General features: G+C 58.9%; 50 protein-coding genes and 1 pseudogene (1 of these 51 running past the window's edge). 38 read left to right on the top strand and 13 right to left on the bottom strand.

Features of this window, described 5'->3' with window-relative positions:
- Both M3I53_RS24280 and M3I53_RS24275 read right to left on the bottom strand, forming a co-directional pair.
- Nucleotides 1–438, bottom strand: partial view of a non-ribosomal peptide synthetase/type I polyketide synthase gene (locus M3I53_RS24280; protein WP_254318391.1) — the 5' end (the start) only. It extends 9,450 nt beyond the left edge of the window; the window shows 438 of its 9,888 coding nt (coding positions 1–438); it begins with the start codon at nt 436–438; its stop codon lies off the left edge, out of view.
- A gap of 427 nt (nt 439–865) precedes the next feature.
- The gene (locus M3I53_RS24275; RefSeq protein WP_254318390.1) at nt 866–1,546 is read right to left on the bottom strand and encodes a 4'-phosphopantetheinyl transferase superfamily protein; all 681 of its coding nucleotides are present in this window, start codon (nt 1,544–1,546) and stop codon (nt 866–868) included.
- A 667-nt stretch (nt 1,547–2,213) separates the two neighbouring features.
- Between M3I53_RS24275 and M3I53_RS24270 the strand changes: the two genes are divergently transcribed.
- The 3 genes from M3I53_RS24270 to M3I53_RS24260 all read left to right on the top strand — a co-directional run bounded on the left by M3I53_RS24270 (nt 2,214) and on the right by M3I53_RS24260 (nt 6,646).
- Nucleotides 2,214–3,152, top strand: a complete 939-nt coding sequence (locus M3I53_RS24270; protein WP_254318389.1) for a glycosyltransferase family 2 protein — start codon at nt 2,214–2,216, stop codon at nt 3,150–3,152.
- Nucleotides 3,153–3,432: 280 nt separating this feature from the next.
- Nucleotides 3,433–5,304 carry an HAD-IIIC family phosphatase gene (locus M3I53_RS24265; RefSeq protein WP_254318388.1) on the top strand — a complete coding sequence of 624 codons (1,872 nt, stop codon included), beginning with the start codon at nt 3,433–3,435 and terminating at the stop codon, nt 5,302–5,304.
- A 145-nt stretch (nt 5,305–5,449) separates the two neighbouring features.
- The gene (locus M3I53_RS24260) at nt 5,450–6,646 is read left to right on the top strand and encodes an acyltransferase (protein WP_254318387.1); all 1,197 of its coding nucleotides are present in this window, start codon (nt 5,450–5,452) and stop codon (nt 6,644–6,646) included.
- A 102-nt stretch (nt 6,647–6,748) separates the two neighbouring features.
- Here M3I53_RS24260 and M3I53_RS24255 read toward each other — a convergent pair whose 3' ends face one another.
- The 7 genes from M3I53_RS24255 to M3I53_RS24225 all read right to left on the bottom strand — a co-directional run bounded on the left by M3I53_RS24255 (nt 6,749) and on the right by M3I53_RS24225 (nt 14,632).
- Nucleotides 6,749–7,912 (bottom strand): hypothetical protein, encoded by a 1,164-nt coding sequence (locus M3I53_RS24255; RefSeq protein ID WP_254318386.1) that lies wholly within the window; start codon nt 7,910–7,912, stop codon nt 6,749–6,751.
- 480 nt (nt 7,913–8,392) lie between these two features.
- The gene (locus tag M3I53_RS24250) at nt 8,393–9,823 is read right to left on the bottom strand and encodes a UbiA family prenyltransferase (RefSeq protein ID WP_254318385.1); all 1,431 of its coding nucleotides are present in this window, start codon (nt 9,821–9,823) and stop codon (nt 8,393–8,395) included.
- A gap of 143 nt (nt 9,824–9,966) precedes the next feature.
- Nucleotides 9,967–10,371 (bottom strand): GtrA family protein, encoded by a 405-nt coding sequence (locus M3I53_RS24245; RefSeq protein ID WP_254318384.1) that lies wholly within the window; start codon nt 10,369–10,371, stop codon nt 9,967–9,969.
- 17 nt (nt 10,372–10,388) lie between these two features.
- Entirely contained in the window at nt 10,389–11,132 is a 744-nt protein-coding gene (locus M3I53_RS24240) for an SDR family oxidoreductase (protein WP_254318383.1), read from the bottom strand.
- A complete protein-coding gene (locus M3I53_RS24235) occupies nt 11,132–12,451 on the bottom strand; it encodes an FAD-binding oxidoreductase (RefSeq protein WP_254318382.1) in 1,320 nt (439 codons plus the stop codon). Before M3I53_RS24235 ends, M3I53_RS24240 begins: the two co-directional genes overlap by 1 nt.
- Nucleotides 12,452–12,880: 429 nt before the next feature.
- Complete coding sequence (locus M3I53_RS24230) at nt 12,881–13,969, bottom strand: TAXI family TRAP transporter solute-binding subunit (RefSeq protein WP_254318381.1); 1,089 nt, start codon at nt 13,967–13,969, stop codon at nt 12,881–12,883.
- A 60-nt stretch (nt 13,970–14,029) separates the two neighbouring features.
- On the bottom strand, nt 14,030–14,632 hold the full coding sequence (locus M3I53_RS24225; protein WP_254318380.1) for a hypothetical protein: 603 nt from the start codon (nt 14,630–14,632) through the stop codon (nt 14,030–14,032).
- 1,164 nt (nt 14,633–15,796) lie between these two features.
- Here M3I53_RS24225 and groES point away from each other — a divergent pair.
- Together groES and groL are read left to right on the top strand one after the other, a co-directional pair.
- On the top strand, nt 15,797–16,087 hold the full coding sequence (groES, locus tag M3I53_RS24220) for a co-chaperone GroES (protein WP_028202123.1): 291 nt from the start codon (nt 15,797–15,799) through the stop codon (nt 16,085–16,087).
- 44 nt (nt 16,088–16,131) lie between these two features.
- The gene (gene groL / locus M3I53_RS24215; protein WP_042262253.1) at nt 16,132–17,772 is read left to right on the top strand and encodes a chaperonin GroEL; all 1,641 of its coding nucleotides are present in this window, start codon (nt 16,132–16,134) and stop codon (nt 17,770–17,772) included.
- 161 nt (nt 17,773–17,933) lie between these two features.
- Here groL and M3I53_RS24210 read toward each other — a convergent pair whose 3' ends face one another.
- Nucleotides 17,934–18,773 (bottom strand): hydroxymethylpyrimidine/phosphomethylpyrimidine kinase, encoded by an 840-nt coding sequence (locus M3I53_RS24210; RefSeq protein WP_254318379.1) that lies wholly within the window; start codon nt 18,771–18,773, stop codon nt 17,934–17,936.
- A gap of 284 nt (nt 18,774–19,057) precedes the next feature.
- Between M3I53_RS24210 and M3I53_RS24205 the strand changes: the two genes are divergently transcribed.
- The 9 genes from M3I53_RS24205 (at nt 19,058) to M3I53_RS24165 (ending at nt 27,328) form a co-directional block, all read left to right on the top strand.
- Nucleotides 19,058–19,228: a rubredoxin gene (locus tag M3I53_RS24205; RefSeq protein ID WP_008342674.1), complete on the top strand. Its 171-nt coding sequence runs from the start codon at nt 19,058–19,060 to the stop codon at nt 19,226–19,228.
- A 192-nt stretch (nt 19,229–19,420) separates the two neighbouring features.
- Entirely contained in the window at nt 19,421–20,932 is a 1,512-nt protein-coding gene (locus M3I53_RS24200) for a hypothetical protein (protein WP_254318378.1), read from the top strand.
- A gap of 234 nt (nt 20,933–21,166) precedes the next feature.
- Nucleotides 21,167–21,745: a YqgE/AlgH family protein gene (locus tag M3I53_RS24195; protein ID WP_028202127.1), complete on the top strand. Its 579-nt coding sequence runs from the start codon at nt 21,167–21,169 to the stop codon at nt 21,743–21,745.
- Complete coding sequence (gene ruvX / locus M3I53_RS24190) at nt 21,742–22,176, top strand: Holliday junction resolvase RuvX (protein WP_254318377.1); 435 nt, start codon at nt 21,742–21,744, stop codon at nt 22,174–22,176. The genes M3I53_RS24195 and ruvX overlap by 4 nt, the downstream gene beginning before the upstream one ends.
- Nucleotides 22,177–22,195: 19 nt before the next feature.
- Entirely contained in the window at nt 22,196–22,717 is a 522-nt protein-coding gene (pyrR, locus tag M3I53_RS24185) for a bifunctional pyr operon transcriptional regulator/uracil phosphoribosyltransferase PyrR (protein WP_254318376.1), read from the top strand.
- Between the two features lie 77 nt (nt 22,718–22,794).
- Nucleotides 22,795–23,814: an aspartate carbamoyltransferase catalytic subunit gene (locus M3I53_RS24180; RefSeq protein WP_254318375.1), complete on the top strand. Its 1,020-nt coding sequence runs from the start codon at nt 22,795–22,797 to the stop codon at nt 23,812–23,814.
- Between the two features lie 23 nt (nt 23,815–23,837).
- On the top strand, nt 23,838–25,115 hold the full coding sequence (locus M3I53_RS24175) for a dihydroorotase (RefSeq protein WP_254318374.1): 1,278 nt from the start codon (nt 23,838–23,840) through the stop codon (nt 25,113–25,115).
- A 95-nt stretch (nt 25,116–25,210) separates the two neighbouring features.
- Entirely contained in the window at nt 25,211–26,410 is a 1,200-nt protein-coding gene (locus tag M3I53_RS24170; RefSeq protein ID WP_254318373.1) for a transposase, read from the top strand.
- A gap of 144 nt (nt 26,411–26,554) precedes the next feature.
- Nucleotides 26,555–27,328 carry a 1-acyl-sn-glycerol-3-phosphate acyltransferase gene (locus M3I53_RS24165; RefSeq protein WP_254318372.1) on the top strand — a complete coding sequence of 258 codons (774 nt, stop codon included), beginning with the start codon at nt 26,555–26,557 and terminating at the stop codon, nt 27,326–27,328.
- Nucleotides 27,329–27,364: 36 nt separating this feature from the next.
- Here M3I53_RS24165 and M3I53_RS24160 read toward each other — a convergent pair whose 3' ends face one another.
- Entirely contained in the window at nt 27,365–28,219 is an 855-nt protein-coding gene (locus M3I53_RS24160; protein WP_254318371.1) for a symmetrical bis(5'-nucleosyl)-tetraphosphatase, read from the bottom strand.
- Nucleotides 28,220–28,599: 380 nt separating this feature from the next.
- Between M3I53_RS24160 and rfbB the strand changes: the two genes are divergently transcribed.
- The 23 genes and pseudogenes from rfbB (at nt 28,600) to M3I53_RS24045 (ending at nt 53,833) form a co-directional block, all read left to right on the top strand.
- Nucleotides 28,600–29,661, top strand: coding sequence for a dTDP-glucose 4,6-dehydratase (gene rfbB / locus M3I53_RS24155; RefSeq protein ID WP_254318370.1), 1,062 nt, complete (start codon nt 28,600–28,602; stop codon nt 29,659–29,661).
- A gap of 10 nt (nt 29,662–29,671) precedes the next feature.
- Nucleotides 29,672–30,565, top strand: a complete 894-nt coding sequence (gene rfbA, locus M3I53_RS24150; protein ID WP_254318369.1) for a glucose-1-phosphate thymidylyltransferase RfbA — start codon at nt 29,672–29,674, stop codon at nt 30,563–30,565.
- Nucleotides 30,550–31,101 (top strand): dTDP-4-dehydrorhamnose 3,5-epimerase, encoded by a 552-nt coding sequence (gene rfbC / locus M3I53_RS24145; protein WP_254318368.1) that lies wholly within the window; start codon nt 30,550–30,552, stop codon nt 31,099–31,101. Before rfbA ends, rfbC begins: the two co-directional genes overlap by 16 nt.
- The gene (gene rfbD / locus M3I53_RS24140) at nt 31,098–31,991 is read left to right on the top strand and encodes a dTDP-4-dehydrorhamnose reductase (RefSeq protein ID WP_254318367.1); all 894 of its coding nucleotides are present in this window, start codon (nt 31,098–31,100) and stop codon (nt 31,989–31,991) included. Before rfbC ends, rfbD begins: the two co-directional genes overlap by 4 nt.
- 30 nt (nt 31,992–32,021) lie before the next feature.
- Nucleotides 32,022–32,846, top strand: a complete 825-nt coding sequence (locus tag M3I53_RS24135) for an ABC transporter permease (RefSeq protein WP_042262228.1) — start codon at nt 32,022–32,024, stop codon at nt 32,844–32,846.
- Nucleotides 32,836–34,218, top strand: a complete 1,383-nt coding sequence (locus M3I53_RS24130; protein WP_254318366.1) for an ABC transporter ATP-binding protein — start codon at nt 32,836–32,838, stop codon at nt 34,216–34,218. The genes M3I53_RS24135 and M3I53_RS24130 overlap by 11 nt, the downstream gene beginning before the upstream one ends.
- Entirely contained in the window at nt 34,215–37,454 is a 3,240-nt protein-coding gene (locus M3I53_RS24125) for a methyltransferase domain-containing protein (protein WP_254318365.1), read from the top strand. Before M3I53_RS24130 ends, M3I53_RS24125 begins: the two co-directional genes overlap by 4 nt.
- 10 nt (nt 37,455–37,464) lie before the next feature.
- Entirely contained in the window at nt 37,465–38,508 is a 1,044-nt protein-coding gene (locus tag M3I53_RS24120; RefSeq protein ID WP_309249546.1) for a dehydrogenase, read from the top strand.
- On the top strand, nt 38,508–39,089 hold the full coding sequence (locus tag M3I53_RS24115; protein WP_254318363.1) for a D-sedoheptulose 7-phosphate isomerase: 582 nt from the start codon (nt 38,508–38,510) through the stop codon (nt 39,087–39,089). The genes M3I53_RS24120 and M3I53_RS24115 overlap by 1 nt, the downstream gene beginning before the upstream one ends.
- Entirely contained in the window at nt 39,086–39,796 is a 711-nt protein-coding gene (locus M3I53_RS24110; protein ID WP_254318362.1) for a nucleotidyltransferase family protein, read from the top strand. The genes M3I53_RS24115 and M3I53_RS24110 overlap by 4 nt, the downstream gene beginning before the upstream one ends.
- A complete protein-coding gene (gene gmhB / locus M3I53_RS24105; protein WP_254318361.1) occupies nt 39,793–40,335 on the top strand; it encodes a D-glycero-beta-D-manno-heptose 1,7-bisphosphate 7-phosphatase in 543 nt (180 codons plus the stop codon). Before M3I53_RS24110 ends, gmhB begins: the two co-directional genes overlap by 4 nt.
- Before the next feature lie 71 nt (nt 40,336–40,406).
- Nucleotides 40,407–41,171 (top strand): WbqC family protein, encoded by a 765-nt coding sequence (locus M3I53_RS24100; protein ID WP_254318360.1) that lies wholly within the window; start codon nt 40,407–40,409, stop codon nt 41,169–41,171.
- A 13-nt stretch (nt 41,172–41,184) separates the two neighbouring features.
- Entirely contained in the window at nt 41,185–41,802 is a 618-nt protein-coding gene (locus tag M3I53_RS24095) for a trans-aconitate 2-methyltransferase (protein WP_254318359.1), read from the top strand.
- Entirely contained in the window at nt 41,799–42,476 is a 678-nt protein-coding gene (locus M3I53_RS24090; RefSeq protein WP_254318358.1) for an acetyltransferase, read from the top strand. The genes M3I53_RS24095 and M3I53_RS24090 overlap by 4 nt, the downstream gene beginning before the upstream one ends.
- Nucleotides 42,477–42,544: 68 nt before the next feature.
- Entirely contained in the window at nt 42,545–43,393 is an 849-nt protein-coding gene (locus M3I53_RS24085; RefSeq protein WP_254318357.1) for a hypothetical protein, read from the top strand.
- A 45-nt stretch (nt 43,394–43,438) separates the two neighbouring features.
- Nucleotides 43,439–44,395 (top strand): glycosyltransferase family 2 protein, encoded by a 957-nt coding sequence (locus M3I53_RS24080; protein WP_309249545.1) that lies wholly within the window; start codon nt 43,439–43,441, stop codon nt 44,393–44,395.
- 77 nt (nt 44,396–44,472) lie between these two features.
- Nucleotides 44,473–45,639 carry a dTDP-4-amino-4,6-dideoxygalactose transaminase gene (gene rffA, locus M3I53_RS24075; protein ID WP_254318356.1) on the top strand — a complete coding sequence of 389 codons (1,167 nt, stop codon included), beginning with the start codon at nt 44,473–44,475 and terminating at the stop codon, nt 45,637–45,639.
- A gap of 608 nt (nt 45,640–46,247) precedes the next feature.
- Nucleotides 46,248–47,927 carry a hypothetical protein gene (locus tag M3I53_RS24070; protein WP_254318355.1) on the top strand — a complete coding sequence of 560 codons (1,680 nt, stop codon included), beginning with the start codon at nt 46,248–46,250 and terminating at the stop codon, nt 47,925–47,927.
- A 28-nt stretch (nt 47,928–47,955) separates the two neighbouring features.
- A complete protein-coding gene (locus M3I53_RS24065) occupies nt 47,956–48,558 on the top strand; it encodes a hypothetical protein (RefSeq protein WP_254318354.1) in 603 nt (200 codons plus the stop codon).
- Between the two features lie 28 nt (nt 48,559–48,586).
- On the top strand, nt 48,587–51,619 hold the full coding sequence (locus M3I53_RS24060) for an acyltransferase (RefSeq protein WP_254318353.1): 3,033 nt from the start codon (nt 48,587–48,589) through the stop codon (nt 51,617–51,619).
- 266 nt (nt 51,620–51,885) lie between these two features.
- A pseudogene (locus tag M3I53_RS24055) lies at nt 51,886–52,207 on the top strand (IS5/IS1182 family transposase); the annotation flags it as partial.
- Nucleotides 52,208–52,586: 379 nt separating this feature from the next.
- Nucleotides 52,587–52,955, top strand: coding sequence for a hypothetical protein (locus tag M3I53_RS24050; protein WP_254318352.1), 369 nt, complete (start codon nt 52,587–52,589; stop codon nt 52,953–52,955).
- Nucleotides 52,952–53,833 (top strand): bifunctional 2-polyprenyl-6-hydroxyphenol methylase/3-demethylubiquinol 3-O-methyltransferase UbiG, encoded by an 882-nt coding sequence (locus tag M3I53_RS24045; RefSeq protein ID WP_254318351.1) that lies wholly within the window; start codon nt 52,952–52,954, stop codon nt 53,831–53,833. Before M3I53_RS24050 ends, M3I53_RS24045 begins: the two co-directional genes overlap by 4 nt.
- Nucleotides 53,834–54,126: 293 nt before the next feature.
- On the opposite strand, the gene M3I53_RS24040 is transcribed toward M3I53_RS24045, so the two are convergent.
- Entirely contained in the window at nt 54,127–54,951 is an 825-nt protein-coding gene (locus M3I53_RS24040) for a phytanoyl-CoA dioxygenase family protein (protein ID WP_254318350.1), read from the bottom strand.
- A gap of 941 nt (nt 54,952–55,892) precedes the next feature.
- Here M3I53_RS24040 and M3I53_RS24035 point away from each other — a divergent pair.
- Nucleotides 55,893–57,191: an acyltransferase gene (locus tag M3I53_RS24035; RefSeq protein ID WP_254318349.1), complete on the top strand. Its 1,299-nt coding sequence runs from the start codon at nt 55,893–55,895 to the stop codon at nt 57,189–57,191.
- Nucleotides 57,192–57,457: 266 nt separating this feature from the next.
- On the opposite strand, the gene M3I53_RS24030 is transcribed toward M3I53_RS24035, so the two are convergent.
- Nucleotides 57,458–57,671, bottom strand: a 214-nt coding sequence (locus tag M3I53_RS24030; protein ID WP_254318348.1) for a transposase domain-containing protein, incomplete at its 5' end; no start/stop codon positions are given.

Raw genomic sequence — 57,671 nt, 5'->3', positions numbered from 1 at the left:
GATGTAGGCCGCGTCGTCACGACTGCACGCGTGGAGCGGGGCGGGCTCGGCCGCTTCTGCCGCCGCCACGACATGCTCGAGATCGACGCAGACGCCGTTCAGCTCGCCAACGCTGGCGAGCGCCGCCGCTTCAGCGATGATGAGCTTGGGTGCGCAATCGGCAACGATGAAGTCGAGCTGCGCCTTCGGATAGGCGCGGTCCAGCGGCACATACACGGCGCCCAGCCGCAGGATCGCCAGCATCAAGGCCAGCGTGTCGCGGCTGCGCGAAACCATGATCGCGCAGCGCTCGCCCGGCTCCAGTCCCATTTCATGCAGGACGGTTGCGAGCCGCGCCGAACGTTCGCCGAGGGCGGCGTAATCTTCTTCGCCCGTGGCGTCAATGACAGCGAGACGATTGCCGAACTCGGCACATATGGCATCGAAGCGCGCTGCCACGCCTGGCACATGATCAGTCCCGCCTGGCAAAACGCCTGAAAGTCCATCTCTGTGTGACATTTGCTACTCCCCCACAATTTTGACGAAGGTCCGGGGTTGAGCCAGGCCTGGCGATGTACACGCTGCCTTTGCGGATAACGGCTGCCGGTCACGGGATACGCAAGCCGCCCGCGGTCCTGCGCGGCTGGCTTGTCTCCAATGTCTGAAATTTGCTGTAAGAGGAAGTTAAACTCCCGCGGGATGCCTATCCGTTCGCCGTCGCACACACGATGTGCTGCAGCAACACATCGCACTGTGGCGGCGCGGGCGCACGGAGCGCGAATGGCTTGGAGCCGAAGACGTGCGATATGCGGGTGGAGTTGTGCGCGGCACAACCTTGGTGAGTCGCCGGACGCGACGATGGCGGCGCGCCCGAGGCCCCATCAGGTCAGTTCATGGGGACGATCGACCAGTCACTATGGCGCGCTGCTACCGCTGCCGCGTAGCTCGGTCTCAGTGAGAGGGCGCGAATGCACCAGTGAGAGGCTTCCTGCGCCTCGCCGCCGACGAAGCGCGGTGTCGTGTCGCCGTGAACGGCAAGATCGAACTCGAAATGCTCCGGCGGCAGGATGAAGCCGGTTCCGAGCGCTTTCAGGCTGGCCTCCTTGCGCGCCCAGGTTTCAAAAAACACCGGCTGCCGTTCTGATGCCGGGAGCGCCTCGAATTGTTCGCGCTCGAACGCGGAGAAGACTTCGAGCGGCATGGTTTCCTCGATCGGGCGAATCTGTTCTACATCGATGCCCACTTCGAAGCCGTTCGAAATGGCGAGCGCCGCCGTATTCTCGCTGTGGCTCAGATTGAAACAGATCCTCCATCCAGAAGGTTGACTCGTGCAAAACGGTTTGCCTTCCGGACCATACTCAAGTGCGACCGTACGCGCAGGGAGCGCGGCATAGCGGCCAAGGATCTGTCTGAGTCTTCCCCGTCCGGTCACGTAACGGCGGCGATGCAGCTCGAAGCGAAAGTTGCCGGCCCGCTCGTGCTCCTGCGCGGACAGCGTGTCCCAGTACCGGTCAAAATCACTCCAGCAGGCGTCAAGGTCCCATTGCCAGACATGGACTTCTTGCATGGTTGGCGGCGTGAGTGGCGACGAGGACATTGAGGGCGTGGTTCGACTTGCGGTGGGGAAGTGCCGGTGGGGCACGGGCTTCGCGCGCCACCCGGTTGAGTGCGCAAGGAGCGGCATACGCACCAGAGAATGTACAGATACAACTCTCGCGGATTTGTTGGGCAACCCACGGAACAGGACTTGCCATACGGCCTACGATTCATCAGAGCGATGATGCAACTACGCTGCACTGCGTGCGGCATCCGTGCGGGGATCTACGAGTCTACGCGGCAATTGCCGCAACAAGGCGCCGACACAAAACCTGTGAGGCTCTCCGAAAGTAGCTGGGCTGCATGGTCCCTGCGAGTCGATGCGGCGCCGGACGAATCATCTATTGCTTGGGCTTCCAGAACGCGTTTCTGTTGCGTTCGTTATTGAATTGCGTCAGCTCAATGGATTTTGAAAAGCCTGGTCCGAAACCCGTTGCGCAAGATGTGTCAATCGCCCATGTATTGAATTTGAAAGTATGGTTAATTTTAATGTAAGCAATATTGCTGAGCTTCCAGGAGGAGAATTGTTCCCGGTAAGGAACGGTAAGAATATGTGTGATTGACGTGCTACCAGATCAAGTCCGATAGTTTTACTCTTTGCACGAGGAAGTTGTCGAAATTCAGATTCGAGGTGTGGGATGCGGCGTGATTTTGACAATGTCTACAACGTGAGTGTGATCATTCCACACTACAACAGCCTTGATTTGCTCTGGGTGGCAATAGAATCGATTTCCAGTCAAACCGTTGTTCCGCGCGAAATCATCGTCGTCGATGACGCATCGGGGATGCAGTTCGAATTGCCGAGTCGTTGTGGAGACGACATTGTCTTGCGCCTGATTCGCGAAAGCGAGAACCATGGGGCGGCGTGGTGTCGAAACCGGGGCATCGAGGAGGCCACCGGTGATCTGATCGCTTTCCTGGACGCTGACGATCGATGGCTCCCGAACAAGCTCGAATGCTGCATCGCCGCATTCGGCCCCAAGCCTGCCGGCAACGAAGCAAAGGTACTCTTCAGTAATGTCGTGCTCACGGAGGCGGGCCGGCGCATCCCGGGTAACCGCTCTCCCTACGATGGCCAGCCGATGCTCGACTTCGTCCTGCTGGAAGGGGGCTATATCCAGACCTCGTCGATCATGATGTGGCGTCATCAGTACCCGCTGATCAGCTTCGATGGATCGTTGCGCCGTCATCAGGACTGGGATTTCGCTATTCGAGCTGAAATGGCTGGCTGCGTATTCGTTTATTTGCACGATGCACTGGTGGAGTATTCCCTGAGCGAAAGTCCCGCCAGAATATCGAAGGCGGTCAGTTGCGAACCCAGTCTCGAATTTTTCGAAAAATATAACAAGCTGATGTCAAAAGGGCATGTCTCGTCATTTATATTTAATGTCCTGATTTACAAGAAAATGAGTATTGCCTTGAGGCTTGCCATTGTTGAGCGAGTTTTGTTGAGAGAAATTGAGATGCCCAGCAAGGATTGGGCGTCGCTGTTTGCGAGGCTGGTCATCGGGTGGGGAGGTGTGAATTTAATCAAACAGTTGAAACGGATCATCCGGGCTGAGGATTATCCGATTTGAGTTGCATTGGCCTTAAAAAATAAAAGTCATAGCCGGCGACCCGGTAAGCTTGCTCCTCCAGTTTGATCCCCTCGAAGTTCAACGCTCTCGTCAAGGGCTGGTTCTTCCCCTTTATATCTCCCCGAGCGGCCTCGTTATGTCGAGGATGTTCATAAACGTCGCGCGCTGCATCCGGCTGGGGTTGTGTATGTCGGCGCACAGATGGTGCACCTGCGCTCTGCTCTAATCTCAAGGCCGCAACCGGCAGCGTGTGGAGAACGTTTCGACTGCGAGGTCCCCAATGCGTCAATTTGTCCGCGATTTGTTTTACTCATCCGTCGCCGATAAACAGGTCAATTTACCGCTGCCACCGACGTCGCTCGCGATCCATTCGCGCAAGCTCAATATTTTGCTGCTCGGCACGTGTTCTGTGGAGATGCTCGTCAAGCGAAGCGCAAACTCGGGGCACAAGATCCGCCACATACTGATGGGCTCGAGACGTCACGCACCGATCCCGGAGGCCGCGCCAACCGATGACGTCGTCGTCGTGAATCTCACGCTCCGTCACATTCTGGGCGAAGTGACGCAAACGCCTGAACCTGTGGTGGACATGGTTTTTTCACGCCTGCGTTCCGACGACGAAGCGCACGCCTTTCTGGAAAGAACAGGGGAGTATGTCGCCCAGAAGGTGGCGCAGGTCGCCGCGCAGATCACGACGGCTCCTGTTGTCTTCATGTCGTTTTTCGAGCCGAGCTTCAATTACGACGGCGATCTCATTGATCCATTCGGTATGACATCGCCTGGATATCTCGTGCGGGAGATCAACCGACTTTTGTCGGACGCCGTGCGCAAGACGAATAATTGCTACTTTCTCGACGCCAATGAAATATTGAATTTCATTGGCCGCCGACACCTGCAGGATGATGTCCTGTTGAGCAGCTCGCATGCGTCGTTCATCAACGATTGGGACTTCAAGCTCGACGCGAATCGGTTGATTGCGCCTAAAGCAATCGGGAATATCGTGACTTATGAAGTCGCGTCCCGCGAATTTACCCTTGCGTTCCTTTCCCGGATTGAAGCGATAGTCAAGGTCATCGAGCAGCAAGATCCAGTGAAGCTGATAATCGTCGATCTCGACGACACCATGTGGCGCGGCGTGGCAGCGGAAGGCGAGAGCGTGAGCCTGGAACAGCGCATCGAAGGCTGGCCCATCGGCCTCGCTGAGGCCCTGCTGTTCTTCAAGAGGCGCGGGGGATTGCTGGCGATCTGCAGCAAGAATGACGCAGCGCCCACCATTGAACGGTTCAACGCCATCTGGCGCGGCGCCATTACCGTGGACGACTTCGCGTGCGTGCGCATCAACTGGAAGCCCAAGTCGCAGAACATCCTTGAAATCCTCAAGGAGGTGAATCTGCTTCCGGGCAACTGTGTCTTTATCGACGACAACGACCGTGAGTTGTCGGAGGTGAAGGCGGCGATCCCCGCCATTCGTTGTCTGGGCGGAAATCACTACGACTGGCGGCGAATCATTTTGCGATCGGCCGAAACGCAGGTCCCCATTGTCACCGAAGAGTCAGCGCGCCGCACCGAACTCGTGCGCGCTATCTCGCAGCGCGAAGCCAGTGCCGACGCGAACAATGGTGTCTCGCGGGAAGAGTGGCTAGCTTCGTTACAGCTTCGCCAGTCATTCTTCTTGATCAAGACGCCGCAATCCAGACACTTCGATCGCGCGTTCGAGCTTATCAACAAGACGAATCAATTCAATACGACTGGGAAAAGATGGGAGCGGTCAGAGTTCGAGGCGTTCATAACGCAGGGCGGGTACTGCGTGGTCTCTTCGCTGCGAGACAAATTGATCGACAACGGCATCATCTCCGTTTGCCTGATCAATGGCGAGAAGATCGTCCAGGTCGTCCTGTCGTGCCGCGTGTTTGGGCTCGGCGCTGAGTTGGTCGTCGGGGCAATTGCTACACGGTTGGCGCTGAAGTCGGGCTCGGAAGTCCACGCCGAACTGGTCGATACCGGAAGAAATGCGACCTGCCACGACTATTTCAAACGACTCGGCTTCTCCGAAACGGCCGCGGGTTTGTACTCGCGCGCCGCGAACGAACTACCGTCCTACATCGAGATCGAGAATCTGGGCGCAGCCGAGTTTCCTCCTGTGCGGATTTAGTGCAGCGCTCGATTGAGGCGTTTGCAAAGCAACGCAAGCGTCGCGATCGCCACCCACGGCGCCCATGAAGGCAACCTGGTGGGAGGGTCCAGTATGCTGACGCGGCTGCTCGCGCAGCGCTGGTTCTACAGAGAGGTCAAAAAGAATGATAAGCCCGACCAGTCCCCTCCCAGTTCTTGCCGCGGTGCTCCTTGCACTCGCGACTGCCAAAGTTTTGATCTGGCGATTCGGTGCCCCCAACGCTGCAGGACGCTTTGCAACGATTGACGGATTGAGGGGATACCTGGCTTTTTTCGTTTTCGTGCACCATTCCTGCATATGGTACTTCTACATCAGAACCTCACAGTTTGACTCTCCTCCGTCGAATTTCATGGCAAATATCGGACGGGCAAGCGTGTCCCTGTTCTTCATGATTACCGGCTTTTTATTTTCGACAAAAATAATCAATGACAAAGAGAAAGGAGTTGACTGGATAAAGCTTTATGTATCCAGAGTCCTGCGTCTAACGCCATTGTATCTGTTCGCCATGCTGCTCCTTTTCACCGCTGTCGCTTTCGTGTCGGGTTTCTCGCTAGCGCAATCTCCTATGACGCTGGCGGTCAATGCATTGCGATGGTTAGCCTTTTCAAGTTTTGGTGAGCCGGATATCAACGGGGTGGAGGGCACGAGACTCATCCTGTCGGGCGTGCCGTGGACACTTGCCTATGAATGGGGATTCTATCTTTGTCTGCCTCTGCTGGCAGTCGTGATTGGAGGTATTCCGTCGTTTTCGGTAATGGCAATCGGATTGGTCGGCGTGCTGGACCTTGTTCATTTTCACGCGGAATTGAGATTGCTGGCACCGTTTCTTGGGGGGATCATTGCGGCACTTCTTTGTCGTCACGCCTGGTTCCGCAGACTTTCACAGAAGAGGATTGTCTCGCTCGTTGCAATCGCCGCGATCACCGGGGCGGTCATCTTGTTTCCGACGACCTATGCGCGGATCCCATTAGCGCTGCTTTCCCTGAGCTTTGCCGTAATCGCGGGCGGCGCCTCCTTGTTCGGAGCCTTGACCAGCCAGCTATCCCGCATGCTAGGAGAGCTCGCTTACAGCATCTATCTGCTCCACGGGTTCATTCTGTTTACGCTTTTCAACCTTGTTGTTGGAAAGCGAAGCGCGAGAATGTTCAGCCCTCTGGATCACTGGTTCACGATCCTGCTGACCACTCCCGTCCTGATTCTTGTCAGCTATGCGACCTTCCGCTTGATCGAGAAGCCTGCCGTGCGATACACCGAAAGTGTTAGCCGGTGGGTGCGCCAGGCAATATTTACGAAGCGCGGCGCTCTGGAGGAGTCGCTTTGAATGCGTTTGCGCGGGTTCCACCTTGGCGAAAGGTGTGCGAACGTGTGATGGATATCGGCCTGAATCCGGGTCAGGGGACTGAGTTCGTCGAGTGGCAGCGCATTACTTCTCATGCCCAACGCTGGCAGGTGATTTTGTCCAGGAGTTGCGCGGGGACCAATGGCAGGCCACCGCGGCAACCAGCAGGACGTAGGTTGCGAGGAAGTAGTAGGTTAGAGAATGCACTCGAATATCAAACAATCCTTCGAGGCATAGAGGCAGGATAGTCAGGAAAGGGAAAATCTTCAAAAATAGGCCCACCCAACCATCGCCTCGTGACGAGAGGATCATGGACAAATAGAGGCAAACCGCAAAACCGCTGAAATCATACGACATCAACCTCGGGTTGAGCAGAATGAGGATGGCGAGGAAATAAAACAACTCGCTGGCGGAGTTGATCTGCACAGCGCGTTCCCCATGCCTGTATCGAAGAGCTGCCGATATCAGTACAACGAGAAGCATCAGGAGAAGATGGAGAGCAAAGCCGACTTTCCCCATCCCAAACTTGGAGAAAACGCCGAAAATTGTCAGCCCAGCATCCCCATGCTGGATGATCTGATTGTAGATGGCGCCCTGGAATCCAGCCCACAGCTGAGGATAGAGAGCAGGTTGCGCAATGTAGATGCCGGCAACCGATAGCAGCACTGCGACGAATGCGAACAAACTGCGGCGGGGCAGGAAGAGGTAGAGCAAGGCATAGGCAAGGAAGTAGGGCTTTATGGCAGAAAATAATATGATCGCGATCGCATGTGGCGTCAACGTGTAGACCGACCGTCTCGTGTATAGAAAGTAGGATAGCGAAACGAGAAGCAGGTGCGCGAAGACGCTGATATTTCCCGTCTGGATCGAAGCAAAGCCCGATCCGCCAATCAGGAAGCCGAGAAGCAGGCAAGGCGCCAGGCGGTGATAGGGGATTTGAGACTTGAGACTCAGGCTAACGCAGGCGATGCCTGCCGCCGAGGCTAGTACCAGGAAAGCAAATGCTGTCGGGAAGTCGACAACGGAAAATACCTTGAGGAAAGCGGGCGGATAAACAAATGGAAAGGCGCCCGATGCGCACGCGTAGGGGTTTGGTCCCTGCGAATAGCAACTCAATCCTCTCTCATAGACATGGTAGTCCCAGAAGAACGAACCGCTTGTTCCGCTGAATGCGAGAACTAGTAAGAAACAAGCGGCGGCAGATAAGCTCCAAAGAGGCCATGCTTTATCCTCGGTAATGCTCGCCATATCTAGCTTCAATTACGCCCCCAATTCGGTTAACGACCGTCAAACTCTATGGGGGAAAATCGCTGAGCATGAATCCCGTCTGCGAATTCCTTAACCGGTCGCCGCGCAGATTTTGATCGTGAAGTCGATCGCAGATTCGGGCATTCGTTGGGGAAACCTGGGGAAGCCACTACGACGTAGTCCATAGAGCGAAAACGCGAGCGCTGTCCACGGTCCGTAGGCTCTTCGGACGGCCGCACACGCACGCTGCCGGATTCAGTGCTCAACCGTAGAGCATGGTTGTAAGTGGGTCTGTGCGCCAGCGTACGTCGCTCGATCATGTTAATACGAAACACCGCGCGACTTGCGAGTGCTGCGCGCCGTAGCCGAGCACTCGTGCGCATGTGTCATGGATGTGTTCGTCAGCCAGAGGGCATTCGCCCTGAACTTGCCGCCGTAACGGGAAGTGCTCCGTGCCCAGCTTTTTGTCGCTGGCGCGATTCAGATCGCAAGCAGCATGCTGAGGCCAGACAGTGCGATCACGGCGAGGCTTGTACGATCCTTGAACGCAAACACGATCGGGTCGTCGTGCATCGTGCCGCGGAATGCACACATCCAGATTCGACTGACCCAGAAGAGCGTGAGCGCAAATGTCGCCCACAATGCCTGCGGATGGAGATATAGCGCCTTCATTTCCGGTGTGTTCAGATAAAGCGCAAGCACCAGCACGGCGAGGTACGCAGAAGCGGTGCCAAAAGAGCGCAGGATCGAGATGTCCTGCGTGATGTAGCCGCGCCCCGCGGCTTCCGTCTTGCCTTCGCGCAGGATCGCGTCGAGTTCGACATAGCGCTTGACCATTGCGAGCGAAAGGAAAATCGGCACGCAGAACAGGATCAGCCAGTACGAGAGCGGAATGCCGGTCGCCGCGCCGCCAGCGATCACGCGCACTGTGTAGAGGCAAGCAAGCGTGAACACATCGACGAGCGTCATGCGCTTGAGCGCGAACGAGTAGGCGACAGTAGTCACGAAATAGGCGGCCAGTACGGCGCAAAACTCCGGCGGCAGGAGGGCCGCAAGGCCGCCGCTGGCGGTGAGCAGTGCAACGGTGAGCACGATGCCGAATTTTAGCGACAGCTTTCCCGAAGCGAACGGCCGGCTGCGCTTGCGCGCGTGGCGGCGGTCGGCGTCGAGATCGAGCATGTCGTTAAGCAGGTACACCGACGAAGCGGCCAGGCTGAAGGAGAGAAACGCGATGCAGGCGGCAGCGAGCGCGGAACGATCCGTAAAACGGTGTGCGGTGAGAAGCGGCACGAAGATCAGCACGTTCTTCACCCATTGATGCACGCGCATTTCCTTGAGCACGAGCGGAATCAGTTGGCGCTTTTGCTCGAAAAAGATAATGGCGACATTTGTCTTGCGGGCCGCAGCAGCGATGTGCCTGTCGCCCACCACGATTGCCTGGCGGGCTTGGCGCCATACCGGCAAATCGGCACGCGCATCGCCGCAGTAGTCGAAGCCGTGGTCACCGAACTGCTCAACTAGCGCTCGCGCCTTGTTCTTGCCGAGCAGGTTGTTGCTGACCGTGCTCGCGAGCACGCCGGTAAAGAGCCCAACGTGTGCGGCGATCTGGGCGGCGAGGCGCTGGTTAGTCGCCGTGCACAGATACAGGTCGCGCCCGCTTGCTCGCTCGTCGCGCAGCCAGGCGAGTAGTTCGGTGTTGTAGGGCAGGACGCCGACGTCGATGTTCACGCGCTGTGCGATCTGCTCTTTCAGGTAGGCACGCCCGCGCAGCGCCCAGGCGAAGCACAGAAAGATCGACAGTGGACTTTGTTTGACGAGCACAAAGAAGGCTTCAAACAACAGGTCGGTGCGCGTTAGCGTTCCGTCCAGGTCCACACACAGCGGGACAGGTTGTGCTGCGGGCGTGGCCATGTTCATTCTCCGTGCCGGGGCAGGAACAGGTGGACCAGTTGTTGGCGCGTCGTGCGGGGCGGGCGGCACTCGCACTGTCCGCGGTCCGGGAACGCATCGTAGCTACGGCGGCGTAGGGCCTCTGTGCTGCAACGCACACGTGGTCAGGAAAAAACGAAGCGCTTGTCGAGGTGGTATTTCGTGACATAGCCGATCACCAGACCGAGTGCGCCACCAGCAAGGCGCGCGATTTCCCCGTGAAAGAGTGCATCCGCGGCGAATTCCACCGCCCAGAAAACGACGGTGGTGCCGAGTCCCATGGCAACGTACAGGGTGAACGTCCGCACACCGTGTGCAACGCTGCGGTGCTCGTAGCGGAATATCCAGGCCTTGTCGAGCAGGTATTTGACGACCAACCCGACGCCTGTTCCGACGCAGACCGAAATTGGAACTGCATACAGGCCCTGGTACAGGTGAAACGCGAGGCTCTGGCTGCCTAAATTCGCGCCGATTGAAATGGCCGCGAACACCGCATACCAGAACACGAGCCGCGAGCGGCTGAGCGTCATGCTGGCTGCTGGGCTGCTCACAGGGAAATCCTCTTGAATACGAAACCAGGCAGCGAGCGGATCACGAGCATGATTTCTGCCCAGAACCACGGCGTGTAAATCGAATCCTTGCCGCGCTCCACGGCGCGCACGATGTCTGTCGCCACGCGTTCGGGCGAAGCGACGAGCGGGCCCGGCAGCGCGAGTCCAGCTGTCATTGGCGTGTTCACAAAACCCGGCTTGATCGTCAGGACCTTCACGTTCGACTTGAAGAGCCGCGCGCGCAGCCCTTCGCAGAAGGTCGTCACCGCCGCCTTGGCGGTGCCGTAGACGTAGTTCGAAGGGCGCCCGCGGTCGCCTGCCACCGACGAGATAACGGCGATCGAACCGCTCTTCTGTGCCTCGAACACGGTGGCCAGCAGGGTGAGCAGGGCGATCGTCGAGAGGGCGTTGACGGTGATCTCGCGCACCGCGGCCTGTGGGTCGCGTTCGCACTCCGACTGGTCGGAGAGCGTGCCGTGCGCAAGTAGAACGATGTCGATGCGGCCAAGCTCTGTCATGGCGGCGTCGAGCATGGGGCGGTGCTGATCGAAATCGTTCACGTCGAGCACGAACGTGCCGACTCGGCCAGCACCGCGTACGCGCAGGTCCTGAGCGACGGCTTCGAGCCGCGTCGCGTGGCGCCCGGCAAGCATGAAGTTCGCGCCGCCCTTGATCCATTCTCGAGCACAGGCGGCGGCGATGGCGGAGGAGCCGCCTACGATCAGAATGTTCTTGTCCATTACCGGGTTGTCCGTTGCCAGAAGCGCGACATCAAGGCCGGGTCGCGCAATTGTTCGAGGGCCTGCCATGCGGGATAGGCGGCACGGAAATCCGCACCGGTCATGTGGGCGTCCTTGGCCGGATATTGGCGGCCGCCCGCTTCACGCACGATCGAGTCGAGTCGCGCGAAAAGCGTCGCGTTGCGCGAGTCGCGTTGGGGAAAGTCGAGGGCGAGCGAAATTCCCTGCATCGGGAACGAGAGCAGCCCAGGAGAGACGAGCGGACCACAGCGCTTGAGCACCGCGAGGAATGAGCCCGCATGGGTCGAGGCGATCGCGTCGAGGAACGCGTGCAAAGCGTCGCGGGCCGTGTCATCAGGCACGACGAATTGATACTGCTGAAAGCCGCGTCGCCCGTACAGGCGATTCCATTCCCCGATGCTGTCGAGCGGATAGAAGTAACTCGCGCAGTTGACCACGGCGGGCCCTGCCTTGCTCGCCGCCCGGCGGTAGTAGAACTCATTGAAGAGCTTCAGCGTATAGCGGTTCACGGGGGACCACGGCAGAGCGAACGGCACGCGCCGCACGCGGCGGTGCGGCATGTCGAAGCAGCGGTCGGTTGCATGGTCGGCACTGACATAGATGCCGCGCCCAAGCGAGGCGCCGCGCCCTAAACAGTCGATCCACGCCACGCCGTATTCGTGCTTCGCGTCGTACTCGTTCGACAGTGCAAGAAACTCGTCGAGATTGCCGAAGGGACGGGTGTGGGTGGCCAGGCGGCTCGACTCGACAGGCATGAGTTGCAACTCGACCCATTCGACGATCCCTGTCAGGCCGAGGCCGCCGATCGTTGCGCGATAGAACTCCGCGTTTTCTTCGGGCGCGCATTCAAGCGGCTCGCAATCGGAGCGCAGCAGCGAAAAGCGAAGCACATGTCGTCCGAAGGTGCCGCGCACGTGGTGGTTTTTGCCGTGCACGTCGTTGGCGAGCGCGCCGCCGAGCGTTACGAATTGCGTACCGGGCGTGACAGGCAACATCCAGCCGCGTGGCACCGCAAGCGCAAGCACGTCGCCGAGCGTGGCGCCCGCTTCAGCGCGAATGACGCCGGTTTTCCAATCCGCGGCAATGAAGCGATCAAGACCGCGAAGCATGAGGACGTGGTCAGTGGCGGCAAGACAACTGTCGCCATAGCTGCGCCCGTTGCCGAACGGCAATGTCGTGCCGAAGCGCTTGCCGGCATCGCGGAGCGCAGTCTGTGCGTTCTCCCGCCAACCGGGCTCGCGGCCGGTTTGCGGTGCGTACGGATAGTGGCCCCAGGAACTGAGCTTCGAGACGCTCATGACATGCGGTCGTGGGTTAATGGATTAACAGTACGCGCATATTAGGGAGACTGCGCCGGGACTACCGTTCGCCGGAACACAAAGTCCGCCTTCCGGCATACGAACTCTGCCTTGCCGGCAGCGTTCGCGATCACAGGCTCTGCATTCGATCGGGATACGTCCCTCAGGAATAGCGATGCGTAGCGTCGCCGAATTCGAGGCAAGCGAACTACCTTGCGATCTCATGGTCCGAGCGCTGTATTTCTATCGCATCCGTGAGCGGCGCTGCTTTACATGGCGGAACAAACCTGCCATTTGTCGGAGCACAGACGATTGCGATCATGTATGGCCGCGGCCAACATCGCGGATTTCCTGGCATTACCAACACCTTCTGAGCGTTCAAGTTCGTCGCGCGATTCGCCACGTGCTACTGGACCCATTCCGTGTCACTTACTTGCAAAGGAGGAGCAGGCGCTCCTGGTCCGAACACGGCCGTGCATTGGCTTGTTCCGTGGCGGCGGCGCGTGGGGGCGCCGCCGCCTGCATCGCCGCGCGATGCGCGAAACACGCCTTCAGACGTCGCTCGACGGGCGGATAGTATTGCCAGCCTTTGCCGAGGACCGGTAGTTCGAGCTTCACCTGCTTCCACTTCGGATGGCCGTGCTCCTGCAGGTTGTCGAAGTTCGCGCAGAGCGAATCGGCAAAGCGCTTCAGGTTGCCGACCGTATCGCGCAGGTTGTAGTCATAGGTGACGAGAAAGGCCTTGACGGTCCACGTCGGCACGTCTTCCTTGAGCCAGTTCGGATAGCTCGATACGTGAATCGTCGCGGGATAGTAGGTTTGCTTTGCGCGCGCCGTCTCCGGCGCGTTCGCATCGACGCGCAGGAAGCGGATCTGCTGCAGCAGCTCGGGGTTCATGTCGGTGAAGAGCTTGGCGGGCTGTCCGGCGACGATGATCGCTACATCGATCTTCTTGACGATGAGCGCGGCGAGCGCGTCTTCGTTGCTCAGGTGCTGCGCGTTCTGCTCGGGAATCGGCTGGCCGAACATGAGGCGGTACAGCGTCGTCGCCGACTGCGCGGTGCCGCTGCCAATCAGGCCGACGCTGATCACCTTGTCCTTGATCTCGTTGATCGTCTTCATCGGCGAGTCGTTACGTACGACGAAATAAATCTCTTCGTCATAGAGCGGCATGATGAGCCGCAGCGGCCGTATCAGCGTGCCGGCCTCTTCGTTGCCGGAATGGGCCATGTCGACATAGGCCTGGTAGACGTCGGACTGCACGAGCGCGAGCTTCACGCCGGACTCGAACCGCATGCGCTGGACGTTTTCCGCCGAGCCTTTCGATGGGATCACTTCGAGGTCGATGCCCGCGGGTGGCGCGACCCATTTCGCCAGGTCCTGGCCGATCTGTATGTAGGTGCCGCGCTCCTGGCCGGTCACGATCTTGTAGTTCGCGTCTGCCGCGGCGGCGAGCGCGAGTGTCGAAAAGAGCAGGGTAATCAGCGCCGTCAGCCCCGCGAGCATCGTTTTCAGCATGGTCTCTCTCCCGCCTTGGATACGTTGTCCGGCAAACTTCCGTTTAATCTGTAATCGTTTTCAATGCATGCCTTCGGTGGATGGCGCGTGCTTCCATCCGAGTTGGCGAATCGCGCGCTCCTCGGCATCGACGCCGTTGTCGTTGCTGGCCGGACCCTGCGCGCCCGTGCTGGCCGATTCGTCCGCGGCGGACGCCGTGGCGCTCGCATTCGCGTTGCCGAGGTCGGTTGGATTCGCGTTCGCTGGCGTATTGGTCTTGCCCGGCAGCGGGGGAGGCGGCGCGGATGCGGGCGGGTCTTGCGATGCGGGCGGCGTGGCCGCGCCCGAATCTTGCGACGATGGCAACGGTACGGTGCGCGCATCGCGCGGCACTGGCACCGCTTCATCCACTTGGGCTGCGCCCCTCGGCGAACGGAGCGGCGACCAACCCGTCGCCAGGATGGCGCGCTCCATCAACGATCGCGCGTGCAGGCTGGTCGGATCGGTTGCGAGCGCCTCCGATGCCTGCTCCCGCACGCAATCCCAGGCGCGTTGCGAGGCACATCGGTCCGCGCTTTGCAGCGCGTTGTCGCGGCGTTGCTGCGCCGGCGCGTTGTTGCGCTGTGTCCCGTGCGCTTCGTCATTGTTCGCGTCACGCGCGAGTGCGCCATTCGCGTTTGGCAAGCTTTGCTCCGCGAGGCTCGCACGTGAGGCGCGTACTTCTCTTTCCTGCCCGCGTCTTTCGCCGTACAGCAGAAACGCAGCGTATGCGATTGCGACAATGAGCCAGATGAGGAGTACGCCCTTCGCAAAGCGCCCCTTGCCCCTGCGCCAGAACGGCCGCTGATCCTCGAGTTGATTGTGGTGCAGATAGTCAGGCTGCACCGCGGGGCGACTGGATGCGGCCGCCCCGGCGAGCGAGACCTTTGCGACGGCAGGGATAGGCGCTGCCGCGGAATCTAGGACTCTTAATGTCGCTTTGGAGCGCGCGTGCGCAACGGTATCCAGCGGACGATCCGCGCCGCAGTAAGGGCAGGAATCCGTCTGCTGGTAGAGCACTCCCCCACAGAGCTTGCATGGTGTGGGGAAACTCTGGTCACGAGCAATCTGAGCGGACATGCTGTCGTTCCACCGTCATGGCGACGCCATTTCGGCATGTTCAGGATCGTCGTTGAAGCGATCGGCGAGGCCTCGCGGAACCCACGATCTGCATGCGCAGGAGAGCGGCGGTGCCGGACCGGACGCTGCCGCTCGAAGGATCATATGAGCGATTTTCCATTCATCCGGTAATTGCCAGTGTTGTCTACCCCACACATGCGTAGCCGCGGCCGGCCAAAAGCCAGCGCGCTGGCGCGCTTTGAAACGCTCGGGCGGAGCTGGCGCGCGACGGGAGTCGGTGAGGCCGTGAATCCGGCGGACCGCCCCCGCGGCGGTTTCGTATGACCCTTTAATCGCTGAGCGTTGCCATCGGCACCGAGTCGGGGATTTCCCCGAGACGCGTCCTGGATGTTCGGCGGGCAGCGCGTGCCTGCTTCCGGGTCCGCGCGGATTCTTGTCCCGTCCAGTCAAATCGCGCGCTACAGCATTGTTTTAATTAAAGAAATTCCATTATATGGCACTAAAATCCGGGCTCCCGTCAGTTCAAGTTGGTGGGCAAATCGCGGTTCCAGGCGCGACAGCGACGTCCCATTCCGCCCTTCTTGAATTTGTCACTCCCCGTCCATATAATTAGCACTCACCGCATGAGAGTGCTAACAACTCCGGTGCGAACAACATCTCTGGCTGGCGGTAGTCGGCAGCCAGGTTTTCTTGAGTCGCTTCAAGTCCTAATCAAGAGAGGATCTATCCATGAACCTTCGTCCTTTGCATGATCGCGTGATCGTCAAGCGCCTGGATCAAGAAACCAAGACCGCTTCGGGCATCGTGATCCCGGACGCAGCGGCAGAAAAGCCGGACCAAGGCGAAGTCCTGGCCATCGGCCCGGGCAAGCGCGATGACAAGGGCGCCCTGATCGCGCTCGACGTGAAGGTCGGCGATCGCGTTCTGTTCGGCAAGTACGCTGGCCAGACCGTCAAGGTCGATGGCAACGAACTGCTCGTGATGCGCGAAGAAGACATCATGGCCGTGGTGAACAAGTAAGTTCATTCCACCGCTCACTATTCAAGAATTCAAGGAGTTAGAAGATGGCAGCTAAAGACGTCGTGTTCGGCGATTCCGCCCGTTCCAAGATGGTTGAAGGCGTGAACATTCTCGCCAACGCAGTGAAGGTCACGCTGGGTCCGAAGGGCCGCAACGTGGTCCTCGAGCGCTCGTTCGGCGGCCCGACGGTCACCAAGGACGGTGTCTCGGTCGCAAAGGAAATCGAGCTCAAGGACAAGCTCCAGAACATGGGCGCGCAAATGGTCAAGGAAGTCGCTTCCAAGACCAGCGACAACGCCGGTGACGGCACGACGACGGCGACGGTTCTGGCCCAGTCGATCGTCCGCGAAGGCATGAAGTACGTCGCATCGGGCATGAACCCGATGGACCTGAAGCGCGGCATCGACAAGGCCGTTGCAGCAGCAATCGAAGAGCTGCGCAAGGTGAGCAAGCCCTGCACGACCAACAAGGAAATCGCTCAAGTCGGCTCGATCTCGGCAAACAGCGACACGTCGATCGGCGACCGCATTGCTGAAGCGATGGACAAGGTCGGCAAGGAAGGCGTCATCACCGTCGAAGACGGCAAGTCGCTGCAAGACGAACTGGAAGTCGTCGAAGGTATGCAATTCGACCGCGGCTACCTCTCGCCGTACTTCATCAACAACCCGGACAAGCAAGTCGCCGTGCTGGAAAGCCCGTTCGTCCTGCTGTTCGACAAGAAGATCTCGAACATCCGTGATCTGCTGCCGGTTCTGGAACAAGTCGCGAAGGCTGGCCGTCCGCTCTTGATCATCGCTGAAGACGTCGAAGGCGAAGCGCTCGCAACGCTGGTCGTCAACAACATCCGTGGCATCCTGAAGACCGTCGCCGTCAAGGCTCCGGGCTTCGGCGACCGTCGCAAGGCCATGCTGGAAGACATCGCGATCCTGACCGGCGGTCAAGTCATCGCCGAAGAAACCGGCCTCACGCTCGAAAAGGCAACGCTGGCCGAACTCGGTCAAGCCAAGCGCATCGAAGTGGGCAAGGAAAACACGACGATCATCGACGGCGCTGGCGAAGCCGTGAACATCGAAGCGCGCGTGAAGCAAATCCGCACGCAAATCGAAGAAGCGACGTCGGACTACGACCGTGAAAAGCTGCAAGAGCGCGTTGCCAAGCTGGCAGGCGGCGTGGCAGTGATCAAGGTCGGCGCTGCGACCGAAGTCGAAATGAAGGAAAAGAAGGCACGCGTGGAAGACGCGCTGCACGCAACCCGCGCTGCCGTTGAAGAAGGCATCGTCCCGGGCGGCGGCGTCGCGCTGATCCGCGCACGTACGGCAATCGCCAGCGTGAAGGGCGCCAACGCAGACCAGGACGCCGGTATCAAGATCGTCCTGCGCGCAATGGAAGAGCCGCTGCGCCAGATCGTCACGAACGGCGGCGAAGAAGCTTCGGTCGTCGTGGCAGCGGTTGCTGCTGGCCAGGGCAACTACGGCTACAACGCAGCCACCGGCGAATACGTCGACATGGTTGAAGCCGGCGTGGTCGACCCGACGAAGGTCACGCGCACCGCACTGCAAAACGCAGCTTCGGTTGCCGGCCTGCTCCTGACGACGGACGCAGCTGTTGCTGAAGTGCCGAAGGAAGATGCTCCGATGCCCGGCGGCATGCCCGGCGGCATGGGCGGCATGGGCATGGACATGTAATTCAGGCTTTTGCCGAAATTACGTTGAAGTGCAGAAGTGCAGGGGACGCGCCGTGAGGCGTGTGCCCCTAGCCCGAAAAGAAGAGCCCGCAGCGATGCGGGCTTTTTTTCGTCTGTGCGGTTCGCGCGGCTGGCCTCCGCGCAGAAGGCCAAGCCGTAATCTTATTGCTTCGCTTCGCCGGGCGAGGCTTCGTCCGCGTCGTTGCTGCGCGCCCAGAAGAACCGGTCGGGCAGCCAGGCGCCCATCCCCGGCCTGAACGCGTTCTGCACGGCCTGATACACGTATTCCTGCGCCTCGCGCACGGCCTCTGGCGGCTCCTGCCCATTGGCAAGCAGCGCGGCGATGGCGGCGCCGAGCGTGTCGGTCAAGCCCATCATGGGCTGTGTGGAGCGGTCCCACAGGTCCTGGCGCAACTGGCCATCTTCGCAGTACAGCGTGTTGACCACGCGATGCGTGCCCGTTTCCATCGCCAGGATGTACTCGCAGCCGGTGGCGAGCAGATGCGCGATGGCGGCGTCGACGCTGGGCGCGTCCGCGTCGCCGTCCGGCTGCGCGAGTGCGATCAGCGTGGCGGAGTCAGCCACGAGCAGCGTGGTTTGCGGCACGAGCAAGTCGGCCATGGCTTCGCGCAGTTCGTCGGCGGCGAGCACGTGCTCGTCGTCGAGCGTGAAGTCGGGGGCGAGGATGAGCGGCAAGTCGTCGTAGTCGGCGACCACCTCGGCGATCGCGCTCACGACCTCGGCGCGCGCGCCCGCACCCACCTTGAATGCCGCAATGGGCATGTCTTCGAGCAGCATGCGCGCCTGGGTGGCGACGGTTTCCGGGTCGAGGCCGGTCACTTCGTCGCAGCCTGCGGAGTCGCGCACCGTGTAGCCGGTCAGCGCGGTCACGCCGTGGCAACCCATGCTGGCGAGCGTGAGCAGGTCGGCCTGGAGTCCGCCGCCGCCGGTCGGGTCGGAAAGGCCGAAGGTGAGGACGATGGGAGGGGTGTCGCTGGGCATGAACGTGGCGAGATGGATTGGACTTCGGGCGCGGCGTACCGTGCCGTCATAAGAGAATGCTTCAATTATGCGGCCTATCGATGAATCCGGGGGACGGATGCCCCCGGCGCGCGCGAGGATTTTTCCGCGCCGCACGGGCCGCTCGCGGCGACGCGTTCTGTTTGACCGGGTGCAGGTCCGATTTCCTCTTGCTAGGCATGGAAACGGCAACAAGGTACCATCATGGCTCTCGTTCCCCTGATTTTTTCCCCGACTGGTTTCGGACTTTTCGACGCGGCATAAGAATGGAATATAGAAGCTGGATGTGCCTGATCTGCGGCTGGATTTACGACGAAGAAGCCGGTTTGCCAGACGAAGGCATTGCCCCCGGCACGCGCTGGGAGGATGTCCCGATCAACTGGACCTGTCCTGAGTGCGGCGCGCGCAAGGAAGACTTCGAGATGGTCCAGATCTGAGCGTGTTGCCCAGGTAGCTGGCGTTAGCCGGCGCGCAGTCTGGCTGCAGATTCCAGAAGTGTGGCGGGCGGAGTGCGGTGTCGCAACGGCGGGCACCGCATTTGCGCTTGCCGTCGCGGTTGACGCTAACGTCGACGCTATTGGTCGAGATTGCCCGCCTGGTCGGCCCGCTAATGTTTTCGGCGCTGCCCTATGAGTCATCCTTCAAGCTCTGATGTGCGGTTCGAAGCGTTGCCCAATCCGCGCGGCGGCACGGTGCCGTTCGCGCATGGCGCGCTCGCCCAGGCGCTCGCCGCGCTCGAAGAGCAGCGTGACGTGGCCCGGCCGCTGCGCCAGGCTGCCCGCACGCTGCACGACGCCGGCTGGCTCGCCGCCGCGCGCTTTGCCGATACACTGCTCCTGGCTTCGCCGCTCGCGCTCGCCGCGCCGGTGCCCGTAGAGCCGCCGCCGGGCTTGCCTGCGCGGCCGCTCCATGCGCCCGAGGAAGCGCAGGGCGCTGAAATCCGCGCCTTGTTCAGCGAGGCGCTCGAAGATCTCGTCGCCGCGCTGGAACGCCGCAATCTGCGCGAGTTGGCGTGCTCGCCCGCGCTCTTTGCGCGGCAGCACGCGCTCGTGGCCGCACTGGCGGAGCACGTGCCGGGCATCGCGCTCGCCTACGAGGATGTGGCGCTGCAGGGCAGGCCGCTCGCGCCTGCTTCGTTGCATCCGCAGCCGGCACAGCGTTTTGGTCAAGTGCGCGCGCGCTTCGAGCAGGCGCTGCTGCATGCGCTGAAATCGCAAACCGGCAAGGGCAGTCGTGCGGCCAATGCGCTCGCGCTCGCGGCGTTCGACGAAATGGACGCCTGCATGGCCGAGCTATCGAGTCCCGATCCGTACGACTTCTGGCGGCTTGCCGCTGCGTGCAGCCGCGCGCTGCGGCGCGGCGTGGCGTCGTGGGGCGACGAGGGCGTGCGGCGGCTTTACACGCGCTGCAATCTGCTGATCGGCGAGCACGCGCGCGGCTTGCGCTTCGCGCCGCAAACGCTCGTGCGTTCGACGCTGGCGTTGCTATGGCGCGATTACGCGCTCTTCGGGGCCGCCGCGGAAGACACCGCGGACGTCGATCTGCTGCACGACTACGGCTTGACCGTGGAATGGCACATTGCCGGCACGCAAGCCTCGGAAGCGCTGTGGGAAGCCGGCAGCGCGCAGGCCGGTGCGCTCGCGGCGCGCGTGGCGCCTACGCGTGAGCTGGGTGCGCTGGTCGTGAACGGCAACGCGTATGAAGATTTCCTGCAGACTGCCGATGCGGCGATGATCGCGCTCGGCACGCACTCACGCACGTTGACGTTGCGCGGCGCGGGCGCGGAGGCGGCCGACGCGCTGGTCGCGGCCGAGGCGGCGTATCGAATCGGCGCGGCGGCCTGGGCGCTCGGTCTCGGGCACGTCGCTCAGCTCGCGGATGCACTGGGCCTCGCCTGGCGGCGCACCGCGCACGCGGCAACGCTCGCGGCGCTCGAGGCGCGGGGCGCGCCGTCGGTGCAGGCGCCCGGCGCCGAGGCGATCGAGCACGCCAGCGAGGCGTTGCGCGCCATGCTGCACAAGGTCGCGGCGGGCGTCGCGCAGCCCGACGCCACGCCGGCGGTGCGTGCGCTTGGGGCGGCGATCGTCGGCGTCGCGGCACAAACCGCAGCGCTGCCTGCAGTGCAATCCATTGCGCACTGAATGAAGGGGGCAGGCGGATCAGCGGCGCGCGACTGCCCGCCCAGGCACCGGGCACCCGCCTTGCGCCATCCGCCCATTGCTTTGCAAGGGCAAAGTGCGCGCGTGTTAGAGTGAGCCATTCCCTGCAATGCGCAACCCGTAGCGGCCGGCAAAGTGCGAGGCAGCCATCGGGCGCCCGACCTCCGGCCTGGCAGCGCGCCGCCATTGCGCATCGTCTTTGCTAGAATTCAAACCATGTCCAAGAGTACCGATCGCATCAATCTGACCAACCAGTTCCTGATCGCCATGCCGAACATGGCGGACCCCACGTTTTCAGGAACGGTGGTCTACCTTTGCGATCATTCGGAGCGCGGCGCGCTCGGTCTCGTCATCAATCGGCCCACCGACATCGATCTCGAGGCACTCTTTTCCCGCATCGACCTGAAGCTCGAAATCGAGCCGCTCCTGCACGTGCCCGTCTATTTCGGCGGCCCGGTGCAGACCGAGCGGGGCTTCGTGCTGCACGCGCCCGCCGAGGGTACGAGCTATACGTCGTCGATGTCGGTGCCGGGCGGGCTCGAGATGACCACCTCGAAGGACGTGCTCGAAGCCGTCGCCAACGGCAGCGGCCCCGAGCGTTTCCTGCTCACGCTCGGCCATGCCGGCTGGGGTGCAGGTCAGCTCGAGGACGAAATCTCGAAGAACGGCTGGCTCACGGTCGAGGCCGATCCGAAGATCGTGTTCGACGTGCCCGCCGAAGAGCGTTTCGAGGCGGCGCTCGCGCTGCTCGGCATTTCGTCGACGATGCTCTCGGGCGAGGCGGGTCACGCATGAGCGTGGCCGCTGGGCGAGGGGCCGGCGAGGCCACCTTGCTTGCGTTCGATTACGGCGAAAAGCGCATCGGCGTGGCGCTCGGCAATGCGCTCACGCGCAGCGCCCGGGCGCTCACCGTCATCCCCAACAAGAGTCGCGACTACCGCTTCGAAGCGATAGGCGAGTTGCTGCGCGAATGGCAGCCCGATCTGCTCGTGGTCGGTTTGCCGTGCCATCCAGATGGCACGCCACACATCATGACGCAGCACGCGAAGCGCTTTGGCAACCAGCTCAACGGCCGCTTCGGTCTGCGCGTGGTGTGGGTGGACGAGCGCTATTCGTCCGTCGATGCCGAAGCGCGGCTGCGTGAGCGCGGCGAACGCGTCGAACATGTCGACGCCGAAGCGGCCTCCGTGATTCTCCAGCAGTACCTCGACGAACTCCCGCTCTGACTGGCCTGCGAGTTGCCCGATGATCATTCCCGACGCTGAAGCGCTGTACTTCGCCCTTCTCGACGAGATTCGCGCGGCTCATCACGCCGATGCGTTTGGCGCGCCTGGCGGCGTGGCGATCGTCGGCATTCACAGCGGTGGCGCGTGGATCGCCGAGCGGCTCGCGCAGGACGTCGGCGCGCTCGAATGGGGCGTGCTCAACGTCGCGCTGCATCGCGATGACTATGCGAAGAAGGGCTCGCACAGCAAGGCGAGTTCAACCACGCTGCCCTTCGCGGTCGAAGGCCGCCACATTCTGCTCGTCGACGATGTGCTCTACACGGGCAGCACCGTGCGCGCCGCGCTCAACGAACTCTATGATTACGGGCGGCCGGCCTCCGTCGAACTCGCGGTGCTCGCCGAGCTCGGCGGCCGAGAACTGACGGTGTCTGCGCGTTTCACCGGCGGCGCGGTGAGCGTTGGTGCACACGAAACGCTCGTACTTGCACACAACCCCGACGGCCGCTTCGCCTTTGAAGTCGAGCCGGGCAGCGGCAGCTGACGCGCATCGAACCCGTTCGGCGGCTGCTACGGCAGAAGCGCAGGCACGCCCGCCGCCCATCACATCCAGGACACGCGATGAACCCACAGCCCACGTCCGCAGCGTCCACAGCGGACGACAAGCGTTTTCGCTACGGCTTCCTCAAGGGCAATCCGCAGCTCACGAAGAATGGTGAGCTCAAACACCTGCTGTCGATCGAGGGCCTCTCTCGCGCGATTGTCACGCATGTGCTCGACACCGCCCCGCAGTTCGTGAGCGTGACTGACCGCGACGTGAAGAAGGTGCCGCTGCTGCGCGGCAAGTCGGTGTTCAACCTGTTCTTCGAGAACTCCACGCGCACCCGCACCACGTTCGAGATCGCGGCCGCGCGTCTTTCGGCAGACGTGCTCAACCTGAACATCAACGCTTCATCGACGAGCAAGGGCGAATCGCTGCTTGACACCATCGGCAATCTATCGGCGATGCACGCCGACATGTTCGTCGTGCGCCACGCGTCGAGCGGCGCGCCGTACCTGATCGCCGAGCACTGCGCGCCGCACGTGCACGTGATCAACGCCGGCGACGGCCGCCACGCGCACCCGACGCAAGGCCTGCTCGACATGTACACGATCCGCCACTACAAGCGCGACTTCACGAACTTGCGCGTGGCGATCGTGGGCGACATCCTGCACTCGCGTGTGGCGCGCTCGGACATCCACGCGCTGACCACGCTCGGCGTGCCCGAAGTGCGCGCCATCGGTCCGCGCACGCTGTTGCCGGGCGGCCTAGAGCAGATGGGCGTCCGCGTGTTTCATAACCTCGACGAAGGCCTGAAGGATGTGGACGTCATCATCATGCTGCGCCTGCAGAACGAGCGCATGAGCGGCGCGCTGCTGCCCTCCGCGCAGGAGTACTTCAAGAGCTGGGGCTTGACGCCCGAGCGCCTCGCGCTCGCCGCGCCCGACGCGATCGTCATGCATCCAGGGCCGATGAATCGCGGCGTGGAGATCGACTCGCAGGTCGCCGACGGTCCGCAGTCGGTGATCCTCGACCAGGTGAGCTTCGGCATTGCGGTGCGCATGGCGGTGATGGGCATCGTCGCCGGTAACAACGATTAAAGCCGCGAAGGACAGGGCAATAGATGAAGATCCATATTGAAGGCGGCACGCTGATCGATCCGGCGGCCGGAACCGAACAGCAGCAGGACGTGTACATCGAAGCGGGCAAGATTGCGGCGCTCGGCGCGGCGCCCGCGGGCTTCCAGGCGGACCGCACGCTCGACGCGCGCGGCCTCTTGGTTGCGCCCGGTCTCGTCGACCTGAGCGCGCGCCTGCGCGAACCGGGATACGAGCACAAGGCCACGCTCGATTCTGAGATGTACGCGGCGCTCGCGGGCGGCGTGACGACTCTTGTGTGCCCGCCGGACACCGACCCCGTGCTCGACGAAGCCGGCCTCGTCGAGATGCTCAAGCACCGCGCGGGCAAGCTCGCGCGGGCGCAGGTGCATCCGCTGGGCGCGCTCACCGTGGGCCTGAAAGGGCAGGTGATCACCGAGATGGTGTCGCTGACCGAGGCGGGCTGCATCGGCTTCACGCAAGCCGACACACCGATCGCCGATACTCAGGTCCTGCTGTGCGCGCTGCAGTACGCGAGCACCTATGGCTACGCCGTGTGGCTGCGGCCGCAGGACGCCTATCTCTCGAAGGGCGGCGTGGCCGCGAGCGGCGCGCTGGCTTCGCGCCTCGGCCTCTCCGGCGTGCCGGTGAGCGCGGAGACGATCGCGCTGAATACGTTGTTCGAACTGATGCGCGTGACGGGTGCGCGCGTGCACGTGCAGCATCTTTCGTCGGCGGCGGGCGTGGCGCTCGTGCGTACGGCGAAAGCCGAGGGCTTGCTCGTGACCTGCGACGTGACGGCCAACCATCTGCATCTGATCGATATGGACATCGGCTATTTCGACGCGCAGTTCCGGCTCGACCCGCCGCTGCGCCAGCAGCGCGATCGCGAGGCGATTCGCGCGGGTCTCGCCGACGGCACGATCGACGCGATCTGCTCGCAGCACACACCCGTGGACGACGACGAAAAGCTGCTGCCCTTCGCCGAAGCGACGCCGGGCGCGACGGGCCTTGAGTTACTCCTCTCTTTGACCGTGAAATGGGCGCAGGAAGCGCGCGTGCCGCTCGCGAAGGCGCTCGCCCATGTGACGGCGGCGCCGGCGGCGGTGATGCAACGTGACGCAGGGCGGCTCGCCGTGGGCGCGAGCGCGGACCTCTGCGTGTTCGATCCCCATGCGCACTGGCGCGTCGAGCCGCGTGCGCTCCAGAGTCAGGGACACAACACGCCGTTCCTCGGCTACGAACTGCCTGCTGTGGTGCGCGCGACGCTCGTGGCGGGGCGTGTGGGCTTCGAGCGAGAATGACTTGGGTATGCAAGTCCCGTCATGCACTGTGCATGAGAAAAGCGCGGACGCCGCAGGCGTCCTTGACAACGCCTGAATGCTGATACGATTTCAACATGCAGCGACTCCAGGCCTTTAAATTCGAACTGATGCCCAACGGCGAACAGCAGCGCAACATGCGCCGTTTCGCCGGCTCGTGCCGCTTCGTCTTCAACAAGGCACTGGCGTTGCAGCGAGCGCGTTACGAGAGCGGCGGCAAGAAGCTCGGCTACGCAGGGCTGTGCAGGGACCTCACCTCATGGCGCAATGGCACGGAAACACCGTGGCTGTCCGATGCACCGGTGCATCCGCTGCAGCAGGCACTCAAGGATTTAGAGCGTGCCTACGCTAACTTCTTTGCTAGGCGTGCGGACTTCCCGCGCTTCAAAAAGAAGGGCGATGCCCACAGCTTCCGCTACCCCGATCCGAAGCAGATCAAGCTGGATCAGGCAACCAGCCGAATCTTCCTTCCCAAGCTCGGCTGGTTGCGTTATCGCAACAGCCGCGTGATGCCCGGCGCGGTTCGCAATGCAACCGTGTCGCATCGCGCGGGCAAGTGGCATGTGTCCATTCTCACGGCACGAGAGGTCGAGCAGGCCGTTCCGCACGGCCCGGCTGTGGGTATCGATGTTGGCATCGCACGTTTTGCGACGCTGAGCGATGGTACGTTCATCGCGCCGCTTGCTAGTTTTAAGCAACACGAGCGACGGCTTGCGAAGTATCAACGCCGTATGGCACGAAAGATAAAAGGCTCGGCGAACTGGAGGAAGGCGAAGGCCCGAATCCAGCGCATACACGTGCGCATCGCGAATGCGCGAATCGACTTTCTGCACAAGGCATCGAGTACGATCAGCAAAAACCACGCAATGATCGCAGTCGAAGACCTGCGGATTCGCAACATGACCAAGTCGGCTAGCGGCACGCTCGAGGTCCCTGGGCGTAATGTTCGCGCGAAGTCCGGCCTTAACAAGGCAATTCTCGATCAGGGATGGGGTGAGTTCAGGCGTCAGTTGGAATACAAGAGCACATGGCGCGGCGGGTATTGCATCGCTGTACCGGCGCAGTACACGAGCCGCACATGCCCGTGCTGTGGCCATATCTCGGCGGACAATCGTAGGACGCAGGCGCTATTCGCGTGCGTCAGTTGCGGGTACGAGGCCAACGCCGATCAAGTTGGCGCGATCAACGTTTTAGCGGCGGGACACGCCGTTCTAGCCTGTGGAGAGAGGGTGCAGTTGGGCCGCTCGAAGAAGCAGGAACCTACCGAGGCGATCTGAGATGGAGATCATCGTTTCAGACGCGGCAGGAATCCCTTCACTCTGCACCAAACGGCGGCGACCGAAGGTCGAGGGGCGGGAGGATGTCAAAGATTTGTGTCATGCGTGTCTGCTAGGATCACGCGATTCTGCCTATCGTCGAATATGAGCCTCTTCATTCGCAAGACCCGGCTGCTCGCGCATTTGCTGCGCGGTGCCTTGACCGTCGCGTTGCGTTTTCCGCGCGCAAGCGCCGATCAGCGCCACGCCATGAACCGCGCCTGGTCCCTCAAGATGCTCGAGCTGTGCGGCCTGAAGCTCGTCGTGCACAACGACGCGGCTCGGCTCGACGCGGGTGCGCTCGTCGTCAGCAACCATATCTCGTGGATCGACATCTACGTGATCAACGCCTGGCGGCCCACGCCGTTCGTCTCGAAGGCCGAGATCCGTAACTGGCCCCTCATTGGCTGGTTCGCGCAGAATCTCGACACGGTGTTCGTCGAGCGCGAGAAGCGCAGCGATGCGAAACGCATCATGCATGAGCTGGCCGAGCGGCTTACGCGCGGCGAGCTGATGTGCGTGTTTCCTGAAGGCACGACCTCGGATGGCCTCACGCTCAAGCCGTTTCACTCGAACATGTTCCAGGCGGCGGTATCGGCTGGGAGGCCCGTGCAGCCGCTGTGCATTTTGTATGAGGATGCGCAGGGGCGGCAGTCGGTGGCGCCGGCGTATATCGACGACCTTTCGCTCAAGGATTCGCTCGACGCGATGCTGAAGTCGGGGCCGCTGACCGCGCACGTTTATGTTGGCGAGGCGATCGAAGCCGGGGATGACCGGCGCAAGCTGGCGGCGCGTGCGCAGGAGGCGGTGGGGCAGGCGTTGGAGACGATGCGTGGGGAGGCGGTGGCGCATCCGCAGGGAGTGGCGCAGGCGACTTGACGCCAGAAGGCGTGCGCGTGCGCGCTCATGGGTGCGTTAGTCGTTCGTAATAGCGCGACAACTCTCACAGGGCACCTGCGTGAGAATGCGTTCGCCCGGATCGCCGACGAGATGGATTGCCGAGAGTTGCTCGCCCCAGACGCAGCCGGAGTCCAGCCCCACCAGGTTCTTGCGCAGGGTGAGGCCAAGCGCCGCCCAATGGCCGAACACTACGGTAATGTCTTCGGTCTTGCGGCCCGGCACGTCGAACCACGGCATGAAGCCGGGGGGCGCCGAGTCGAGGCCGCCGCTGGTTGAGAAGTCCATCACGCCGTTGCTATCGCAAAAACGCACGCGCGTGAGCGCGCTGCAGGTCACGCGCAGCCGCTCGATGCCCTTGAGGTCTTTGGACCAGCGGTTCGGCTGGTTGCCATAGAGGCCGGCAAGTGTTTCCCGCCAGTTGTCGCGGCGCAACGCTTTTTCGAGTTCGTGCGCGAGTTCCATCGTGAGATCGACGTCCCACTGAGGCAACACGCCTGCATGCACCATCAGCATGCCGTTCTCGTAGTGCGCGATCGGACGATGACGCACCCAGTGCAGCAGAGCTTCGGCGTCGGGCGCACTCAGGATGTCGTCGATGGTGTCGTCTTTCTTCGACCTGCGGATGCCCGCCGAAACGGACAGTAGATGCAGGTCGTGATTGCCCAGCACCGCCACGCCGCGATCGCCGAGTTCGATCACCTCGCGCAGCGTTTCGAGCGACGCGGGACCGCGATTGATCAGGTCGCCCGCGAACCAGAGCGGCGTGTCCGGGGAAGGCGCGGCTTTGGCGAGCAGTTCGCGAAATGGTGAGAGGCAACCCTGGAGGTCGCCGAAAGCGAGAGGAGGCGGAAGCGGCTCGTGCTTGGTCATCGAAACGAAAACGGGTGCGAATTAGGGCGGTGGCGGGGCGCCAGAGAAGACGGTGACGGTATCACAGGAGAACGAAGGGGGTGTGATGGACGCCAGATCGAATCGTTTGCGTAAGGATATTTTGACATAATGTGGCGCACCTCGATCTCCGGCGGTTTGGGGTCGGCCCGAAATTGTCAAGCTGTTTCGAGATGTTAGGGCTATGGCGTTCGCTCGACCGCCCCGTATAATTGCCGGTAATAAAGGAGAGTCAGAGTATGCGGTTTGGATTAGTCTCAGCGATCTCTCGCGAATAGTCCAATTTTCAGCATTATTCTGAGCGTCTGGCGACGGGGAAGCGCCGGACGAGTCTGCATATTCGCGCCAACAAAAGGAGTTCCATGATCCTCGTAACGGGAGGTGCCGGCTTTATCGGCGCCAATTTTGTGCTTGATTGGCTGCGTGAATCTGACGAAGCCGTCCTGAACGTGGACAAGCTGACCTACGCGGGCAATCTCGGAACGTTGCAATCGCTGCGAGGCAATCCGAGGCACGTGTTCGCGCGCGCGGACATTTGCGACTCCGCGGCGCTGGACGCACTCTTTGCGGAACACCGGCCGCGCGCGGTGCTGCATTTCGCGGCGGAAAGCCACGTCGATCGCTCGATTCATGGCCCGGCGGATTTTGTTCAGACTAATGTGGTCGGCACGTTCGTGCTGCTAGAAGCCGCGCGCAAGTACTGGAGTAGCTTGCCTGAGGGCGAAAAGGCCGCATTCCGTTTTTTGCACGTATCGACGGACGAAGTTTTCGGCTCGCTTTCAGTGGCCGACCCCCAATTCTGCGAAACGACGCCGTATGCGCCGAACAGTCCGTATTCGGCAACCAAGGCGGGCTCGGACCATCTCGTGCGCGCGTATCAACATACGTACGGGTTGCCGACGCTCACGACGAACTGTTCGAACAATTACGGTCCGTATCAGTTTCCCGAGAAGCTCATTCCTCTGATGATAGCCAACGCGCTTGGCGGCAAGCCGTTGCCTGTGTACGGGGACGGCCAGAATGTGCGCGACTGGCTTTATGTGGGCGATCATTGCAGCGCGATTCGCGAAGTACTTACGCGCGGTCAAGTGGGCGAGACTTACAACGTTGGCGGCTGGAACGAAAAGAAGAACCTCGAAGTCGTGCATACGCTGTGCGACCTGCTCGACGAACTGCGCCCGAAGGCGGCCGGCTCGTACCGCGACCAGATCACCTACGTGAAGGACCGCCCCGGCCACGATCGCCGCTACGCGATCGACGCGCGCAAGCTCGAGCGTGAGTTGGGCTGGAAGCCGGCTGAGACGTTCGAGACGGGTATGGCGAAGACCGTGCACTGGTATCTTGACAACCAGGCGTGGGTCGACGAGGTGGCTTCCGGCGACTACCGCAAGTGGGTTGAAACGAACTACACGCAGCGCGCGTAAAGGCACCTTCATGGCACGCAAGGGCATTATTCTCGCTGGCGGGTCGGGAACCCGTCTGTATCCCATCACCCACGTCGTATCGAAGCAGCTGCTGCCGGTCTACGACAAGCCGATGATCTACTATCCGCTGTCCACGCTGATGGTGGCGGGTATCCGCGATGTCTTGATCATCTCGACGCCGCAAGACACGCCGCGCTTCGAGGCGATGCTCGGCGACGGCAGCCAGTGGGGCATGAACATCCAGTACGCGGTTCAGCCGTCACCCGACGGTCTGGCCCAGGCCTTCATCATTGGCCGCGATTTCGTGGGCAACGATCCGTCGGCGCTGATTCTTGGCGACAACATTTTCTACGGACACGACCTCGCCAAGCAGCTCGAGCGCGCCAATGCGCAGGAAGATGGCGCAACCGTGTTCGCGTATCACGTGCACGATCCCGAGCGCTATGGCGTGGTGGAGTTCGACAAGCAGTTCCGGGCCCTCTCGATCGAAGAGAAGCCGGCAAAGCCGCGCTCCAACTACGCTGTCACGGGCTTGTACTTTTACGACAAGCAGGTCTGCGATATCGCGACGGATATCAAGCCTTCGCCGCGCGGCGAGCTCGAAATCACCGATGTCAATTCGCGCTATCTCGCGAACGGCGCTCTCAATGTCGAGATCATGGGGCGCGGTTATGCGTGGCTCGATACGGGTACGCACGATTCGCTGATCGAGGCAGCCACTTTCATTGCGACGCTGCAAAAGCGCCAGGGTCTGGTGGTCGCGTGCCCAGAGGAGATTGCGTTCCGGCAGCGCTGGATCAGCCCACAGCAGCTTGAAAAGTTGGCTGCTCCGCTGTTGAAGAACGCTTACGGGCGCTATCTGCAAAATCTACTTTCGGACCCCTTGGCATGGCCATCAATGTAACTGCGACTGCTTTGCCGGACGTCAAGATCATCGAGCCCAAAGTGTTCGGTGACGAGCGAGGCTTCTTTTACGAAAGTTTCAACGCACGTGAATTCGCGAGCGAAACGGGCGTTCGTGCCGAGTTTGTCCAGGACAACCATTCGCGCTCTGTGAAGGGCGTGCTGCGCGGCTTGCATTACCAGATTCAGCACCCGCAGGGAAAACTTGTGCGCGTGGTGAGCGGCGAAGTGTTCGACGTCGTGGTCGATATTCGCCGCAGTTCGCCGAGCTTCGGCAAGTGGGAGGGCGTGTACCTGTCTGCCGACAACAAGCGGCAACTGTGGGTGCCTCCCGGTTTCGCGCACGGGTTCTGCGTGACCTCGGAAAGCGCGGAGTTCCTCTATAAGACGACCGACTACTGGTTTCCTGAGTTCGAGCGCAGCCTGCTGTGGAACGACCCGGCGCTAGGGATCGAATGGCCGCTCGATGGGGCACCCCAGGTTGCCGCGAAGGATGCGGCAGGGCGACCGCTCGCCGAAGCAGAGGTGTTCGCATGAGGATTTTGCTGACAGGCCGCAATGGGCAGGTCGGATGGGAGCTACGCCGTGCGCTGGCGCCGCTCGGCGAGGTGGTCGCGTTTGATCGCAGCGAGGCCGATCTGGCGCAACCGGAGATGCTGGGGAAGCTGGTCGCTTCGGTGCGTCCGCACGTGATCGTCAATGCGGCGGCCTATACGGCCGTCGACAATGCGGAAACCGATACGGCGCTCGCATACCGAGTGAACGCTGAAGCGGTAGGTGTGTTGGCCGAGGCCGCGCGCGAGCAGAATGCGCTGATGATCCACTACTCGACCGATTACGTGTTTGACGGATCGTCGAGCACGCCGTACGTCGAGACCGATCCGGTGGCACCGTTGAATGTCTACGGCGCCAGCAAGCTGGCCGGCGAGCGGGCGATTGAAAATGCGGCCGGCGACTGGCTCACGCTTCGGACCACGTGGGTGTACGGCCCGCGCGGGCGCAACTTTCTGCGAACCATGCTGCGCGTGGCAGGAGAGCGGGACAGCCTGCGCGTCGTGGCCGATCAGACCGGGGCGCCGACCTCGGCACGCATGATTGCGGATCTGACGGCTCACGTGGTGTCGCGCGCGCAACGCGAGCGCAATGTCGGCGAATTCGAGTCGGGCTTGTTCCATATGACGGCCGCAGGTCAGACGACATGGCACGGATTCGCGAGCGCGATCATCGAGGGCGCGCGCGCGTCCGGGAAGATGGCGATCAAGGCAACGTCAATCGAGCCGATATCGTCGGCCGAGTATCCGACGCCGGCACGCCGTCCGCTGTGCTCCATGCTCGACAACGATAAGTTCGACCGGCGCTTCGGGCTCGGTCGCCTCGACTGGCGCGAAGGGCTTGCGCTGGCGCTGGACGAACTTTTGGAACAGTAAGCGCACTCGGTATTGAAAACAGGAACAGGTATGGAATCACCAAAACGACTGCTGCATCCGCTTGCAGTCGTGTATTCGCTCACGGAGAACTGGCATCTCATCGTGGAGTTCGTCAAACGCGAGGTTGCCGGCCGCTACAAGGGTTCGTTTCTCGGACTCTTTTGGTCGTTCATTACGCCGTTGTTGATGTTGAGCATTTACACGTTTGTATTTGGCTTCGTGTTCAAGTCGAGATGGCGGGCGGGCTCCACCGATCACATCGAATTTGCCGTTGTCATGTTCGTCGGTGTGCTTACGCACACGTTGCTGTCCGAGTGTCTGACGCGTGCCCCGATGCTCGTCGTCGGCAATCCAAACTATGTCAAGAAGGTGGTCTTTCCGCTGCAGACGCTGCCGTGGATTGCGATTGGAACAGCTTTGTTCCATATGCTGGTGGCGTCGGTGATCCTGCTCGTCGCGATCCTGCTTTGGCAAGGTCATATTCCCTGGACGGTGATTTTTGTGCCGGTGATCCTGCTGCCCTTTGTTGTCCTGACGGCAGGCCTCGTCTGGTTCCTGGCGTCTTTTGGAGTGTTCATGCGCGACCTGGGGCAAGTGATGGGCATTGTGTCGTCCTTGCTTATGTTCATGGCCCCGGTCTTTTATCCGCTCTCGTCGGTGCCGCCGCGTCTGCAAGCGATCATCATGCTGAACCCGCTCACTTTCGTCATCGATCAGATTCGCACGGTTGCCATTTGGGGCGGCCAGGTCAACTGGGCCGGTTGGCTTCTGTACTCGGTGATAGCGTACGTCGTCGCGTCGCTCGGTCTTCTCTGGTTTGAAAAGACGCGCAAGGGGTTCGCCGATGTCCTCTAATACTGCTCAGCAGACCGCAGTAGAGGTCAAGGGCCTCAGCAAGCGATACGAGATTTATTCGGACCCGCAAGATCGTCTCAAGCAGATGATCTTGCCGCGCATGTCGCGATTGTTCGGCAGACAACCGAAAGAGTATTTCCGCGAATTCTGGGCACTTCGCAAGGTCGACCTGTCGATCGAGCGCGGGGAGACGGTGGCGATCATCGGACAAAACGGTTCCGGCAAGTCGACATTTCTCCAGCTTGTGTGCGGCACGCTTTTCCCGACCGAGGGGCAGGTGACTCGCAACGGTCGTGTGGCTGCATTGCTTGAACTTGGCGCGGGTTTCAACCCTGAGTTCACCGGCGAAGAGAATGTGTATCTCAGCGGCATGCTGTATGGGCTCACTGAATCGCAGTTGAAGGAGCGCTACGACTCCATCATCGAGTTTGCCGAGATCGGCGATTTTGTGTCGCAGCCGGTAAAGACCTATTCGAGCGGTATGTACGTCCGGCTGGCATTTGCCATCGCTGCCCATGTCGACGCGGATGTCCTGGTGGTCGACGAAGCATTGTCCGTCGGCGATGTGCGTTTCACGCAGAAGTGCATGCGGTTCTTGCGCGGATTCCAGAAGACCGGAACGCTGCTGTTCGTGAGCCACGATGTCGGCGCGGTGACTGGCCTGTGCTCCCGCGCTGTCTGGCTCGATCGTGGTTCGGTACGCATGGATGGTGCTGCCAAAGAGGTGGTTGAGGCTTATCTTGCCGAGCAGCATGTGCTCGATCGCAAGGCGCAGGGCGTGGCCGTGACCGCGGCGAAGTCCGAGCGGGCTAAGGCCAAGATGAAAGCACTCGATGTGGTCGATCCGCGGCTCGATCAACTGCGGCCCGCAAACTCCATCAAGGTATTTGAATTCGATCCCGAGGCTCATGAGAGCGCATTTGGTGCGGGCGGGGCTTCGATCGTCGATGTCGCTTTGATTGACGAGGATGGCCGACAGGAGCAACTCATGCAGGGAGGGGAACTAGTCACCCTTCAGTTGAAAGTCGCCGTGCACAAGCAGATCGCTGGCTTGATCTTTGGCTTCTATGTGAAGGACCGTTTGGGGCAACGGTTGTTCGGCGACAACTCACACCTCAGTTACGAAGACGTGATCGAAGGAAGCGAGGGCGACGTCTTTATTGCCTCATTCCGCTTCCGCATGCCCATTCTGCCGGTTGGCGCGTACTCCATCGACGCCGCCGTTGCATCCGGCACACAGGACGATCACACCCAGCAGCATTGGCTCCACGACGCGCTGCAGTTCCGCACCGTCGACAGCACGATGCGTCACGGCTTAATTGGCATCCCTATGTTGAGCATTAGCGTCGAAAAAGAGAGGTCACTGGCGTGATCGAGTTCACCGGTGAACGGTATGTCCCGACCGAAGAAGGGGACATGCGCTATGAACATTTGCACCGCTATGGTTGGGCCGCGCAGACCGTTAAGGGTCTGCATGTGCTGGATATTGCCTGCGGGGAAGGGTACGGCTCGGCCATTTTGGCCAGATATGCCAAGGCTGTGACTGGCGTAGACATTTCGCATGAAGCGGTCGACCATGCGGTCGAGCTCTACGGCGATGTCCCGAATCTCTCGTTCAAGCAGGGAAGCGCAACGGGGATCCCGTTGGCTGACGCGAGCGTCGATGCGGTCGTCTCGTTCGAGACGCTTGAACATCTGACGCAGCATGATGAAATGCTTTCGGAGATTCATCGCGTACTTAAGCCGGGCGGTTTTCTCATCCTGTCGTCGCCCAACAGGAAGGTGTATTCCGACGATCGTAATTTCCACAACGAATTTCACGTGCGGGAGCTGTATTTCGAAGAGCTCGACGCGCTGGTGAAACGCTATTTCAGTGGCGTCACTTACTATGGCCAGCGCCTGGCTACGAGTTCGGTCATTCTTCCGGAAGACCGGCACGACGCTGAGTTTTCCGCGCTCACGCTCGATCGAGCTGGCGTATCGGTACGGACACCGAAACTCGACGCGATCATGTATTACCTGGCCCTCTGTACGAAGGATACTGCGCACGAACAGCCCCGGCTTGGGGCATCGGTCTTCTTCGAAGAAGGCAGCGATCTCTATGCCCGGCAAGAGGAACTCGCGGTATGGGCGAATCGCCAGACCAGCGAAATCGAGAGGCGAGACATTGAGATCCGCCGATTGCAAACTGAATTCGCTGAACGGACAGCTTGGGCACTGTCGCTCGACGACGAACTTCAGCGGCTGAGGTCGACCGAGAGTATTGCCGGTTTCGCCTTCCTTGAGAGGTCTGAAGCATTGCGCCACGAACGCGACGAATTGCAAAGTCGACTTGGCGAATCGCAGGGTGAACTGGCAAGGGTCTACGCATCCACCTCATGGAAGATCACGCGTCCACTGCGTGGCATGATGCGGCTTGCCCGAGGTGATTTTTCGCCGATACTGCAACCGCTTCGCCCCCATGCCAAACGCTGGGCGCGTGCGGCTTACAAGTCGCTGCCGCTCAGTCACGGGCAAAAGAACAAACTTGCCAATCTGGTATTTCGCATTGCCGGCCCGCTGTTCGAAGGCGTGGTGTTCTACGAAACCTGGAAGCGTCAAGGCGCGCCGCTGCTCCAGGTTTTGGGGCGCCCGCCAATCAAGCCAGAAGAGTTCGATTCGGTCCTCGCTGCCTTGAAGCTGCCGGTGGTGCAGAATCCACAGGTCTCGGTTGTCATACCGGCTTACGGTAGTTTGCCGTACACGCTTGCCTGCGTACGGTCGATCGTCGAGCACATGCCGGCGGTTTCGATCGAAGTGATCGTTGCCGAGGACGCATCCGGAGACAAGGATATTCTGCGGATGCAAGAGATCCCGGGTCTTCGCTTCCTGTCGAACCCGGAGAATCTGGGATTCATCGGTTCCTGCAATCACGCGGCGACGCACGCTCGTGGCGAATTCGTCTACTTCCTGAATAACGATACGGAAGTTACGCCCGGATGGCTCGACTCGATGGTCGCATTGTTCAACGCGCGTCCGGATTGCGGCATGGTCGGCTCCAAGCTCGTCTATCCCGATGGGCGTCTCCAGGAAGCGGGCGGGATCATGTGGAAGGACGGCTCTGCGTGGAATTTCGGGCGTCTCGACGATCCATCCAAGAGCGCCTACAACTACGTCAAGGAAATCGACTACGCCTCAGGTGCGTCGTTGTTGCTCCGAAAGGAGCTATGGGACGAACTGGGAGGTTTCGACGAGTACTATCTGCCGGCCTACTGCGAAGACTCCGACCTGGCATTCAAGGTCCGTCAGGCGGGTAAATCGGTCTATTATCAGCCGGAATCGGTCATTGTCCACTATGAAGGGATTTCGAACGGAACGGATATCGGATCTGGCATCAAGGCTTACCAGGTCGAGAACCAGAAGAAGTTTCGCGAACGTTGGCGCGAGATTCTCAACTCGCAGCACTTCGATAACGGCACACACGTGAGTGCGGCGCGTGATCGCACGCGTAACCGCAAGACCGTTTTGATCGTTGATCACTATGTGCCGCAGCCCGATCGCGATGCGGGTTCGCGCTCGCTGATGTGCTTCATTCGTGTATTCCTCGAGATGGGGCTCAACGTCAAGTTCTGGCCGCAGAATCTCTGGTACGACGAAGTCTACGTAAAGCCGTTGCAGCAAATGGGCGTCGAGGTCTTTTATGGTCCGGAGTTCATCGATGGCTTTGACGACTGGATCAGGAATACCGATCAAACTATCGACTTCGCATTTTTGAATCGGCCGTATGTCAGCGAGCCGTTCATCGAGCCGTTGCGCAAGTACGCGCCCGCTGCCAAGTTGCTTTATTACGGCCACGACCTGCACTTCGAGCGCACCTTGAAGCAGGCGGAGGTGTCGGGCGAGCAGAAATTGCTGCGCCAGGCCGAGAGCGAACGTCAGCTCGAGCTGAAAGTCTGGAACGCTGTCGATCAGGTGTATTACCCGTCGGCAACGGAAGCCGAGACCGTCAACAAGATGGCACCCGGAGTGGCAGCGCGTGCATTGCCGCCTTATTTTTTCGAGCCTCGTCCGGACAACGAGAACGCCGATACGCTGCACGAGCGCAGCCAGATTGTTTTCGTTGCCGGTTTTGGTCATCCGCCCAACGTCGACGCAGCGAAGTGGCTCGTGAACGAGATCATGCCGCGCATTAGTGCGGAACTGCCGCATATTCAGCTTTCGCTGGTTGGCTCCAATCCGACCGACGAGGTGAAGGCGCTGGCCGGGCCCAAGGTGGTGGTGACCGGCTACGTGACTGATGAGCGGCTGGCCGAACTGTATGAGCTCGCGCGCGTGGCCGTGGTGCCGTTGCGTTTTGGCGCGGGTGTCAAAAACAAGGTTGTTGAAGCATTGAACTTTGGCACGCCGCTAGTGACGACTCCCGTCGGCGTTCAGGGACTGGCAGGTCTCGAAGACATTCTGCCTGTGACCGACGATCCGGCTGCGTTTGCCTCCAGCGTGATCGAACTGGTGCGCAATGACGCGAACTGGTTCCGTGTTGCAGAGGCGGGGCGCGCTTACGTCGCCGCGAACTTCTCGAGCGCAGCAATTCGTGAGGTGTTTGCGCAAGATCTGGATTTCAACCATTGATTTATCGCTTATGACGAACTCTTACGTACCCGGAACGGTGCGCGCGCGCGCGCCGCTGCGACTTGGACTCGCTGGCGGCGGCACGGACGTTTCGCCGTATTCGGATGATTTCGGCGGCCTTGTGCTGAACGCCACCATCGACAAGTTCGCGTATGCGACGATTACGCCCCGTCAGGACGGGATCGTCGAGCTGGTGGCCGCGGACAACTCCGTGCACTGGTCGGGCGCGGCTACGGCCTCGCTTGACCTGGTCAAAGGGCTCGAGCTGCACGTAGGGGTATACAACCGTATCGTTCGCGACTACAACGCGGGTGTTCCGCTGTCCGTGCACGTGACGACGCACTCCGAAGCGCCGCCGGGATCAGGGCTGGGGTCGTCGTCGACGATGGTGGTGGCGTTGGTCCACGCCTTCGTTGAGTACCTCCAGATTCCACTCGGCGAATATGACATCGCGCAGCTTGCTCACGATATCGAACGCGTGGATCTTGCGTTTGCCGGCGGCAAGCAGGACCAGTATGCGGCCACGTTTGGCGGCTTCAATTTCATGGAGTTCTACAAGGACCGGGTGATCGTCAACCCGTTGCGTGTGAAGCATTCGGTGCGCGCGGAACTCGAGTCTTCGTTGGTACTGTTTTACACGGGCGTGTCCCGCGAGTCTGCACGCATCATTCAGCAGCAAACCGATAGCGTGAAGAGCGGCAACTCGACGTCGCTCGACGCGTTGCACCGTGTGAAGGAAGAAGCTGTAAAGATGAAAGAAGCCATCCTCAAGGGTGACTTCGACAGTTTCGCCGAGTCGATGCGTCTCTCGTGGATCTCGAAGAAGCTGATGGCTACCAGCATTAGCAACGCGAGTATTGACGCCATTTACGACGCGGCAATCGCGGCTGGCGCGCGCGCAGGCAAAGTCTCCGGCGCTGGCGGCGGCGGTTTCATGATGTTCATCGTTGACCCGACAAAGCGACCAGACGTGATTCGCGCCCTGGCCCAATTCAACGGTCAGGTATTCACCTGCAATTTCACCGAACACGGTGCGTATTCCTGGAGGACCTAATGAAAGACACGATCCGGAATGAAATTTCGAAGGCGATCGACCTCTTCACCGCAATTCACGCCGACGAAGTCCTGCTGGATAAGGTTGCCGGTTTCGCACGGAAGATCGTCGACACGTTCAAGGCGGGCAACAAGGTGCTGATCGCCGGCAATGGCGGCAGCGCGGCCGACGCACAGCACATTGCGGGCGAATTTGTCAGCCGCTTCAACTTCGACCGTCCTGGCTTGCCGGCGTTTGCCTTGACTACGGACACGTCGGCGCTGACCGCCATCGGCAACGACTACGGCTATGAGAAAGTGTTTGCGCGTCAGGTCCAGTCGGGCGGCGTCAAGGGCGACTTCTTCTGGGGCATTTCGACGTCGGGCAAGTCGCCCAACGTCCTGCTCGCCATGGAAGAGGCCCGCAAGAAGGGCATGTATGTGGCGGGCTTCACCGGCGCAAGCGGCAATGCGATGCTCGAGTTGTGCGACGTGTGCATTGAAGTGCCGTCGAGATCGACGCCGAAGATTCAGGAAGGCCATATCCTGCTGGCGCACATCATTTGTGGCCTGGTTGAATCGAGCTTGTTCACCCCGGCATGATTCCCGCAATTGTTCTTGCTGGCGGACTCGGTACACGCCTTCGTTCCGTTGTGCCTGATCTGCCTAAGCCGATGGCTACGGTGGCGGGCAAGCCGTTTCTATGGTGGGTCCTGCGCCGGCTCGAGCAGCAGGGCATTGCCGATGTCTATTTGTCGGTTGGCTATAAGCGCGACACAATTGAGGACTATTTCGGTGACACTTTCGGGGCTCTGAAGGTGCACTACGTCATCGAAGATGAGCCGCTCGGTACCGGCGGAGCCATCGCGAAGGCAATGGCCCAAATTGGTGGCGACGAAGCGTTCGTGCTCAACGGCGATACGATGACCATTGTCGATTTCGACGAACTGCGCGCCGCGGGCGCATCGGGTGAGGCTGACGTCGTCATGGCGGTCGCGCAGCTTGATGACGTCGCGCGCTACGGTGCAGTGGATTTCGAAGCCGCGGCTCCGCGCCGGGTCACAGCATTCCGCGAGAAAGGACAGACTGGCGCGGGCTCTATCAACGCCGGTGTCTATCTGATCAAGCGAGCTTCGTTCGAGCGATACGTTATGCCGGAGCGTTTTTCGTTCGAGCAGGATTTTTTGCATGCGCGCTTGAGCGAACTTCATGTGCATGCGGTGCCAGCGGTCAGCCAGCTAATCGATATTGGCGTTCCCGATGACTACGCGCTGGCGCAAACGCTTGTGCCCCGAATGGTGGCTAAATGATGCCGGAATTGAAGCGCGCGTTGTTTCTTGACCGCGACGGCGTAATCAATGTCGATATTGGTTACCTTCACCGGCCGGAAGACTGTACATTTGTGCCCGGCATTTTTGAGCTGGTACGCAAAGCGAGGCGAGCCGGTTATGGCGTGTTTGTCGTGACCAATCAAGCTGGAATTGCCCGGGGGTATTACGACGAGCGAACGTTCGATGCGTTCACCGCGTGGATGCTCGAGCGGTTCGTGGCTGAGGGCGCACCGATCACACAGGTCTATTATTGTCCCCATCATCCTACGGCGGGGCTAGGCGAATACAAGCGACATTGCGAATGCAGGAAACCGGCGCCAGGAATGTTCTTGCGCGCCGCAAGAGAGCACGGGATAGACTTGGAGCGGTCGGTTATGATCGGCGACGCCGAGACCGATATGGTAGCGGCAGAGCAAGCTGGCATTCAGGCGCGGTATCTGGTTGGGACCGGTCAAGGGCACGAACGTGGCTTTTGTTCGGTGGCGAGCCTGAACGAACTGGCGAAGATGCTCTTTTGATCGGGTAGAAAACAGGGTGGTCTGACACGGGCTTTGCCAGTTAGCCGTCCAGGAATTTCCGGATATTCCTTATGCAAACTATTGTTGCCCAGTCTATCGAAAACCTGTCATCGCGACCGGCAAAGAAGGTTGCGATCGTGCAATCGTGCTACATCCCGTGGAAGGGATACTTCGACCTGATCGGATCCGTAGACGAGTTCGTCCTCTTCGACGATATGCAGTATACAAGAAGAGACTGGCGAAACCGGAACTTGATCAAGAACCCACAAGGCACGGCCTGGCTCACTGTTCCGGTCAAGGTAAAGGGGAAGTACCACCAGACCATTCGTGAGACGGAAATTGATGGCAACCGGTGGCAATCGGACCATTGGAAGACGATTTGCCAAAACTACAAGCGCTCGCCATATTTCGAGCCAATCTCCACGCTGCTTGAACCATATTACCTGGAAAGAGAATATACGAGCCTGTCCGAGCTGAATCGCGCCCTGACGGAGGTAATTTGCCAGCAACTCGGCATCAGGACGACGCTTAAATGGTCTTGGGAGTACGAGAATTGTGAGGGCAAGTCCGAGCGGTTGGTCCATCTTTGCGAACAGGCAGGTGCGACGATTTATATCTCAGGTCCCGCCGCCCGAGACTATATCGATCCTCTACTCTTCGAGGCCGCGGGTATTGAACTTCAATTCTTTGATTATACGGGATACTCCGAATACCCCCAGTTGTGGGGTGAATTTCAGCACGGTGTTTCGGTAATTGATTTGTTATTTAATTGCGGTGACGATGCGTCGAAGTATATGAAATTTCCTTCGCGGAAGCTTCGCACAAAAATCGATTAAGGATGAGTTGCCCATGAGCAATCTTTTATCCCCTGTAGAGCGATACTACTCCGACAAACTGGCGCAATTCGGAGCGCGCCCTCAAGGCGTGGACTGGAACGGTCAAGAGGGCCAGGTCAAGCGATTCGAACAACTATGCAAATTGCTTCCGGAAGGCGGCGATTTTTCGGTTGCGGACGTCGGCTGCGGGTACGGTGCATTGCTTGATTTCCTCTCGCAGCGGTCCAAGGGCGTTAATTACATCGGTCTGGATATCTCGGCCGCAATGATCGAGGCGGCTGCCAGACTCCATGCGCAAGAGCCCAACGCGAAGTTCATAGTCGGCACGAAGCCGGAAGGCGAAGTCGAATTCGCCATTGCGAGCGGTATCTTCAATGTCAAATTGGGGGCCGACGCGGCCTCCTGGTCCGCGTACATCGTCGACACACTTGAAAGCATGGATGCCTTTACGACCAAAGGCTTCTCATTCAACTGCCTCACGGGCTATTCGGACCCGGAGAGAATGCGCAGCGATCTGCACTACGCCGATCCTTGTGAGTTGTTCGATCTATGCAAGCGGCGATTCGCTCGCAACGTCGCCTTGCTGCACGACTATGATCTGTACGAGTTTACGATTCTCGTGAGGAAATGATGGCGAAATCATCAAAACCCCTTGTAATATTCGGTGCAGGGCAAATTGCTGAGCTGGCGTGGTTCTACTTCACGCACGACTCGGATTTCACGCCCGTCGCGTTCGTCGTGGATCGGGACTTTATTCGTGAGAATGAGTTGCTGGGGCTTCCTGTCGTACCCTTCGACGAGTTGTCGCAGCGCTTTCCGCCAGATCAAGTTAGTGCGTTCGTTGCGCTTAGCTATGCGAAGGTCAACGCCGTCCGGGCAGCCAAGTTTGACGCGGTACGTGCGGCAGGCTATCAATGCGTAAGTTATGTGAGCAGCCGAGCGACGGTTTTTCCCGACCTGCAAATCGGCAGCAATTGCTTTATTCTCGAAGACAACACGATCCAGCCATTCAGCAAAATCGGCGATGACGTAACGCTTTGGAGCGGGAATCATATTGGACATCACTCGGTAGTCGAGAATCACTGCTTTATTAGCTCGCACGTCGTGGTGTCGGGCGGAGTGAGAATTGGAGCAGGTACCTTTGTTGGCGTGAACTCGACGATTCGCGACCATGTCACGATCGGCGAACGATGCATAATAGGCGCAGGCTCGCTGATCGACCGCGATGCCGAGGCGGAAGGAGTCTATACTGCTGCCGCTGCAGAGCGCTCGCGTGTCCCGAGTACGCGACTACGTGGGATTTGAGAGGAAAGGCCACGATGCGATGGAATAAACTTGGAAGGGTATTCTGTGCCAACGGAGAATACCCTTGGATGCTAACTCATGCGGCGAATCCGGTTGCCGAGTGGCGTCACGATGACGTTTTTCGAGTGTATTTTAGCGCCCGGGACGGGGATCGCCGCGCTCACATCTGCTTCGTCGATATTGACCTGCGTAAGCCGCAGGATATTCTTCACCTCTCGGAACAGCCGGTGATCGGTCCCGGCCAGTTGGGCGCCTTCGATGACAGTGGCACATCGATGGGATGTCTGGTCCACCACGAAGGTCGACGCTATCTCTATTACCTTGGCTGGAACCTGGGTGTAACAGTGCCCTGGCGTAATAGCATCGGACTCGCTGTCAGTGAGGGACCCGGCGCACCGTTTGAGCGTGTTTCGCTGGCACCTGTCCTTGACCGGAATCACGCGGATCCTTTTTCGATTTCATACCCTTGGGTCGCGGTCGAAGGTGACAGGTGGCGGATGTGGTACGGGTCAAATTTGTCCTGGGGTACGCGCCAGGAAGAGATGAACCACCTATTCAAGTACGCCGAGTCGAGTGACGGTGTCCATTGGAACCCCAAGGGGGTGGTCGCCTTGCGATTCAAGGATTCGAGCGAGTACGCCATGTCGAAGCCGACGGTCGTTCGTGACGACGACCTGTACCGGATGTGGTACTCGTATCGGGGCGCGGCTTATCGGATTGGATATGCCGAGTCATCCGACGGCGTGGCCTGGACACGACGAGACGAAGAGGCTGGTATCGAGCCTTCGGATTCAGGGTGGGATGCCGATAGCGTGTGCTATCCATGCGTTTTCGACCACGATGGTCGACGCTACATGCTCTACAACGGCAGCCGGTATGGTGATACAGGGTTTGGACTTGCTGTGCAGGAGGTCTGACGTGCGGGGAGAACTGTATAAGCATGATGAGACGGGGGGCACTCGATGATGACTGGATCTACGCAACCGGCGGGACCCGAGATTAGCGTGGTGGTCCCCTCGTATAACTGCCTCGGGTGTCTTGAGGAGCTTTGCAGCCGTCTTAAACGGGTGCTAACGGATCTCGGGCCCTCGTTCGAGATCGTGATTGTGGATGATCGGAGTCCTGACAATTCGTGGCCCCTGGTCGAAGCGCTATCGATGCGGTTTCCCGAGGTCCGTGGGGTTCGACTGAGCCGAAACTTTGGGCAGCATATTGCGATTACCGCTGGTATTGCCAGGTCGCGGGGAAACTATGTGGTTCTGATGGACTGCGATTTGCAAGATCCGCCCGAACGCATTCCTGACCTTTACGCCGCGGTTAAGCAGGGATACGACTTGGTCCTGGGGCGTAGAGTAGAGCGCAATCATTCCTGGTTCCGTACCCTCGGCGCGAAAATGTACTTTCGTCTGCTGAGCAAGCTTACGAGCGAGCCACAGGATGGGAGCTATGGAACATTTAGCATTTTGAGTCGCCGTGTCGCCGACGCATATTTGAAATTCACGGAGCGAGATAGGCATTTTTTATTTATCTTGCGGTGGCTTGGCTTTAACTGCGGGACGATCGAGTACGTTCACGAGGAGCGATACGAAGGCAGAAGTTCGTACGGACTTGGCAAGCTGATTAAGCATGCGGTCGGCGGTTTGTTTTTTCAGACCAGTGTTTTCTTGATGTGGATCGTACGTCTTGGCTTGATCTTTACGGCGCTAAGTTTCGTATTGGGTGGATTCCTCGTTTACCGCTATCTCGTGTCGGCTGTTTTGCCGGGATGGACGAGCCTCTCCGTCGCGATACTATTTTCGACGGGGCTTGTTCTGGCTAGCGTTGGAGCGGTTGGTATCTACGTTTCAAAAATATTCGAGGCTAGCAAGGGGCGTCCGCTGTATCTGGTCGACGTTGAATGCGGCTGCGAGCTGAGCTGATTTGGCATCCGGGCGCTTGTGTCGGGTAGATTGAATTGCGTCGAGAAGGTCTAATAAGTGCTTCGCGGAGATTAAAGATGGCAGCAGAGAATTTGCAGCAGCAGGAGAGAATCCCATTCAATAAGCCCTATATGACGGGAAACGAGCTGCATTACATTGCTCAGGCGCACGGTGGAGCTCATCTGGCCGGCGACGGTACCTACACGCGCCTTTGCCATAAGTGGCTGGAGCAGACTACGTCGACTAAGAAGGCGTTGCTCACGCACTCGTGCACTGCGGCACTCGAAATGGCGGCCTTGTTACTCGACATTAAGCCAGGCGACGAAGTGATCATGCCGTCGTACACATTCGTGTCCACTGCCAACGCGTTTGTTCTACGTGGCGCGGTCCCGGTTTTCGTCGATGTGCGTAGTGATACGTTGAATCTGGACGAGAAGAAGGTCGAGGGAGCCATCACAAAGCGTACGAAGGCCATCGTACCTGTCCACTACGCCGGTGTCGGATGTGAAATGGATGACTTGATGTCGATTGCGGAGCGATATCAAGTGGGGGTCGTTGAAGACGCGGCGCAGGCCATCATGGCGAAGTACAAAGGGCGCCCGCTGGGAGTGATTGGTCACCTCGGCGCATACAGCTTTCATGAGACGAAGAACGTTATTTGCGGGGAAGGTGGTGCACTGCTAGTCAATTCCTCGGATTACATGATCAACGCGGAAATTATTCGCGAAAAGGGTACTGACCGGAGTCGATTCTTTCGAGGAGAGGTCGATAAGTACACCTGGCGGATGGTCGGTAGCTCGTTTTTGCCAAGCGAACTGACCGCCGCATTCCTTTGGGCTCAATTGGAGCAGGCGGACGGCCTGACATCGCGGCGCCTAAGATTGTGGAACAGATACCACGAGATGCTTGCAGAACTGGAGGTGCGGGGGCTGCTGCGACGCCCTATCGTGCCGGAGCACTGTGACCACAACGGCCACTTGTACTACGTTTTACTCGCGGAGAGCGTCGACAGACAACGCGTATTGAGCGCACTGAAGGAGGAAGGCATAGATGCCGTATTTCATTACGTACCCCTTCACATGTCGCCGTATGGCCGCGAGACCGGACGCTCGCATGAAAACCTCGGCGTGACTGAGAACATCGCAAGTCGGTTGGTACGACTGCCGCTTTGGCTCGACTTGGCCGATGACAAACAGGACTATGTGGTTGACCGCCTGAAGAAAGTGCTTCTTAAGGTTGCGTAGCGCACCCTATGCGCTTTTCGTGCGGCGGCGCCGATGCGGCGAATGCACCGGGATTCTGGAAGGTTTTTTGTTTGGGGCCTATCGGTGCCTTGGCTGCTAGACGTCGACCTCTTTCTTGCGGACTATCTCGGAAGCGCGTGCGGTTTCCCTGTGTTCGCGGCCTAACCGCTGATTTTTCGGCCGATAGGCTTTGTTGTTCTACTTTGTATGTGTTTTAGCTCGCAAACGTGAGAAATTTTTCAGAAAACACTATTTTGCGAGCTTGCGCTGTGAGCAGCCTGCTGTGCGTATGCGCGACAATCTTCATAACGCTATCACTTAAGCGGGCCGGAGCCACCATCGGGCCTTGGCCGGTGGTCAAAATGTGCATTGGGGCCTACGCGGTGTTGGCTGCGGGAGAGCTTGTCCTATTTCTTGCTCAGGCCCCGCGCATTACAGCCCCTATCGCCTCGGCTGTCTGCATCGGTGTTGCAGCCTTTAGCCTGCTAATGCTCCCGTTGGTATGGGGAGGTGGGCTGACCGCTGACCACGCCTTTGGCATTGTAGCCGCCGGAGTGTGCCTGATTCGCTTGCTAGTGTGGTCGCGTGGATTTCGCGCATCGTATTCGATGATGGACGTTGCAGCGCTGGCGACGTTTGCATTGGTTGCTTACTGGTCGTGCCAGTCGATGATGTCAGCGTTACCTGCACTCGGTGAGGACGGAGTCCTGCATGCCTGGATCGACTACTACATTCATGGCGCACAGATTGCAGAATTTGGGGATCCGCTTGCGGCTGGGCGCGGTAGCGCAATGATGGTGGATGCGCCTCGCGGCTTTTACCACTACGGTGTTTTCATGCTGCCAGCGGCATTTGTGCCGGTGGCGAACTTGCCAGGGCTAGGGGTTGCGACCGCTATATTTCTCCCATTAGGGCTTGTCATCGCGCTGGCGGGTATCTATGCATTTTGTGCGGAACTGAGTGGGTGCGTTTTGGGGGTTGCCTCGACCGTTGCTCTGGCGCTTATTCCGGATCCATCGAGTTATTGGCTGAGAAATGGATTTTTCGGCTTTCACTGGCTGATATTTACGTCCCCGGCGTCTGGATACGCCATCGGCGTTGCCGGGGTCGCATTGATGCTTCTTCTCAAGGCAACTTCGGGGAAGGGGGACTTACGTGTACTTGCGATCTCCGGAGTCTTGCTCGCGTCCCTCGTGATGATCCGGGCACATATGTTCCTGCTTGCTGCGCCAAGCGCGTTGGTCATTGTATTCATTCGATTTTTCCGGCATAAGCTATCGTATATAGTGATCGCAATTGTCATAGCGGCCATCAGCGCGGTTTATGTCATATTCTTCCACCAGCTTGGCCATTACATCTGGATGTCAGAACGTGGTGACTTACTTCGGTTTCTTCACAGCGTATTCCAGGATATGGAACCGACGGCGTATCCGGGGCTTGACGAACTGTTAAGGCAGAAATTCGGTTCGCGCATTGCAACGATGATTGAAGTCGGCCTCGTCCTGGTGGCGGCGTTAGGCATATTTGCATTGTTGTTTCCGCTGGCTGGGGCGATCGGGTGGTTCCGCGGGAGCTTGAACTATCAATACTTACTGCTCGGTACGTTAATCGGGGTTTTCGCCTGCCTGGTTGTATTCGCTCCACAGGCTGCGAACGGCGACGTTTCCGAATACAAACAACGACACTTCGTCTTGCTATATGCAATCGTGGGTGCTGGATCGATCGCGCTGATAGCGCGCGATCTGATCCCATTTCCGACAAAGTGCCTGGACACTTTCAAACCTTGGGGAGGCGGGGCTATTTTCTTCGCCGCCGTTGTGAGCGTATCGCTTGCGCGACCGGTAGACCTCGGGCGACCAGCGTTCCGGTGGGGCAGTGCGTTTTACGATGTGCCTGTCGACGAATGTCTCGTTCGGGCGGCGATGTTCATGCGACAGCACTCCGAACCTAGGGACGTCTTTGCAATCGGCGGCCCGCTGGCGACGAGCATGCTGGTCGATCCCTCGACGATTGTTGTTAGTCTGTCTGATATACCGGCATATCTCGGGCGCCCGGCTCTGCAGATGGCAAAGGGTGGCGCGACACGGGAGCTTGCGATGCAGAGGGCTGCGGATATTAGAGCGATTGACAACGCGCCGACGTGGGACGCTGCTACGCAGATGTTACGGTTGCGCGGGATACGGTGGTACATGCGAATGGATTCGGCGCTTCCAGCGTCGGACCCAAAGGGTCGTGCGGCGCTCATGCGATGTGGACGGGTGACGGTCTATCAGGCGGCAGTCAACTGAATCATGAACTTGTTCAGTGTAGGAAACGATGAATAACTACACGCAAGAATCTGTGTCTGAAAGAGTGTTCCGGCTTACGCTGGTAACGCTGGCTATAGCTTCATGCTTTGTGGCCGTCATACACAACATTCAGACGTACCGCTATGTGTTGGGCGAACGTCAAACGGCCTACAAAATCCTTGCGACTCGACTGAGGGTGCAAGGATACAGTCCACATGATCTTTCGGAAAATCAGCGCCTTCGCCGAGATTTCTACTCGCTTCTTGAAGGCATCGGAGTTGACGGATCAATAGATCGAAAACACACCGCGATTTACATCGACGATGATGACTTTTACCGCGGCCGGTACATCGACAAGCCTCAGGACACGATTCTTGAGCCTTGCGCAATCCAACCCTTCAGTGTTCCGGCTGTGGCTGGGCTGGCACTTCTCAGCGGGCTGAATGCCCGCTCCAATGGCTGCAAATACACGGCATACGGTTATCAATATCTGCCCCAAGCGAGCGGAGGCAAATATGAAGTATCGCAACCATGCGACGTAGCAGATAGAGCGGGCCTTCGTTTTGTGATTGTTATCGAGCGCAAAGACGACGATCTGCAAGAAGCGAGGCTAGACTGTGCGAAACGCTGAATTAATAGACCATTGGACGTGTGAAGAGGTGTCAAGGAAATCGCGCGTAAAGAACTCGGATGCTTATTTGGCGTGCGTTGCTGCGGTAATTGTATTTACGCTTGCCTTGTGTTTTTGCTATGCGGATCCGGCTTTTCACGGCGACAGTATGAGGCCGCTGCTCCATGTAATTTCTTCAATCGCCGCCGCCGCCCTACTCGGGATCTGTGTAACGTTCGAGTCGTCCAGATGGTTCGAAGGCTGGATACAAATGCCCTTGTCGCTGGCAACAATAGCCGGACTAGTAGTGGTGCCAGTCACTCTTTTTCTGACGCCGTTGCAGAATCTGGTCGCGATGACGATTATTGCATTGATGTGTGCCCGATCATTATTTGTTTTTTGCGCAGGGGGTTGGAGAAGAGGCGTTGTGCCGGTCTGCTGCGGGTCACTAATCGGCTATTGGATGTTTCTTCTTAGTTACGTTGACGGATACAAGACTCCGTGGATAAACGAGGCGCTTCTTGCGGGGAAGACTCATGTCGATCTTCTGTTTCAATCGGCAATAGTCAACATGCTCCGTTTTTATGGCGTGGGCTCTTTGGGGGTAGACGGAATTACCCCATTTCCATATCATTTCGGAAGTCATTATCTTGTTGCGGGCGGCTCTACTGCCTTAGGCCTAGATCCTTTGAGGTTTTATTCAATTGCGTTTCCGCTCCTGTTCTGTTCTGCATTTATCACCGTTTTGCTGGTCTTTGTAGAGGCATTCAAACGGCGTGCTTCCGTGTACTTCCCGCATGTTGACGCTGACCGGATCCCGCGAGTGTGGTTCTGGATAATATTTACACTGCTATTTGTAGGAATCATTCCGCCGGACATACAAAGACAAAGTGGCATTTACTATAACGTGTTCCATAGCGAGTCATTCGGACTTGGCGTGCTGGTTGCATATGTCGGGGGTATTTGGCTCTTGGAGGTTGCGCACAACGGAAGGGTTTCAGTTAATAATCCAACTTGGTACGTTATGGCCGCGCTGTATCTCAGCGTGTTGTGTGTCCTTAAGATCAGTGTGGCATTCGTCGTAGCTGGGGTGATGGCGTACGGTGTCCTGCGAGTCTCGTGGGGTTGGAGGCGGCGCGCGTACGCGTTTTGCGCCATTCTCGCCCCCATGTGTTTTGGGCTTTGGCTCACGAGAAGCGATGCGGCTTCGAATAGTGGTCCTGGACTCATGGAAATGCTGAGGCCGTTTGCTTTCTTTCGGGAGAATGTACCCGATAGGTTTCGTTTCGCCTCGGCCGCAGTTTTCTTTGGTCCATTTATTATTTATGCTGTTTTACGTGTTCTGGCATTTGAGCGTATATCGTCATTCCGCGATTGCATCAATAAAATCAAGACTTTAGGATTGTTTGATGTAGAGTTGTTGCTCATTTGCCTGGGTGTTTCGGTGGCGCCAGGCATGCTTATTTCTGTACCCCAAGGTTCCACCAATTTCTTCTCGGAGGTCAGTTATTGGTTCATGCTCCCCATGCTGGCGGTGGCGCTTGCTCACTACATGCAAAGATATTACTGCTTGAGTGCGGTGCCAGCTTTGGCGACGCCTTTTATTTGGCCCTCCCAATCCTTGCTTGAGTCGATCCGGGATCGCGAGAACAGTTACACTTTGATCCGGCTGGTTCTGGCCGTGAGTGTAATTTATTCCAATTCGTTCGCGCTGACTCGGGCGAAGGGTCACATCGATTATTTAACAGCCGCTCTTTTCCCTCTTACGACAGTTGGTAGTCTTGCAATTCAGACGCTCTTCTTCCTGAGCGGGTTGTTTGCAGCCCAGAGCTTGCATCGTAATCCGAATATTTTCAATTTTCTCGGCAAGCGTGCCTTGCGGCTATGGCCGGCACTGTTCGTATGTCTGGTCGTCACTACGATATTGGCCTGTGTGTTTTCAGGTAGGGCGCCGCTTCAACGTTATTTTTTATTCGACGGCGTCTACGACTATATTCTTCAGAACAGCGCACTGCGCCTGACTCCAGGCATTCCGGGTGTGTTTGAGCAGCATGCGTCGACTTTTATCAACGCACCGGTATATGCATTGCCTCTCCTTTCGGTCATGTATGCTCTGGCGGCCTGCTTGAGCCTGCTTGGTTTGATGTCAACTCGCCGACGCGTGATCATTGGCGGGTTGATCTCGCTAGCCTTGATTACGGCTCCGGCACTTCTTCGCGCCCTACCGCTTGAGCTGTTTGAGGCGGGGCATGCCCAGGCAGCGGCGTCGCTGTTTCTCGTTGGCCTGATCGCCTATGGCGCCGCGGGATGGATTCGGCCCGCATTGTGGCAGGGGATCGTGCTAGCGTTGTTCATGATTAGTTCAGGCGGCATGATTCAAGGAGCACTGTTGTCTGTGTTGGCGATATGGGTCATCGTCTCCCTCGGGCAGTCCCGGTTCGTCCGGCGAATATACCGACCGTCGGAGGACCTCAGCTACGGCGTTTTTCTTTACGGCTGGCCGGCCCAGCAACTTGTCCTCACAGTCCTTGGCCCGGATATAAACCCTTATTTGCTTACCCTGACGGCTCTTGCCGTCGCCCTGGCCTTCGCCAAACTGAGCTGGTTCTTTATTGAGTCCCGTGCAATTTGGCTGGGCAAATTTGTGGCGCAGAGCGTCAGCGAGACTCCTCTTGCCACGAAACCACTGCGCCTCGGTTGGGCCGTCGGGATTGGTACGGTATTACTGATTTGCCTGCTCATGCAGGTGCTGACGGCGCGGTACACTTTTGTGCCAGTGTCCTCACTTGCGGTGAATATTGTTAGCTTTGGGCCGACTGAAAGCCGCGTTGGCGAGAAAATCAACCCTCAGCCGAACGGCGATTCGGCAATATGGATAAGGGTCGACGGCACTCCGCCTAGGGGTAGCGAGGTTGTCCTAGATGGGCACCGGCTTGTGACGCAGATCGAGCCGGGGCTCGCCACTGCAAAGGTGAGTGATGACATATTGAATACGCCGGGGGCGAAACGGCTATACCTTGAGCGTCGCTTCGTCGACCACGTCGAAAGATCCAACATTGAGACACTGACTATCGGCAAATAAGCCTCGTTATATAGAGCGCTGTTTGAGGGCGTTCGCAAAAAAACGAAGTTCGGCCTCGAAAACTGTGGCCTTTAAACAGTCTGCCTTGAATTACCGTCAGGGCCTCGTGCGACGGTGCTTTAAAGCTGAAATGGTGTTGTGGAGTTTGCAGGAGCCAAGCACATTAACGCGTGAATCCTGCGTTTTTTTGACGAGGTGCAGATGTGGCCGAAGATGCATGTGCCGGAACAAGATTTTGTCCGGCAACTGCTGCGCGAGCGCTTAGTGTGTTGCGCAAAGGGCGACCGGCGACATCATCGAGGCTGATCGACGGAGCACTGTTGCTGTATCTGCAGTACGCAATTAACCTGTCCGACGAAGAGGTCCACCGGTGAGACGTATTTGCAGGCCGGGCCGTCGATCGCCCCGTCGAGCCTGACACCCTGGCGCAAGCGGCTGGCTGAAGTCAGACTTGAATAGTTGTGCGCCGTACGATAGAAGCGGAGAAGCGGAGAAGCGTGCCGGCGTGACCAGGGCTCGGGCGTGAAGCGCGTTATTGTCGACACAACGGTTACGGAAATGGCGATTGTTGACCACGACGACGCACAAGGAGGTCTGCTTGTTGGCATGCGCTTGATCCCTGGCAATTCTACGACGGTTACACGTTCGCGGAGGCCTTGGGCAGGCAGCAATCCGTATGACGCTATGAAATACGCGACGGATTGCGCTTTTAGCTCGGCACCTCTTTGGGTGGAATCCTTCCATACGTTGCCGATGTATTACCAGTAATACGGTTGGTCCGAGGAAAACTCAGAAACCAATAAATTTGCCCCATCTTTTACTGACTGATCGGCCCGTGATCGGCAGCCGCACAAACTCTTTGCATGGTACAGTTCACTTTTATGGGGCCAACACTGGCCGTCACCACGTTTGTACAAGGGCCCGGTACTATTGTAGAGGGCACTGAATTCTAGACGGATGGATCCCAATGGAAGTAGTTGTGCGCGTTCTCCCGACGGTTTTGCTGGTGGCATATAGCCAGGTTATCGTCAAGTGGCGCATCGAGAATCTGGGTCGGCTACCAGGTGCGGAGTACACCGGTGTGCTCAAGTACGTGAGCTACTTTCTTGACCCTTTTATTCTCTCGGCATATGTCGCGGGCCTCGTGGGCTCCCTTGCTTGGCTAAGTACTGTGTCGAAGTTACCGCTTGCTCAGGCGTTTCCGATCTATCAAGGATTAACCTTCCTCATGGTCGTCGCGAGCAGTGCTGCTTTGCTTGATGAGCCAATGAATACACCAAAGTTGCTCGGGGCGGCACTGATTCTCGTTGGTGTCGCAGTGGGGGCACAAGGATGACCGTGGGCACGGTGTGGGACCCCAATTCGGCAGAGTTATGTCTCCGCGACCTTCGTCATATTGTTCAGGAAGTTTCGCCGCAACTCTTGGGGATCTTCGAAGAGTATGCGGCGGAGGCGCGGTTTGGCCGAGGGTTGATCGAGGATGATCTCGCCGGACTTCCGAGGGGGGCAAGAGTTTTGGAGGTCGGGGCAGGCTCTTTGATGCTCAGTTGCATCTTGGTTCGGGATGGCTACGCAGTGACCGCTCTCGAGCCCGTGGGTAGCGGCTTTTCGCACTTTACAGAACTTCAGTCGATCGTTGTCAGCTATGCGTCACAGCAGGGCATCATGCCGACGCTTCTCCAGGTTTCCGGTGAGGACTTGGAAATCCAGGACCATTTCGACTACGCGTTCTCGATAAATGTGATGGAGCATGTAAGGGATGTCGCCCTGGTATTGGAGAAAGTACGGGCTTCCCTGAAACCGGGCACCGTTTATCGCTTCGTATGCCCAAACTATGCGTTCCCGTATGAACCGCATTTCAACATTCCCACGTTGCTGAGCCGGTCATTGACCGAGAAGGTCATGTCGCGCTGGATTTTTGAGTCCAAAAATGTTGTCGACCCAAATGGCACGTGGGCGTCGCTGAACTGGATCAGTGTGGGACAAGTTCGTCGGATCTGTCGGCAGCAACTGCAGACAGAAGTTGAGTTCAATCGAGCTACTTTCAAAACGTTCCTTGGGCGCACACTTTCCGACCGATTGTTCCAAGCCCGTAGGGGCCCGCTGCTTCGCTGGGTAATCACGGCGTTGGACCGTACGGGTCTGCTAGCCGCCGCCGCGTTGATTCCTGTTGCAGTACAGCCCATCATGGATTGCCGGGTATTGCGGGCATGAGGCTCAGTATCGAATTTATCGGCTGAGTGAGGCTTTTGCGTTTCGGCACTCGGTGGGGACTGGGCGATGACGTCCTTAGCGGACACTGAATTATCCAAAGTTTCGCGACCACGAAATTCACCACCATTCCCGCGACAGCCCGCAGCCACGGCCATCTTCGGCAAGGTCGGGCTACGCGGAACGATAAATTCGCCTCTCGAAAAACATCTAGCTAGCTAAGGGCAGTAGACCAGGCTCCTTCGGCCAAGCAGCCGGTCCAGCAGAGTGTGTCACGGGGAATTTGATCGCGCCATCTAGCGAACTCGACGCGTTCTCCAATCGATAGCGCTGACGGCTGGGGCCCATTTGTAGCCCAGATATTTCCTGATCGCAGGGTCCTTCGGCGCAGGTGCGCCGGTGCTAGCGAATGCGGATGGAATGTCGACTTGTTGCGCCATAAACGGTAGCCCGATTACGTGATTGACCGCTCTGCGCACACGGCTGGACATGTTAATGCCTGCTCGATGGAACAACATGGCATCCAGAACTAAAAACGATCCGGCGGGAGCTGCGATCTGCTTTTCAAACTTGGATACGAACTTTTCGGTTGGGAATTCTTCTATATGATGCGTTCCGGGTAATACCAAGGTCGCGCCGTTTTCGAATGTAAAATCGTCGAGGCACAGTAGCGCGTTGATAGCGAGCGTTTTGGAGCTTGTCCAATGCTGATACGCTAGATCACGATGCCACGCTGCCTGTTGATTAGCGCGGTCATGTCGATTGATGATCCCGTTCTGTTGCAATAACACGAACTCGTGACCAAGCACCTTCGTTGCAAGCCGCATCAGGGCCGGCGATGTGGCGACTTCCACGAACCGTGGCTCGTATGACAATACACATCTGGCGGTGTCCGCATCTTTCATTCGAAGAAGCTCGTCCTCGCCCCCCAATTCCTGAGCCTGACTCTTGTAGACGCGCTCTAGGTCGTCCTTGATAACATCAAGGAATTCCGGGGTAAAGCCGCTGTCAAGTATCGCGTATCCATTTACGCGGAGCTCGACCGCGACCTCTTCGATAGAGTCTTCGGCCAGCATGCGCGAAGAAATGCCGTAGACACTGAAGTTGGCGCCGGTTGACATGTGTATTTCGTTGCGGAAACGGAGACTAGAGATGATATCACTCGCAATCCGTGGTCCGGCGCCCCCGATGCTACCTTTGGCCGAGAAACCGTTCGCCGCGCGCTACCCGTGCCCGTTGTCATCAACGTCGCCAGCCTTCGTACTGGGCGGACTATGACACGGTAGCCGTGCCATAGTCGTGACGGGCGCCCCGTAGGTCGACCGCGGCTACTCCGCATCTCAACGCACCAAGAAAAGTGAGCATATGGAGCTCTTTCTGCTCTCAGCGCGTCGCGCGTCTTCCCGGCTAGAATGCCTCGTGACACCAACAGGCAATCAAGCGACTGCACCGAGCAGCTTCTGAAGATCTGTCGATCCGGGGCAACAGTGAAGCGCTGCGAGTGCGTGCTGTCGTCTCAACGCTCTTCGATCACCCGAAACTATTTCACTGAGCGGCGTCAGAAGTAAACTTTCAATGTCGAAAGGTTTCTGGCATTCATGACATGCAACCGAAATGCAGGTCGCCCGTCGCGTGGTCGGAACGTTGGCTACGTATTTCGGCGAACCCGAAAGCGGACTTCAATTGAAGTCGAACAGGGTTTCCAGAAGAAGATGAACAACCACTGTGTGCTCGAACTTGAACGATTTCAGAACATTCCGGAATTGGTGTTCGGGAGCCCGAAACGTGTGTTCATCTTCCCAGAAGTGGTGCTCAGCCTGCCGAAAAGATTGTTTACACGCAAAAATGCGTGTTCGGTGGGCTGAAACGAAAGGTATGATTTCGTTTGGTGGTAAGAGCATGGCTCAATCGGCCAGCCGTCGAGACTGCCGAGCAGCAGATTTGCTCGATTGCCTGTCGCGCGATTGCAGTGCGCTTCCCCGCGCATCGCGATATCAAGGGCCTCGACTTCGCAATTGCATTCCATCGGCTACGGGCCGGATAGAATTTCGCCCGAATCTGTTTGGAATTCCGATATAATGGCGGCCACCGACATCGTTGGTCTATTCTTCGCTGGCCGGTCAAGGCGCCACGCATTCCGCAGTGTGTGGGGCCTTTTCGCATTTGGTATCATCTGGCCATTCTGCTCTTCCATGTAATTTCCGCCATGCCACAAGCTGCGACGTTTTCAACGACGCCAGGCCAATCCCTCAGGCTCGCCGACATTCTCGTCCGCGGATCGAACAATTTCGACCTTGTCAGATTAATAGCCTCATTGGCGGTTATCTTCGGGCACTCTTTCTATCTGTTCCCAACCGGTGGTTATCAAGAGCCGGTGACGATGCTGGTCGAGCGCAATTTTTCCGGAACGCTATCAGTAGGGACATTTTTCTTTATCAGTGGCATCCTTGTAACGCAGAGCTTTGACCGAAATCGATCGCCATTCCGTTTTGCACTCATGCGCCTTGCGCGTATCTTACCTGGCCTGTTCGTTTGCATCGCCGTGCTCTCATTTATTATAGGTCCTGCCGTTTCAATACTGCCCCTGTCAGAATACTTTAAGCAACAAAGCGTTTACTGCTATTTGGGCCAGAATTCGACACTGATTTGGGTATTCCCTTCGTTGCGTTCGTGCAATTTGTTGCCAGGGGTATTCAATTCAAACCATCTCCCATCCGCGCCGGCTGGTTCACTCTGGACGCTTGGCCCCGAAGTCGCATGTTACACATATGTGCTTGCCGCTGGCTGTCTAGGCTTTTTGCGCACACCAATTCGCCTCGGGCTCTCGATCGCGGCAATTCTGGTGCTCCATGCAGTAGTGCCGCGAGCCGTACCGTATTTTTCTGATGACCACTACACCGATGCTCTTAAGGTGGGGCTTTTCTTCCTTGCTGGCGTAGCGGCATATGCAGTGCGCGACTTGCTTGTTATCAGGGGCCGCTATACGGTTCTTCTTGTGATCGCTGCTGCGATCCTTCAGGGAACGCGAGTCCAGGAGTATGCCCTATATGTCGCATTGTTTTATTTGGTTCTGGTTGTCGCAGCATCACCGACGCTTCGCCGCGTCGTACTCCCAGGTGACTATTCTTTCGGCGTCTACATTTACGGCTGGCCGATTCAGCAGTCCCTCAACCACTTCGCACGAACGATTACTTCATACCCAAGCAACCTCGTTTCTCTGCCGCTCGCGCTCCTTGCTGGTTACATCTCGTGGACGTTGGTCGAGAGGCCGGCGCTGAATGCTGTTCACCGCTTGGTACAGCGGAACCGATTAGCCACCAATCCCGCATACACCCAATCGAAGCTCATGCGGGAACGCTAAACGTCTGCAGTGGCATCGAAGCACCCGGGCGCGGGCTCGTCATGACGCAGGTGCTAGCGGCGGTGCGTGAGTTTGGTCTGCTTCTATACTGCTTGCGGTGCAGGCTGCGCCCGACTCTCGACACCGTGCGCCCCAGGGATCCGCATGGGCTCAGCCGACTGAAAGCGCCAGTGGAAATGCGCATGCGCAAGGCGATGGCCACGAATTTTCGACTGACCGAAGAACCTAGTGGTAAGCGGCCAGCGATCCCGTGTTGACGAACGAGGTTAGGCGATTGTGGGTTTCGGTTGCCACCGATGCGGCAACAACGCGGCGATGTCGCTGGCCCTGTGCGTGGGCAGACGCGTGAGGATGTCCTTGAGATACGCGTGCGGGTCGTGCCCGTTGAGTTGTGCCGAGCGGATCAGGCTCATGATCGCAGCGCCACGCTGCCCCGCTCGCAGTGAACCTGCGAACAACCAATTGGCCCGACCGATGGCC

This window comes from Paraburkholderia sp. CNPSo 3272 (assembly GCF_024206495.1).
Taxonomy (GTDB): Bacteria; Pseudomonadota; Gammaproteobacteria; order Burkholderiales; family Burkholderiaceae; genus Paraburkholderia.
The sequence above is the reverse complement of the archived record's forward strand: the minus strand, read 5'-3'. Positions and strand labels throughout refer to the sequence as shown.

Excerpts from the sequence above, each read along its gene's own strand:
- M3I53_RS24275 (WP_254318390.1), bottom strand. The coding sequence starts at position 1,546 with ATGCAAGAAGTCCATGTCTGGCAATGGGACCTTGACGCCTGCTGGAGT.
- M3I53_RS24270 (WP_254318389.1), top strand. The coding sequence starts at position 2,214 with ATGCGGCGTGATTTTGACAATGTCTACAACGTGAGTGTGATCATTCCA.
- M3I53_RS24265 (WP_254318388.1), top strand. The coding sequence starts at position 3,433 with ATGCGTCAATTTGTCCGCGATTTGTTTTACTCATCCGTCGCCGATAAA.
- M3I53_RS24260 (WP_254318387.1), top strand. The coding sequence starts at position 5,450 with ATGATAAGCCCGACCAGTCCCCTCCCAGTTCTTGCCGCGGTGCTCCTT.
- M3I53_RS24255 (WP_254318386.1), bottom strand. The coding sequence starts at position 7,912 with ATGGCGAGCATTACCGAGGATAAAGCATGGCCTCTTTGGAGCTTATCT.
- M3I53_RS24250 (WP_254318385.1), bottom strand. The coding sequence starts at position 9,823 with ATGGCCACGCCCGCAGCACAACCTGTCCCGCTGTGTGTGGACCTGGAC.
- M3I53_RS24245 (WP_254318384.1), bottom strand. The coding sequence starts at position 10,371 with ATGACGCTCAGCCGCTCGCGGCTCGTGTTCTGGTATGCGGTGTTCGCG.
- M3I53_RS24240 (WP_254318383.1), bottom strand. The coding sequence starts at position 11,132 with ATGGACAAGAACATTCTGATCGTAGGCGGCTCCTCCGCCATCGCCGCC.
- M3I53_RS24235 (WP_254318382.1), bottom strand. The coding sequence starts at position 12,451 with ATGAGCGTCTCGAAGCTCAGTTCCTGGGGCCACTATCCGTACGCACCG.
- M3I53_RS24230 (WP_254318381.1), bottom strand. The coding sequence starts at position 13,969 with ATGCTGAAAACGATGCTCGCGGGGCTGACGGCGCTGATTACCCTGCTC.
- groES (WP_028202123.1), top strand. The coding sequence starts at position 15,797 with ATGAACCTTCGTCCTTTGCATGATCGCGTGATCGTCAAGCGCCTGGAT.
- groL (WP_042262253.1), top strand. The coding sequence starts at position 16,132 with ATGGCAGCTAAAGACGTCGTGTTCGGCGATTCCGCCCGTTCCAAGATG.
- M3I53_RS24210 (WP_254318379.1), bottom strand. The coding sequence starts at position 18,773 with ATGCCCAGCGACACCCCTCCCATCGTCCTCACCTTCGGCCTTTCCGAC.
- M3I53_RS24205 (WP_008342674.1), top strand. The coding sequence starts at position 19,058 with ATGGAATATAGAAGCTGGATGTGCCTGATCTGCGGCTGGATTTACGAC.
- M3I53_RS24200 (WP_254318378.1), top strand. The coding sequence starts at position 19,421 with ATGAGTCATCCTTCAAGCTCTGATGTGCGGTTCGAAGCGTTGCCCAAT.
- M3I53_RS24195 (WP_028202127.1), top strand. The coding sequence starts at position 21,167 with ATGTCCAAGAGTACCGATCGCATCAATCTGACCAACCAGTTCCTGATC.
- ruvX (WP_254318377.1), top strand. The coding sequence starts at position 21,742 with ATGAGCGTGGCCGCTGGGCGAGGGGCCGGCGAGGCCACCTTGCTTGCG.
- pyrR (WP_254318376.1), top strand. The coding sequence starts at position 22,196 with ATGATCATTCCCGACGCTGAAGCGCTGTACTTCGCCCTTCTCGACGAG.
- M3I53_RS24180 (WP_254318375.1), top strand. The coding sequence starts at position 22,795 with ATGAACCCACAGCCCACGTCCGCAGCGTCCACAGCGGACGACAAGCGT.
- M3I53_RS24175 (WP_254318374.1), top strand. The coding sequence starts at position 23,838 with ATGAAGATCCATATTGAAGGCGGCACGCTGATCGATCCGGCGGCCGGA.
- M3I53_RS24170 (WP_254318373.1), top strand. The coding sequence starts at position 25,211 with ATGCAGCGACTCCAGGCCTTTAAATTCGAACTGATGCCCAACGGCGAA.
- M3I53_RS24165 (WP_254318372.1), top strand. The coding sequence starts at position 26,555 with ATGAGCCTCTTCATTCGCAAGACCCGGCTGCTCGCGCATTTGCTGCGC.
- M3I53_RS24160 (WP_254318371.1), bottom strand. The coding sequence starts at position 28,219 with ATGACCAAGCACGAGCCGCTTCCGCCTCCTCTCGCTTTCGGCGACCTC.
- rfbB (WP_254318370.1), top strand. The coding sequence starts at position 28,600 with ATGATCCTCGTAACGGGAGGTGCCGGCTTTATCGGCGCCAATTTTGTG.
- rfbA (WP_254318369.1), top strand. The coding sequence starts at position 29,672 with ATGGCACGCAAGGGCATTATTCTCGCTGGCGGGTCGGGAACCCGTCTG.
- rfbC (WP_254318368.1), top strand. The coding sequence starts at position 30,550 with ATGGCCATCAATGTAACTGCGACTGCTTTGCCGGACGTCAAGATCATC.
- rfbD (WP_254318367.1), top strand. The coding sequence starts at position 31,098 with ATGAGGATTTTGCTGACAGGCCGCAATGGGCAGGTCGGATGGGAGCTA.
- M3I53_RS24135 (WP_042262228.1), top strand. The coding sequence starts at position 32,022 with ATGGAATCACCAAAACGACTGCTGCATCCGCTTGCAGTCGTGTATTCG.
- M3I53_RS24130 (WP_254318366.1), top strand. The coding sequence starts at position 32,836 with ATGTCCTCTAATACTGCTCAGCAGACCGCAGTAGAGGTCAAGGGCCTC.
- M3I53_RS24120 (WP_309249546.1), top strand. The coding sequence starts at position 37,465 with ATGACGAACTCTTACGTACCCGGAACGGTGCGCGCGCGCGCGCCGCTG.
- M3I53_RS24115 (WP_254318363.1), top strand. The coding sequence starts at position 38,508 with ATGAAAGACACGATCCGGAATGAAATTTCGAAGGCGATCGACCTCTTC.
- M3I53_RS24110 (WP_254318362.1), top strand. The coding sequence starts at position 39,086 with ATGATTCCCGCAATTGTTCTTGCTGGCGGACTCGGTACACGCCTTCGT.
- gmhB (WP_254318361.1), top strand. The coding sequence starts at position 39,793 with ATGATGCCGGAATTGAAGCGCGCGTTGTTTCTTGACCGCGACGGCGTA.
- M3I53_RS24100 (WP_254318360.1), top strand. The coding sequence starts at position 40,407 with ATGCAAACTATTGTTGCCCAGTCTATCGAAAACCTGTCATCGCGACCG.
- M3I53_RS24095 (WP_254318359.1), top strand. The coding sequence starts at position 41,185 with ATGAGCAATCTTTTATCCCCTGTAGAGCGATACTACTCCGACAAACTG.
- M3I53_RS24090 (WP_254318358.1), top strand. The coding sequence starts at position 41,799 with ATGATGGCGAAATCATCAAAACCCCTTGTAATATTCGGTGCAGGGCAA.
- M3I53_RS24085 (WP_254318357.1), top strand. The coding sequence starts at position 42,545 with ATGCTAACTCATGCGGCGAATCCGGTTGCCGAGTGGCGTCACGATGAC.
- M3I53_RS24080 (WP_309249545.1), top strand. The coding sequence starts at position 43,439 with ATGATGACTGGATCTACGCAACCGGCGGGACCCGAGATTAGCGTGGTG.
- rffA (WP_254318356.1), top strand. The coding sequence starts at position 44,473 with ATGGCAGCAGAGAATTTGCAGCAGCAGGAGAGAATCCCATTCAATAAG.
- M3I53_RS24070 (WP_254318355.1), top strand. The coding sequence starts at position 46,248 with ATGATGGACGTTGCAGCGCTGGCGACGTTTGCATTGGTTGCTTACTGG.
- M3I53_RS24065 (WP_254318354.1), top strand. The coding sequence starts at position 47,956 with ATGAATAACTACACGCAAGAATCTGTGTCTGAAAGAGTGTTCCGGCTT.
- M3I53_RS24050 (WP_254318352.1), top strand. The coding sequence starts at position 52,587 with ATGGAAGTAGTTGTGCGCGTTCTCCCGACGGTTTTGCTGGTGGCATAT.
- M3I53_RS24045 (WP_254318351.1), top strand. The coding sequence starts at position 52,952 with ATGACCGTGGGCACGGTGTGGGACCCCAATTCGGCAGAGTTATGTCTC.
- M3I53_RS24040 (WP_254318350.1), bottom strand. The coding sequence starts at position 54,951 with ATGTCAACCGGCGCCAACTTCAGTGTCTACGGCATTTCTTCGCGCATG.